The organism is Microbacterium sp. NPDC097977, from assembly GCF_040302605.1.
GTDB lineage: Bacteria > Actinomycetota > Actinomycetes > Actinomycetales > Microbacteriaceae > Microbacterium.
Genome location: NZ_JBEOUR010000006.1, coordinates 1 through 57,671, shown reverse-complemented (window position 1 = coordinate 57,671; position 57,671 = coordinate 1). Strand labels below are relative to the sequence as shown.

Sequence of the window (57,671 nt, the reverse complement as noted above, 5' to 3'; positions counted from 1 at the left end):
GCTCCGCTTCCTCGAGGTCCAGGGAATCGTCACCCCGTCGCGCACCGAGTCGGGCTACCGCAAGTTCTCGTCGTCCGACATCGAGCGACTGCGCCTCGGACTCACTCTGCAGCGTGATCACTATCTTCCGCTCAGCGTGATTCGCGAGCAGCTCGACGACGCCGAGGCGAACGGCGAGTCCACGGCCCTCGTTCCGCCGCCCTCCATCGCGCCCGCTGCACGCAGGTACCGCCGGGCGGAGCTGCTGTCGGCAGCCGGTGCCGGGCCTCAGCTGCTCAACGACGCGATCAGCACCGGCGTGATCGTGGCCCAGGAGTACTACTCGGAGGCGACGGTCACCCTTCTGCGAGGACTGGTCGCACTCGACCGTCACGGCATCGAGCCCCGTCACCTCCGGTCACTGCGCCAGGGAGCAGAGCGTGAGGTCGCGCTGATCGAATCGGCGATGTCGTCACTGCTGCGCCGAACGGATGCGACGTCGCGAGCCAAGGCGAGCGAGATGGCGCCGACGCTCGCCGCCAAGATCGACGAGGTGCGCTCGCTCTTCGTCAAGGACGCGATCGAGCGGCTGCTTTCGTAACGAACTGGTTGCGACACACCTCCGCGCTCGTGCGTATGTCATTGCCGGTACCGGGGGGCTGCTCTAGCGTGGATGTATCAGCTCCAAGGAGGATTTCAGATGAGTGCGGATGAGCGTGCAGACGACCCGCGGTTCGTGCCCGAACTCCTCTTCACCGACGGTCTGCCGGCCATGGATGACGAGGTCGGCTACCGCGGAGCGGTAGCGGCACGGGCAGCGGGAATCACCTATCGACAGCTCGACTACTGGGCTCGCACCGAGCTGGTCGAGCCCACGGTCCGCGGAGCGAGCGGCTCAGGGTCGCAGCGTCTCTACGGCTTCCGCGATATCCTTGTCCTCAAGCTCGTGAAGAGCCTGCTCGACACCGGCATCTCCCTGCAGCAGATCCGAACCGCCGTCGACGAACTGCGTCGCGCGGGCATCCGTGACCTCGCAGGCACCACTCTGATGAGCGACGGGGCCTCGGTCTACCTCTGCACCTCCAACGATGAGGTCATCGATCTCGTCAGCCGTGGCCAGGGCGTCTTCGGCATCGCCGTCGGCAAGGTGCTTCGCGAGGTGGAGTCCACTCTCGTCGCCTTCGACGCCACGGTGCCCGACCCCGTCGACGAGCTCTCCGCCCGTCGCACCAAGCGATCCGCCTGACACTCCTCCCCGTCCGGTCTCCGGAGCGGGCGCAACGAAGAAACGGCCACCCTCGCGAGAGGATGGCCGTTCTGCTGTCCGGGGCGGATCAGGCGGGAGCGCCGGAATCGCTCACCGGGATGCGTCCGGTGCGGATGATCCGATCGAGCAGCTGATCGAAGTCGGAGGCGAGCTCCTGGGCCGAGTCTCCCGGCCAGATGTGCAGCGGCTTCGCGGCGCCCTGTGCCTGCTGCAGCGACGTGCGCTCGGGCAGCTGCGGCGAGAGCACGAGGGGGCCGAACATGTCGCGCAGCTCCTTGATGCGGAACTGGTGCTCGATCGACTGCGGGCGCACGCGGTTCACGACGATGCCGAGCGGCTGCAGACGCGGCGAGAGGCCGCGGCGGATCTCTTCGATCGCGCGCAATGCGCGGTCGGCCGCGGCGACGGAGAAGAGTCCGGGCTCGGTGACGACCATGACCCGGTCGCTCGCAGCCCACGCCGTGCGGGTGAGGGCGTTCAGCGAGGGGGCGCAGTCGACGAGCACGAGGTCGTAGTCGGCCTCGACGGCGGCGAGTGCCTCTTCCAGCTTCCACACGTCGCGCACGCTCGGGTGCGGGCCGTCGAAGTTGATCGCCGAGGGGCTGCCGATCAGCACGTCGATCGTGCCGGGGTGCACCTTCGCCCAGCCGCTGGAGGTGATCGCCTGACGGACGACCTTCTCCTTGGGGTTGGCGAGGACGTCGGCGATGTTGAGCCGGCCGGCCACCTGGATGTCCATGCCGGTGGACACATCGGACTGCGGGTCGAGGTCGACGACGAGCGTTCGGACACCACGGGCGAAGGCCGCTGAGGCCAAGCCGAGGGTCACGGTCGTCTTGCCGACGCCTCCCTTGAGAGAGCTGACGCTGAGTACGTGCACGAACACCACGTTACCTTCCCCTAGGCTGGGTGCACACTCAGCCCCGCCCCATGCGCGAGGAATCCCGCGCGCATCGAGCTTTCAGAGGTGTGCATGTTCCAGAAGATCCTTGTGGCCAACCGCGGCGAGATCGCGATCCGCGCCTTCCGAGCGGCTTTCGAGGTCGGGGCACGGACCGTCGCCGTCTTCCCTCATGAGGACCGCGGGTCGGTCCATCGGCTGAAGGCGGATGAGGCCTACGAGATCGGTGAGCGCGGGCATCCGGTCCGCGCCTATCTCGACGTCGACGAGATCATCCGGGTCGCGAAGGACGCGGGCGCCGATGCGATCTACCCCGGCTACGGCTTCCTGTCGGAGAACCCGGAGCTCGCCGAGAAGGCCGCGGCGAACGGGATCGTCTTCATCGGGCCGCCCGCGTCCGTGCTCGAGATGGCGGGCAACAAGGTCGAGGCCAAGCGCCACGCGATCGGTGCAGGCGTGCCGGTGCTGCGGTCGACCGAGGCCTCCGACGACATCGATGTCCTCGTCGCCCAGGCCGAGGACATCGGCTTCCCCCTCTTCGCCAAGGCGGTCGCCGGTGGTGGCGGTCGTGGCATGCGTCGTGTCGAGTCGGCGGCGGAACTCGCCCCTGCCCTCGCCGAGGCCATGCGTGAGGCGGGCAGCGCGTTCGGGGACCCGCGGATGTTCCTCGAGCAGGCGGTGCTGCGCCCCCGGCACATCGAGGTGCAGATCCTCGCCGACAAGACCGGCGAAACCGTCCACCTCTTCGAGCGCGACTGCTCCGTGCAGCGCCGGCATCAGAAGGTCGTCGAGATCGCTCCGGCGCCGAACCTCGACGACGGCATCCGCACAGCTCTGCACGGCTACGCCGTGGCGTTCGCCCGGTCGATCGGCTACGAGAACGCGGGGACCGTGGAGTTCCTGCTCGAGACCGCGGGGGAGCGCACCGGCGAGGTCGTCTTCATCGAGATGAACCCCCGCATCCAGGTCGAGCACACCGTGACCGAAGAGGTCACAGACGTCGACCTCGTGCAGAGCCAGATGCGCATCGCCGCAGGCCAGACCCTCGCCGAGCTCGGGCTGGAGCAGCAGAACCTGCACGTCAGGGGTGCCGCGCTGCAGTGCCGGATCACCACCGAAGACCCCACGCAGGGATTCCGCCCGGACACCGGCAAGATCACGACGTACCGTTCACCCGGCGGCGCGGGCATCCGACTCGACGGCGGCACCGTGCATCAGGGCGCGCAGATCAGTCCGCACTTCGATTCGATGCTGGCCAAGCTGACCTGCCGAGGGCGCGACTACCCGGCGGCCGTCGCTCGTGCGCGGCGTGCGCTCGCGGAGTTCCGCATCCGCGGGGTGTCGACCAACATCCCCTTCCTACAGGCGCTGCTCGAGGACGAGGCGTTCATCGCGGGCGACGTGAGCACCTCGTTCATCGATGAGCGCCCCGATCTGCTGCGCGGTCGCGAGTCGAAGGACCGCGGGACCAAGATCCTGAACTGGCTGGTCGACGTCACGGTCAACAAGCCGCACGGCGCGCACCCCGGCGCTCTGGATCCGAGGGCCAAGCTCCCGCGGATCGACCCGGCGAGCGAGCCGGTGGCAGGGTCGCGGCAGCGGCTCCTCGAGCTCGGGCCCGAAGGGTTCGCGAAGGATCTGCGCGCGCGGACCGCGCTCGCGATCACCGACACGACGTTCCGCGACGCCCACCAGTCGCTGCTCGCGACCCGGGTGCGCACGCGGGACCTCGTCGCCGTCGCGCCGCACATCGCCCGACTGACGCCCGAGCTGCTGTCGGTCGAGGCCTGGGGAGGGGCGACCTACGACGTGGCGCTGCGGTTCCTCGGCGAGGACCCGTGGGAGCGCCTCGATCGGCTTCGCGCCGCACTGCCCAATGTCGCGATCCAGATGCTGCTCCGCGGACGCAACACGGTCGGCTACACCCCGTACCCCACCGCGGTCACCGACGCCTTCGTCAGGGAGGCGGCCGACAGCGGGGTGGACATCTTCCGCATCTTCGACGCGCTGAACGACATCGAACAGATGCGCCCCGCGATCGAGGCGGTGCGGCGCACCGGAACTGCCGTGGCCGAGGTGGCGCTCTGCTACACGGGCGACCTGCTGAATCCGTCTGAGGATCTCTACACCCTCGACTACTACCTGGCGCTCGCGGATCAGATCGTCGCCGCCGGCGCGCACATCATCGCGATCAAGGACATGGCGGGGCTCCTGCGGCCGGCGGCGGCGGCGACTCTCGTCACGGCGCTGCGCGAGCGCTTCGACCTGCCCGTGCACCTGCACACGCACGACACCGCAGGTGGCCAGCTCGCGACGCTCCTCGCGGCCAGCGCCGCCGGCGTCGACGCTGTGGATGCGGCATCCGCTCCGCTGTCGGGGACGACCAGCCAGCCGTCCCTGTCATCGCTCGTGGCCGCACTCGCGCACACCGAGCGCGACAGCGGCCTCGACCTCGACCGTGTCTCGGATCTCGAGCCCTACTGGGAGGCGGTGCGCCGCGTCTACGCGCCGTTCGAGTCGGGTCTGCCCGGACCCACCGGACGGGTCTATCACCACGAGATCCCGGGTGGACAGCTCTCGAACCTGCGTCAGCAGGCGAAGGCGCTGGGACTCGCCGATGACTTCGAGCTCATCGAGGACATGTACGCCGCCGCCGACCGCATCCTCGGCCGCGTTCCCAAGGTGACACCGTCGTCGAAGGTGGTCGGGGATCTCGCGCTGCATCTCGCGGCGGTGAAGGCGGACCCCGCTGACTTCGAGGCGAACCCCCAGAAGTACGACGTCCCGGATTCCGTCGTCGGGTTCATGGCGGGTGAACTCGGCGATCTGCCGGGCGGGTGGCCGGAGCCGTTCCGCACCAAGGTGCTCGCCGGACGCTCGGTCCGGGTCGGTCTGACGGACATCTCCGCGGATGACGAGGCCGCCCTCGCCGGTGACAGCACGTCACGACGGGCGCGACTCAACGCACTGCTCTTCCCCGCGCCCACCCGTGAGTTCGCTCAGGTGCGTGAGCAGTACGGAGACCTCTCGGTGCTCGACACCTCGGACTACCTCTACGGGCTCGTCCAAGGTCAGGAGCACCGGGTCGAGATCGACCGCGGTGTGCAGCTGTTCGTCGGCCTCGAGGCGATCGGCGATGCGGATGACAAGGGCATGCGCACCGTGATGACGACGCTGAACGGGCAGCTGCGTCCGGTGTTCGTGCGCGACCGATCCGTTCAGGTCGATGCCCACGAGGTGGAGAAGGCCGACACCTCGGCGCCCGGTCAGATCGCGGCCCCGTTCTCGGGAGTCGTCACGCTCAAGGTCGAGGTAGGAACAGCAGTGCGCGCCGGTGAGCCGGTCGCCTCCATCGAGGCGATGAAGATGGAGGCCGCCATCACCGCGACGGTCGACGGCGTGATCGGACGTCTCGCGATCGGCGCCACGCAGCAGGTGGAAGCGGGAGATCTTTTGGTCGTGATCACTCCCGCGCACTAATCTTGTGCGGGCGAGGCCGCGCTCACCAGCGCACCCGAGGCCCGCACAAGCTTGGAGCGACGACGTGACCCCGAAGAAAGTGGCAGATACGCCGGACGAGGAGTCCCGGGGGGTGCTCGACGACGCCGCATCCCTGGACACCTCGCACATCAGCATCCTCGGCAACACCGCTCAGGTGAGCGTGGTTCTGCCGGCGGACGACGAAGACGACCTCGAGGACGACGGTGTCGTCGACGGCGAGGTGATCGCCGACCTCATCGTCGACGAGCCGGTCGCCGCATCGAAGGCGGCTGCGGAGACTCTTGCGGCGGGCATCGCCTCGCCGCCGGCGCTGGGCAGCGCGCCGATGATCATCGAGCTTCCCGTCGAGCCGGAACTCCGCACTGAGCGTGAGCCCGAGCCCGAATCGACTGAGCCGGCTGAGGCTGAGGCTGAGGCTGAGGCTGAGGCTGAGGCTGAGGCTGAGGCTGAGGCTGAGGCTGAGGCTGAGGCTGAGGCTGAGGCTGAGGCTGAGGTCGAGGTCGAACTCGAGCCGGAGCCGGCTGCCGAGGGTGAGCTGGATGCCGAGCCCGAACTCGATGCCGAGCCCGACCCCGAGCCTGAGCCCACCGAGGCCGAGGCGGAGGCCGGACCGGTGGAGACCGAACTCGAGCCTGCGCGGGAAGCGGAGCCGGAGCTGGTGGCTGAGCCGGACCCGGAGATCGAACCGGGTGTCGCTGAGATCGCGCCTGAGCCGGATGCCGAGCCGGAGCGGGAGATCGAGCCCGAGATCGAGCCAGAGTCCGAGCCGGAGCTGCAGATCGAGCCTGAGGTCGAGCCGGAGATCGAGCCCGAGTCCGAGCCGGAGCTGCAGATCGAGCCTGAGGTTGAGCCCGAGCCCGAGCCCGAGCCCGAGCCGGAGCCCGAGCCCACGCCCGCCCCGGAGCCGGTGACGACCACTGTCGACACGGCTGCGGCCGACGCGGCGGATGCCGCAGCGGCTGCGGCCTTCGTCGCCCGCGCACGCGCCGACACCGCATCCGTGCCCACCTCCCGCAGATCCGCGGCGGCTGCATCGCTCGCCAAGAAGGAGAGTTCGACAGTGGACACATCGAAGAGCGCACCCCTCGCACCGCGCGGCGGTCGGGCCGCGCGCACGGACGTGCAGCTCACCTCGAAGAGGCTGGACGACCTCGAGGACTCCTCCCGGGAGAGCGCGGACCTGCTCACCGCGGATCGCCTGCTCGATCCGCACCGCGTCAGCAAGCCGGAGCCGGAGGGCGCCTGGAGCCACTTCCTCTACACGATCTCCGGACGCCGCATCAACATCGGCGACGGACGACGTGCGCGTGAGCGCAAGGCGCTCAGCGCGCGGATCGCGGCCCCGATCGTGGGGAACGCCCGTTTCGTCCCCGTGCTCTCCCGCAAGGGCGGCGTCGGAAAGACGACCATCACCGCTCTGCTGGGTATGGCCCTCGCAGATGCCAGGGACGATCGGGTGATCGCCGTCGACGCGAATCCTGACCGGGGCACTCTCGCCGATCGGGTCGTGCGACCGAACCACAAGCGCTCGGTGCGAGACCTCGTCCGCATCCATGACGAGGTCCGCGGCTACCATGACATCTCGGCGATCGTCGCGCGCGATGCGACGCGGCTGGACGTGCTCGCCTCGGACTCGGATCCGCGGATCGCGGAGGCTTTCAGCGACAGCGACTACCGCGATGTCGCGGGGGTGGCGGCGCATTACTATTCGCTGGTCCTCACCGACACCGGCACCGGCATCGTCCACTCGGTGATGTCGGCCACGCTCGACCTCGCCGACCAGATCGTGATCGTGTCGGGGCTGAGCGTCGACGAGGCGCGTCTCGCATCCGAGACCCTCACCTGGCTGGAGAGCAACGGATACGCCGACCAGGCGCGGGACGCGGTCGTGGTGCTCAACCAGTCGACCCCGGGCGCCCCGCTCGTGCGGCTGAACGAGCTCGAGGCGCACTTCCGCACCCGCGCCAAGAAGGTCGTGCGCATGCCGTACGACGCGCAGATCGCCGGGGGCGGGACGATCGTCTTCGCGAACCTGCAGCCCGAGACGCGGGTGGCGGCGCGGGAGCTCGCGGCGCTCCTCGTCGAGGGACTCCGGGCGAAGGACGCCTGATGACGGTTCGCGAGATCCGCGTCTTCGGAGACCCGGTGCTGCGCACGGTGTGTGCGCCGATCGGCGCGATCGACGACGGCGTGCGGGCACTGGTCGCCGACCTGATCGACACGGTCGAGCTCCCCGGCCGTGCCGGTGTGGCCGCTCCGCAGATCGGTGTGGCGCTCCGCGCCTTCAGCTACAACATCGACGGCGACATCGGTTACGTGCTGAACCCCGTGCTCACCGAGGTGCGTGGCGAGCCGGTCCCGACGGGAGAGGGATGCCTGTCCGTTCCCGGACTGTGGCACGATGCTCTGCGTCATCCGTGGGCCCGTGTCGAGGGCATCGACCTCGACGGCGAGCCTGTCGTCCTGGAGGGCGACGGCCTGTTGGCCCAGGCGCTGCAGCACGAGACGGATCACCTCGACGGCACGCTCTACCTCAACAGGCTCGACGCCGAGACGCGCAAGCGCGCCATGCGCGAAGTGCGCGAGAGCGCCTGGTTCTGACCGCTCCGGATCACGAGAGAGGCCCCGCCGTGACGGCGGGGCCTCTCTCGTGATCGGGGTGTGCCGCTCAGCCGCCGATGGCGACGTTCGTGGTGGTGACCGGCTCGTCGTAGATCGCCGAGATCTCATCGGCGAAGTCGCTCATGATCACGTTCCGCTTGATCGACAGCTTCGGCGTCAGGTGCCCGGAGGCCTCGGTCCATTCGCTGTCGAGGATCGTGAACTTGCGGATGGACTCGGCGCGCGAGACGCGGGAGTTGGCGGCATCCACGGCTTTCTGGATCTCGGCGCGCACGGTGTCGTCGGTCGATGCATCCGCCAGCGACATGTCCTTCGGCAGCCCGGCGTTGGCGAGCCAGGTCGGCAGCATCTCGGGGTCGAGGGTGATCAGGGCCGAGATGAAGGGGCGCTGGTCGCCGACGACCACGACCTGTCCGATGATCGGGTTCGCGCGGATCGGATCCTCGAGAGCCGCCGGTGCGACATTCTTGCCGCCCGCCGTCACGATGATCTCCTTCTTGCGGCCGGTGATGGTGAGGAATCCCTCGGAGTCGAAGCTGCCGATGTCACCGGTGTGGAACCAGCCGTCGTCGCTGAACGCCGCGGCGGTCGCCTCGGGGTTGTTCCAGTACTCCTTGAAGACGTTGACGCCCTTCACCTCGATCTCGCCGTCGTCTGCGAGCCGTACTCCCACGCCGGGGAGCGAGGGTCCGACTGTGCCGATCTTGGACTTGTCGGCGAGGTTGACGGTCGCGGGCGCGGTGGTCTCGGTGAGGCCGTAGCCCTCGAGGATCACGACGCCGAGACTGTGGAAGAAGTGCCCGAGGCGCGCTCCGAGCGGAGCGGAGCCCGAGACCGCGTACACGATGCGGCCGCCCATGGCATCCCGCAGCTTGCCGTAGACGAGCTTGTCGAACAGGGCGAACTTCAGCTTCGTCCCGAACGGGATGCTCTTCCCCTCCTCGAGCAGCTTGGAGTGCTGGATCGCGACATCCGCGGCGGCGCGGAAGATCTTGCCCTTGCCGCCGGCCTCCGCCTTCTGCTCTGCGGAGTTGTAGACCTTCTCGAAGACGCGGGGGACGGCGAGCAGGAATGTCGGCTTGAACGATCCGAGTGCCGGAAGCAGCTGTCGTGTGTCCGGCTGGTGCCCGGTGCGCACGCCGGCGTGGATGTTGAGGATCGAGATGAAGCGGGCGAACACGTGCGCCGTCGTGATGAACAGCAGCGTGGACGACCCGGGCGTCTGCACGACGGCATCCAGGGCCTTGGCGGAGTTGCGCGACAGCTCGACGAAGTTGCTGTGGGTCAGCACGCAGCCCTTCGGGCGGCCCGTGGAGCCGGACGTGTAGATCAGCGTGGCGATGTCGGAGCCGACCGCGATGCCGCGCAGGCGTTCGATCTCGGCATCCGAGACCGATGCGCCCTGCGCCGTGAGCGTGTCGATCGCGCCGAGATGCAGTTGCCAGACCTCGCGGAGCAGGGGCAGATCGCCGCGCACCTCGTCGAGTCGGGCGAAGTGCTCGGGGGACTCGACGATCAGCGCGATGGCGCCGGAGTCCTCGAGGATCCACTGGATCTGCGACGGCGAGCTGGTCTCGTAGATCGGGACCATCACGGCACCCGCGTAGAAGAGCGCGAAATCGACGAGCGTCCACTCGTAGGTGGTGCGGGCGAGGAACCCGACCTTCTCGCCGGGTTGGATGCCGGCAGCGACGAGGCCCTTGGCCAGGGCGATCACCGCGGTCTCGAAGGCGGAGGCGCTGATGTCGCGCCATCCGTCTCCGTCCGGCACGGAGAAGAGCGGGCGATCCGGGGTCGCCGCGACACGCTTGGCCAGCAGGTCGGCGATGTTCGCATCGGGATCGGCGGGGACGACGGCGGGGACTTCGAATTGGACCACGGTAGCTCCTTCGGTACCGGTCGGGCACTGGGTTGCACACGAGTCTAGGGCATGAGACTCGGTCGCATGTTTGGTGAAACCCAGTCGCTCATGGCGGAGCTGTCGTTCCGTGCGCGGCAGATCGCGGTCTCGGCGCTAGACTTCACCTCGATGTTCTACTGGCTGATGAAGTACGTCGCGATCGGTCCCGTGGTCAAAGCGGTGTTCCGCCCATGGGTCGTCGGGCGTGCGAACATCCCCGCGAGCGGCGCCGCGATCCTCGCCAGCAACCACCTGTCCTTCGCGGACTCGATCTTCCTGCCGCTGATGATCGATCGTCCGATGTCCTTCCTCGCCAAGAGCGACTACTTCACCGGGCGCGGGATCAAGGGCTGGGCGACCAAGTTCTTCATGAAGGCCACGGGGCAGATCCCCATCGATCGCTCCGGCGGCAAGGCCTCGGAGGCGTCCCTCAACACCGGCCTCCAGGTGCTCGGTCGAGGCGACCTCCTCGGGATCTACCCGGAGGGCACTCGCAGCCCCGACGGCAGGCTGTACCGGGGTCGCACCGGCATCGCTCGGATGGCCATGGAGGCCAAGGTCCCTGTCATCCCCGTGATCATGGTGGACACCGACACCGCCATGCCGATCGGGCAGCGGCTGCCGCGGGTCGTGCGCGTCGGCATCGTGATCGGCGAGCCCCTCGACTTCTCGCGCTACGCGGGCATGGAGAACGACAGGTACATCCTCCGCTCGGTCACCGACGAGATCATGGTGGCCCTGCACCGCCTGGGCGAGCAGCAGTACGACGACGTGTACGCGTCGACCGTGAAGGACCGTCTTCCGACCCGCGTCACACAGCGGTCCTGAGGCATCCGGCGCGCCACGCGCGCACTAGGCTGGTCTCATGCTCCAGCACCACATCGACGCGCTTGATGCGTGGCGTTCGCTCCCGATCAAGCAGCAGCCTCAGTGGGCGGACGCAGAGCGCGTCGCCGAGGTCTCCACGCAGATCGGAGCGCTCCCGCCGCTGGTGTTCGCCGGTGAGGTCGACAACCTCCGCGACCGTCTCGCCCGCGCGGCATCCGGACAGGCGTTCCTGCTCCAGGGCGGCGACTGCGCCGAGACGTTCGCGGGTGCGACCGCCGAGCAGATCCGCAACCGCATCAAGACCGTGCTGCAGATGGCCGTCGTGCTCACGTACGGCGCATCGATGCCGATCGTCAAGATGGGCCGCATGGCCGGGCAGTTCGCGAAGCCCCGCTCGAGCGACACGGAGACGCGCGGCGACGTGACGCTGCCCGCATACCGCGGCGACATCGTCAACGGATACGACTTCACCGAGCTCTCGCGTCAACCCGATCCGGGGCGCCTGCTGCAGGGGTACCACACGGCCGCGTCGACGCTGAACCTCATCCGGGCGTTCACGCAGGGTGGCTTCGCCGACCTGCGGGAGGTGCACTCCTGGAACAAGGGCTTCGCGCAGAACCCGGCCAACCAGCGGTACGAGCGCATGGCGGCGGAGATCGATCGCGCGATCAAGTTCATGGAGGCGGCGGGCGCCGACTTCGACGAGCTCAAGCGCGTCGAGTTCTTCACCGGGCACGAAGGACTGCTCATGGACTACGAGCGTCCGATGACCCGCATCGACTCCCGCACGGACACGCCGTACAACACCTCGGCGCACTTCCTGTGGATCGGTGAGCGCACGCGCGAGCTCGACGGTGCGCACGTCGACTACTTCTCGAAGATCCGCAACCCGATCGGCGTGAAGCTCGGACCGACCACGACACCCGAGACCGCCCTCGCGCTGATCGACAAGCTCGACCCGAACCGCGAGCCCGGCAGGCTGACGTTCATCACCCGGATGGGTGCGGGCAAGATCCGCGACGCGCTTCCCCCGCTGCTCGAGGCGGTCCGCGACTCCGGCGCCCAGCCGCTCTGGGTGACCGACCCGATGCACGGCAACGGCATCACCACGCCGACCGGATACAAGACCCGCCGCTTCGACGACGTCGTGGACGAGGTGCGCGGATTCTTCGAGGCGCATCGCGCCGTCGGCACGTTCCCCGGCGGCATCCACGTCGAGCTCACGGGTGACGACGTCACCGAGTGCCTCGGTGGATCGGAGCACATCGACGAGGCGGCTCTCGCGACCCGCTACGAGAGCCTGTGCGATCCGCGCCTGAACCACATGCAGTCGCTCGAGCTCGCGTTCCTCGTGGCCGAGGAGCTCGAGAAGCGCTGATCCCTGACCGACGACAGAACCGCCCTCCCGGAGTCTCCGGGAGGGCGGTTCTCGTTGATCGGTGCGCCGGAGGCGCGATGCGCCGGAGGAGCTGTGCAGCGACGGCCGCCGTCACGCGGCTAGAAGGCGCTGCTGCGGATCTGCAGGGTGATCTTCGTCCCCTTGCGTCGCTGCTCACCCTCACCCGGATCCGATCCGGTGACCTCGGTGAAGTCGTTCGGGAAGGCGTTCCAGATGCCGTTCCAGGTGGGCTCGAAGCCCGCATCGCGAATCGCCTGCGCGGCTTCGTCCCGGCTCATCCCGGTGACATCCGGGACGGGGAACAGGGGAGGGCCCGTCGACACGATGAGCTGGACCTGGTCTCCGGGGCGCCAGTTGCCCTCTTCGGCGCGATCGGCGACGCCGATGACGCGATCCTTCTCGACGTCCTCGCTCGTGACGTACTGGATGTCTCCGCTGACCTGGAGCTGCTTGTCGGTGAGGGTCTTCGTGGCCTGGTCGACGGACATGCCCGCGACATCGGGGAACGCGCCGGCCGAGACGTAGAGCTCGACCGAGTCGTCTTCGAGCAGTTCGCAGCCCTCGGCGCAGGCATACACCTCGCCGCCGTCGCGCGGGGTGACGAAGGCGTTGATCACGCGGTCGGCATCGGCATCGGAGAAGAGCACGAGTGACTGCTCGGCCACGTTGACCTTGATGCCCGCCAGATAGTCGCGGGCTTCCTGCTCGGTCTTGCCGTTGAGTGTCTCGGCCGTGTGCGATGCAGGGCCGATCGAGACGACGACCGTGACCTCCGCGCCCTTGTCGAGTCGAGCGCCCTCGTCGGGGTCGGAGCGGATCGTCTGGTCGCGGGCGACATCGATGGAGTTCTCCTCGCCGCGGACGGGGACGAACCCCTCGGCGGTCAGAGCGTTGGCTGCATCGTCGTACGACATCCCTGCGACCGCAGGAACGGCGACGAGGGATCCCGGTCCTGACCCGAACCACCAGCCGACTCCGCCGGCCACGGTCGCGAGCAGGAGGACCAGCGTCAGCAGGAAAGCGCCGCGCGCACGTCGACGCGACGAGCGTCGGCGCAGCAGCGTGGCGTTGTCGACGGGCGCGGCCACCGGTGCGGTCGGATCGGCGATCGCGATCGTGCTCGGCATCACCTTGGTGACGTCGCCCGAATCCGCCTGGGAACGCTGCGACATGGTCGCCGCCGCGACGGCGGGGGCGATGCCGAGCCCGCGTTCGATCTCGCGCAGACGATCGAGCATCTGCTGAGCATCGTCCGGTCGCTCGTCGGGGGACTTCTCGGTGGCCCACAGCACCAGCTCGTCGAGCTGCTCGGGCACCCCCGGGTTGCGGACGCTGGGGCGCGGCACGGATTCGGTCGCGTGCTGGAAGGCGATCTGCATCGGCTGCTCGCCCTTGTACGGCTGCTCACCCACGAGCATCTCGTAGAGCATGATGCCGAGCGCGTAGATGTCGCTGCGGGCGTCCGCCGTCCCGCGGGTGACCAGTTCGGGCGCGAGGTAGGCGATCGTCCCCAGCAGCTGCTGTCCGGTGGCGGTGTTGGCGGTCGTCGCCCTGGCGAGCCCGAAGTCGCCGATCTTGATCCGGCCGTCCTCGGCGAGCAGCACGTTCTCAGGCTTGACGTCGCGATGCACGATGCCTGCGCGGTGCGCGGCGGAGAGCCCGGCGAGCACCGCATCCATGATCGTGATCGTCTGCGGGATCGTCAGGCGCTTCTGTTCGCGCAGGAGCTCGCGCAGGGTGATCCCTGGCAGGTACTCCATCACCAGGTAGGCGAGCTCGCCGTCCTGGCCCTGATCGAACACGTTGACCACGTGCGGGTCGGCCAGGCGGGCCGCGGCCCTGGCCTCCTGGATGAACCGGCTCTGGAAGGCGGAGTCATCGCTCAGGTGGGCGTGCATGACCTTGAGGGCGATGCGCCGTTCGAGCCGGAGGTCGGTGGCGACGTAGACGGTCGCCATGCCTCCGCGCGCGATCCGTGCACGCACCCGGTACCGACCGTCGACGAGCCGCCCGATGAGGGGGTCGGCCTGCTGATTGGTCGTCACGTCAAGATTCTATGGAGAACTGCCTGAAAGCTCGGGGAGCGGCTCGCCCCTCGACCCTGCGGGTTTGCCGGAAACCGCCTCACCCGTGGCTGGCGAGCCACTGGTACGCCTGCGTCTCCCACTGGCCGTACCGCTCCGGATATGCGGAGATCTGCACGGCCTGGGCCGCGTCGGTGAACCGCATGCCCTCCCAGCCGGAGACGTCGAGCAGGCCGCGGGATGCCGGACCGTTGGGATCCGACGCGCCGCCGTAGAAGACGCGGGTGCTGCGGTCGGAGTCGATGGCCTGCTCGGGCGAGCCCCACCCCATGCTCGGGCGCTGCTGGTAGAGGCCGAGGGAATCCCGGTCACCCCAGGCGAGGTTGCGCATGCCCGACTCCACCATCGCCGTCGCGAGAGCGATCGCGATGCCGCGGTCCGGTACGCCGAGTTCCCTGCCGATGCCGATGATGAGAGCGGCGTTGCCGGCCTGCTCGGCATCGAGGGCCGTGGACAGCTGCACAGGAGGTTCTGGTGCGGCCGGCGGGGTGGGGGCCGGCGCCGCGGCGACGACGAGACTCTGCCCGGGATAGATGATCGATTCGGCGGTCAGGCCGTTGAGGGCATACAGCTGGGCGACCGTGGTGGAGTACGTCCTGGCGAGCTCGAAGAGGGTGTCGCCCGGCACGATCGTGTGAGTCCGGCCGCCGGGGGCCGATGCGGGCGCAGCCGCCGGGGCGGCCGGTGCCTGCGCTGCCGGGGCCGGGGCACCCGTCAGCGCGAGCTGCTGCCCGGGATAGATCACGGATGCGCGCGTCAGCCCGTTCGCGGCGAGCACCGCGTCGACGGTGGTGCCGTACTTCTGCGCGATGCCGAACACCGTGTCTCCGGCGACCACCGCGTGGGTGGTCGTCGTGACGACGGGGGAGGGCGACGTCGCGGGCGCGCTCGGTGCGGCGGATCCGGTGAGCGAGAGCACCTGACCCGGGTAGATGACCGACCGCCATCCCAGCCCGTTGGCGGTGAGCACGTCCACGGTGCGCAGGCCGAATCGGGTGGCGATGGCGGCGATCGTGTCGCCCGGCTGCACCGTGTACGTGGCCGGTGGGGCCTCGGTCGGCGCTGAGCGGGTGGGTGGCGACTGCAGTCGCTCCACCGGACGGGCGGCGCCTTCTGCGTGCGCGGGTGCGACGGCGATGGCCCCCGTGAGAGTTCCCAGCACGGCGGCGGGCACGCCCAGTCGGAGGTAGCGCGTTCGGTGCGCGACAGTCTGCGTTCTCAAGGCGATCTCCCTTGTTCGGCGTCCGCCCACGCTGACACGGATGTAAACGTAAGTCAACTGGAGGGGCTCATGTGAAAGATGAGACTGGAGAGGCAGAAGAGACTGGTGTGAACGAAAGTGCGAGCTGCGCGCAGAGGTGAGATAGTTGCATCGTGTCTGTGCCTGAAGTGAACCCGTCTGAGAATCGTCCCGAGAACCCGGAGCCCGCGACGGCATCCGCGCACCTCGCGGATGCGTCTGCACCCACCCCCACCGAGTGGCTGACGATGCCCGACCTCGTCGATGTCCTCGACGAGGCCCTCGGTCGTGTCCGCCGGCTGATCGACGAGCACTACCTCGTGGGCTCGCGCCGCACGGGCGTCTTCGCGGTCCCGTCCGTGTTCATCGTCGACGGCAGCCCGCTGCCGTCGCTGCGCGGCACGATCATCGTGCTGCAGGATGCAGGCTTCTCCGACGACGAGGTCATCGACTGGCTGCTCGCACCCGAGGAGGAGCTGGGCCGTTCGCCGATCGACGCTCTCCTCGCCGGGCACAAGAGCTCGGTCCGTCGGATCGCTCGCACCCTCGCCTGACCCTGACCCTGACCCTGACCCTCGTGAGCCGGTGCGGCTCCGAACCGCCGGGGTCCTGTCAGGCCGTCCGGACGGTCGCCGCGCGCGCCAGATCCCGCAGCTCTCCGAGAGCAGCGCCGTCGAGGCGTGCGTCGGAGAGCGCCCTGTCGGCCTCTTCGGCGTAGTCCCCGATCATCCGCTCCACCTGATCGAGCGCGCCGGAGACCGAGATGGTGTCCTGCAGGAACGCGATCTGCTCGGTCGTGAGGTCGGGGTCCCCGAGCATCTCATCGAACAGATCGCGTGTCGCGGTGTCGAGGGTCTGCCGCGTGAGCGCGACCAGCACGGTGCGCTTGCCCTCGCGCAGGTCATCGCCCGCGGGCTTTCCCGTGACGGCGGCGTCGCCGTATACGCCGAGCAGGTCGTCTCGGAGCTGGAAGGCCATTCCGACGGGGTGCCCGAAGCGCCGCAGCGCGTCGAGCTGATCCGCATCGCCGGCGGCGATCGCCGCGCCGAGCACGAGAGGCTGCTCGATGCTGTAGCGCGCGGACTTGAGAGAGACAACGCGCAGCGCCCGAGCGAGATGCGACTCGGTGGCGTGCACACTCCACGCGGACTCCTCCGCGATGTCGAGGAACTGCCCGACGGTGACATCGCGACGCATGCGCGCATACTCGTGACGGACCGCCGCCGCATGGGGCAGCGGGGCCACGGCATCCTCGAGAAGATCGTCGCTCCATGCCACCAGGAGGTCGCCGAGCAGGATCGCCGAGGATCGGCCGAACGCCGCCGCGTCGCCGCGCCACCCCGCATCGCGGTGCGTGCTCTCGAGCGCGCGGTGCGCCGCGGGGCGACCGCGGCGGGTGTCCGAGTTGTCGATCAGGTCGTCGTGCACGAGGGCGGCGGACTGGAAGATCTCCAGAGCGGCGCAGACGTCCCAGAGCGCAGCCGTCGGTGCGGCGTCCCGGTCTCCGACGCGGGCGACGGCCTGCCAACCGGCGTGGCAGAAGCGGGCCCGGAGTCGTTTGCCCCCCACGAGCGTGTCGGCGGCCGAGTCGATGAGACCGGCCGCGTCGGGGCCGTAGTCGCTCGACTCGCTCCGCATCCGCTCCAGGAAGAGATGCAGGCGTGCGGCGACGGCGTCGGGGACGAGTGTGGGGGACGGCACGACTCCCAGCATACGTAAAGCGAACAGGGCGCCAACTGCTAGCCCGGAGCCGCATACCGCGCGTAGAATGAACAGACGATACCCGAGGGGGACGAAATGCCACTCTCCGAACAGGAGCAGCGTCTGCTCGACGAGATGGAACGCCATCTCCTCCACAACGACGCAGACGTCGTCAGTGCGCCGTCAGGTGACCGAGCACTCAGCTACCGCAATCTGGTCTACGGAGCATTGCTGCTCCTCGCCGGCGTCGGCGGGTTGATCGTCGGAGTCGTCCTCGGAGACGTCTGGGGCGTCGTGGTCGGCGTCGTCGGATTCGCCGCGATGCTCGGCGGCGTGATGTTCGCCGTCACCCCGGTGCGCAAGCCCCTGTCGTCGGTGCCTCAGGAGCGTGCCGCCAAGCAGCACAGCTCCGCGTCCTTCATGGACCGGATGAACGATCGATGGGACCGCCGCCAAGACGGCCGCTGACTCTCCCCACACACTTCCTCTACGAAGGCCCGGATGCTCTGAGCATCCGGGCCTTCGTCGTGTCTGCGCGGGGCGCGCGCCCGCGTCGTCTCCGTCCTCCACCTCCCTCCACCCGCCGCGATCCCTGTGATACCGCGGAATGCCGCGGGTCGGGCTTCTGATCGGAGCGCCTGGGCGCCGATTCGTCGTAGGTTTGTGGAGGAAAGTGGAGTAAAGTGGGGCGCACCTCGAGTTGGGCCGAACGGAGAGGGGGTGATGGCCGATGTTGCTGGGCACGCACTCGCCGAAGCTGGACGACAAAGGAAGGGTCATCCTTCCCGCGAAGTTCCGTGAAGACCTCGGTGGCGGCATCGTCGTCACCAGGGGGCAGGAACGCTGCCTCTACGTCTTCAGCACGGCCGAGTTCGAGACCATGCACGAGCGGATCCGTCAGGCGCCGCTCGCGAACAAGCAGGCGCGCGACTTCATGCGTCTGTTCCTCTCCGGTGCGAGTGCGGAGATGCCCGACAGCCAGAACCGCATCACCATCCCCGCCCACCTCCGTCAGTACGCGGGGTTGCAGAAGGAGCTCGTCGTCACCGGAGTCGGCGCACATGCCGAGATCTGGGATGCCGAGAGCTGGAACGCCTACCTCGCCGCCGGTGAGGAGACCTACTCCGATCTCGAGCAGGAGGTGATCCCGGGACTCTTCTGACCACGGCCGTGATGCCCCGCCGCTCCCGCCCCGACACACTTCCCCGGTGCCGGGTCGAGAAGCGGAGGGGGATCAGGGCCTTGGACTCCACCACAGGGTCACCCGAGAAAGATCATGAACCTCCGCGACATCCACACCCCCGTACTGCTCGACCGCTGCGTCGAGCTGCTCGCTCCGGCCCTGCAGGCCGACGGAGCGGTGCTCGTCGATGCCACGCTGGGCATGGGCGGCCACTCCGAGGCGCTGCTCGAGCGCTTCCCGCACATCCGCCTCGTCGGTCTCGACCGCGACACCGACGCCCTCCGCATCGCGGGGGAGAGGCTCGCACGCTTCGCCGACCGGGTCACGCTTGTGCACACGGTCTACGACGAGATCGGACTGCATGCGCAGGGGGCCGCCGGCATCCTCTTCGATCTCGGCGTCTCATCGCTGCAGCTGGACGAAGCGGAACGCGGCTTCGCGTATTCCAAGGATGCTCCGCTGGACATGCGGATGGATCAGACCAAGGGCATCACCGCAGCCGAGGTCATCGCGACCTACAACGAGGGCAACCTCCGCCGCATCTTCGAGCGCTACGGCGAGGAGAAGCTCGCCGGACGGTACGCGCGGTTCATCATCGCCGCCCGCGAGAAGCAGCCGATCACCCGTTCCGGTGAACTCGTCGAGATCCTCATCGCCGCGACGCCCGCCGCTGCGCAGCGCGCGGGACACCCGGCGAAGCGCGTCTTCCAGGCGCTGCGCATCGAGGTGAACGCCGAGCTCAACGTGCTCGCCGACGCGATCCCGGCCGCGATGGACGCCCTGGCGCCGAGCGGACGCATCGTGGTCATGTCGTACCAGTCCCTCGAGGACAGGCTCGTCAAGCAGGCGTTCGCCGCCGGTGCGGCATCCACCGCCCCGCGCGGCCTCCCGGTCGAGCTTCCGGAGCACGCGCCACGATTCCGCATCATCACCCGGGGCGCGGAACTCGCCGACGACGACGAGCGCGCACGCAATCCTCGGGCGATCCCGGTGCGCCTGCGCGCCGCCGAGAAGGTGCGGGAGAACTCATGAGCCTGAACGCCGCCGTCCGTCCGAACCGGTCCGCACCCGAGGCTCCCGCCCGTACTCCCCGCCGCACCCTGCAGCCCGTCACCGGGACGCCGCAGCGTCGCCGCCCGAGGCTCGCCTACGCGCTGCTGGCCGTCGGGGGAGCGCTCGCGATCGGTGCGGCCCAGATAGGGCTCTCGCTCGCGATCACCCAGGATTCGTTCACGCTCGCCGGACTCACCTCGCAGCAGCACGAGCTCGACCTGCGCACCGATGCGCTGCAGGAGGACCTCACCGGGATGAGCTCCCCGCAGTCGCTCGCGACGAGCGCCGCGGCGCTGGGCATGGTGGTGGCGGGTTCGCCTGCGTACCTGAGACTGAGCGACGGCGCGGTGTTCGGGCAGGGGACCGGCGCGGCCGGCGCGTCGACGATCGATCCGACCGGCGCGGGCGCGGTGGGCAACGCACTCCTCAACGACGTCCCGGTCAACGCGTCGACAGCGGACGACGACACTCCGGACGCACCGTCGGGCCAATCGATGCAGGAGCTCCCGCCGGCCATCACCGACGGCCTCCCGAGTCCGAGCACACGATAGCCACGACCCCACCGACCACCCCGAGCTGACGGAGAGCATCCATGACGACACGAGCCACCCGGACGCCTCGGCGACGCACGGTCGTCGCTCTGGCGGTGATCCTCGCGGTCCTCGGGGCGTTCGTCGTCCGACTCGTGGACATACAGGTGGTCAAGGCCGACGAGCACGTCGCCCAGTCGATGGAGTACATCGCGCACGGCACGGCCATCCCCGGTCAACGCGGATCGATCGTCGACGCCGACGGCTCGGTGCTCGCCGAGAGCGTGCTGGTGTACGACGCGCAGCTCAGCCCGCAGGTCATCCGCCTGCTGGAGGAGGACGAAAAGAACCCGCCGGCGCTGCCCTGGGCGGAGGCGTCCACGCGCATCGCGGAGATCATGGGCCTGGACGCCGACAAGCTCCGCGCCGACGTCGCGGCGGTGCTCGCGGACAACCCCGACTCGCAGTACTTTCCGCTCGTGAAGGGGCTGAGCACCGAGAAGTACATCCAGCTGCGCGACCTCAAGATCTCTTCCTACCTGCAGATGAAGCCTCGCGAGGTCAGGGTCTACCCGAACGGCGCCGTGGCCGGGAACCTCCTGGGCTTCCTCGACGGCACGAGCACCGCTCAGGCCGGCGTCGAGAAGATGGACGAGAAGTGCCTGGCTCCGACCGACGGTGAGGAGTCGTACCGCACAGGCAAGAACGGCGTGGTCATCCCGGGCAGCGAGAGCAGGACAGACGCGGTCGACGGCGGCTCGGTGCAGCTGACCATCAACAGCGACCTGCAGTGGTACATGCAGCAGATGATCGCCGAAGAGGCGCAGACCCAGGGCGCCAAGGGCGGCACCGTCACGGTGGTCGAGGTCGGCACGGGCAAGATCCGCGCCGCGGCCGAATGGCCCACCATGGACCCCAACGACCTCAACGCCTCGTCGCCCGACACCTGGGGCAGCAAGCTCTTCACCTACCCGTTCGAGCCGGGCTCGACGTTCAAGCCGGTCACCGCCGCGGCGATCATGGAGAACGCCGGCGTCACGATGACGACCCCCACGGTGTCGGCGTCGTCGCACGAGAAGTTCGAGAACGGCGCCGTCATCAACGACGCCTTCGTGCACCCGACCTTCCAGTACACGCTCGCGGGCGCCCTCATCGACTCGTCGAACGTGGCGCTGTCGAAGTTCGGCACCATGGTCAGCCCCGACGTGCGCCACGACTACCTCGAGCGCTTCGGCGTCGGGACCAAGACGATCGGCTTCCCCGACGAGACGAGCGGACTGCTGCATCCCACGAGCGAGTGGGACAACCAGTCGCTGTACACGACCACCTTCGGGCAGTACTTCACGGTGACGGCCCCGCAGCTCGCCGGTGCCTACCAGGCGATCGCGAACGGCGGCGAGAAGATCGGTCTCTCGCTCATCGAGTCCTGCACCAGGCCGGACGGAACCGTCGTCACCCCCGACGCTCCGGAGCACGAGCAGATCATCAAGACCCAGACGGCCGCAGATCTCACCCGGATGCTCGAGAACGTCGCCGTCCAGGGCGGCAACGCCGAACGCATCCAGGTCCCCGGCTACCGCGTGACCAGCAAGACCGGTACCGCACAGATCCCCGACGGCAACGGCGGCTACAAGTCGGGCGTCTACTACACGAGCATGGTGGGCTTCGCCCCGGTCGACGACCCCCAGTACGTCGTCGTGGTCACACTCGACGAGCCGACTAGAATTACATCGTCTGCCGCCACCGCATCGGCCTTCCAGAAGGCGATGACCCAGACCATGAAGACCTACCGCGTGATGCCGTCCTCCACTCCGATGGACGCACCGCTCCCGAAGTTCGAATAGCCGGCGCCCCGCCGCGCCTGGAGACGTCATGATCGCCCTGTCGCTTGCTGAGATCGCCACCGTCCTCGGGGGTGATCTCCGTCTCGCGGGTCCCGCGACCGCCGAGACCATCGTCGACGGGATCGTCGACACCGATTCCCGAGAGATGGGTCCCGGCTCGATCTTCGTCGCGAAGCCCGGTGCCGAGACCGACGGGCACCGGTTCGTGGGCGCAGCGCGCGAGACGGGCGCGGCTCTCGCGATCGTCGAGCACGTGGTCGACGAGGACATCCCGCAGATCGTGGTCCCCGACGCCGTGACCGCCCTCGCGGATCTGGCCCGTGAGGTCGTCGCTCGCGTCCGCGCCGCCGGGGACCTCAGGATCGTGGGCATCACGGGCTCGAACGGCAAGACCACGACGAAGAACTTCCTCGCCCGCATCCTCTCCGACGAGGGCGAGACCGTCGCTCCCATCAAGTCGTACAACAACGAGGTGGGCGCGCCGGTGACGATGCTGCGCGTCACCCACGGCACCCGGTTCCTCGTCAGCGAGTTCGGGGCGGATGCTCCCGGCAGCATCGCACGACTGGCAGGCCTCGTGCATCCCGATGTCGCGGTGGTCCTCATGGTGGGCATGGCCCACGCCGGAGGGTTCGGCGGCATCGAGGCGACGGCGAGGGCCAAGTCCGAGCTCGTCTCGGCGGCCACCTCTTCTGGCACCGCCGTGCTGAACGTGGACGACTTCCGTGTCGCCGCAATGAGCGACCTGGCGACGTCCCGGGGGATGTCGGTCGTCGGTTTCGGGCAGAGCGATGCCGCAGACGTCCGCGCGCACGATGTCGAGGTGACCGCCTCCGGCACGACGTGCGTGGTGGAGGCGGGGGGAGAGCGGATCCCGCTGCGACTCCAGGTGCTCGGTGCACACCACGTGGGCAATGCGCTCGCGGCGATCGCCGCCGCTCGGGTACTCGGAGTCTCGACCGCCGACGCCGTCGCGCGCCTCGAGACCGTCGAGATCGCCGAGCGCTGGCGGATGCAGCCGCTCGGCAACGACCGGGTGCGCATCATCAACGACGCGTACAACGCGAGCCCCGACTCGATGGCGGCAGCGCTGCGCACCCTCGCGCAGATCACCGGCCAGGACGAGCGCACCGTCGCCGTCCTCGGCGCCATGAGCGAGCTCGGCGAGACCGCGGGCGAGGAGCACGACCGGATCGGGCTGCTCGCCGTGCGCCTCAACATCCAGCGCATCGTGGTCGTCGGGCCGGAGGCGCGCCGACTGTTCATCTCCGCGATCGGCGAGGGGTCGTGGGACAGCGAAGCCGTCTTCTTCCCCGACCAGGACGCGGCGTTCGAGTACCTGCGCACGGAGCTGCGTGACGGCGATCGCGTCCTCGTGAAGTCCTCCAACTCCGTGGGCCTGCGGCATCTCGGCGATCGTCTGGGAGAATTGTTCTCGTGAGGTCTCTCATCATGGCGGCCGCGATATCGCTCGCCTTCACCCTGTTCCTGACTCCCGTCTTCCTCCGGCTCTTCCGCAAGTGGGGTTGGGGGCAGGTCATCCGCACCCCCGAAGCGATCGAGAACCCGAGCCACGAGGCCAAACGCGGCACGCCCACGATGGGCGGTGTCATCTTCATCCTCGGCACGATGGTCGGCTACTTCACCGCGACGTACGTCGGCGGCGGCACCCCCGCGCTCTCCGCGCTGCTCGTGCTGTGGCTCATGGTCGGCTTCGGCGCCGTCGGCTTCATCGACGACTACATGAAGGTGCACAGCCAGCGCAGCCTCGGTCTGTCGGGGTGGCGCAAGATCATCGGTCAGCTCGTCGTGATCATCCCGTTCGGCATCGTCGCCCTGAACTTCCCCAACTCGTTCGATCAGACCCCCGCATCCGGATCGATCTCGCTGTTCCGCGACATCCCGTGGCTGAACCTGTTCGCCTTCGCGGCGATCCTCGGATGGGTGCTCTACCTGCTGTGGATCGCGATCATCGGTGTCGCGACGTCCAACAGCGTGAATCTGACGGACGGTCTCGACGGTCTCGCGGCCGGTGCCGGGGTCATCGTCGTCGGCGCCTACAGCCTGATCGCCTTCTGGCAGTTCAAGCAGTCGTGTGTGGGGGAGGGCGTCGAGAAGGCGGCGTTCAGCGGATGCTACGAGGTCCGTGACCCGTTCAGCCTCGCGATCATCGCCGCGTCGGTCGCCTCGAGCCTGATCGGGTTCCTGTGGTGGAACGCACCCAAGGCGAAGGTCTTCATGGGCGATGTCGGATCGATGGCGATCGGCGGCGTGATCACCGCGATGGCGATCCTCACCCGCACCGAGCTGCTGCTCTTCATCATCGCCGGCGTGTTCGTCATGGCCTCGGGGTCGGTCATCCTGCAGCGCGGCTACTTCAAGATCACTCGCGGAAAGCGACTGTTCCTGATGAGCCCCTTCCACCATCATCTCGAGATGCGCGGATGGTCCGAAGTGACCATCGTGGTGCGCATGTGGATCATCGCCGGTCTCCTGGCCGTGTCGGCTGTCGGTCTGTTCTATGTGGAATGGCTGACCCGTGTCGACTGACGCCAGGCTCGCGACGTTGACCAGCTGGCACGCCGACTGGTCCGGCCTGCGCGTCGCGGTGCTCGGCCTGTCGATGACGGGCTTCTCGGTCGCCGACACGCTCACCGAGCTCGGCGCCGACGTGCTCGTGCTCAGCGAGTCCGCCGAAGAGGAGTACGCCCGGCTGCTTCCGGTGATCGGGGCCCGCCTGGAGCTCGGTCCGCTCGCGACGGTGCCCGCCGCTCTGAGCGGATTCGATCCCGAGGTGATCATCGCCTCTCCCGGGTTCTCGCCCGCACATCCCGTGATCCGCTGGGCGCAGGAGTCCGGCATCGCTCTGTGGGGCGACGTCGAACTCGCCTGGCGTGTGCGCGACAAGGTGCGGCGAGCGGACGGCTCGTCCGCCGACTGGGTGCTGATCACCGGCACGAACGGCAAGACGACGACCACTCAGCTCACCGCGTCGCTGCTCGTCGAGGGCGGGCTGCGCGCCGCCCCCTGCGGCAACATCGGAGTGCCGATCCTCGATGCGGTGCGAGACCCCGAGGGCTTCGACGTGCTGGTGGTCGAGCTGTCCAGCCATCAGCTCTGGTATCTCGGCCGGTCGCGCGCCGAGGGTGAGCTGTACCCGCACGCGTCCGTGTGTCTCAACCTCGCGGACGATCATCTCGTGTGGCACGGCAGCGCCGATGCCTACCGCGATGCGAAGGCGATCGTGTACCGGAACACCCGCGTCGCGTGCGTCTACAACAAGGCCGATGCCGCGACGCGCATGATGGTCGAGGAGGCCGAGGTGGTCGAGGGGGCGCGTGCCGTCGGGTTCGACCTCGGGATCCCCGGTCCCAGCGACCTCGGCGTGGTGGAGGGGCTGCTCGTCGACAGGGCGTTCCTCGACGACAGAGCGCGCAGCGCGCTCGAGCTCACCACCGTCGCCGACCTGGAGCGGGTCGGTCTCGCGGCTCCGCACATCGTGCAGAACATCCTGGCCGCAAGCGCGCTCGCCCGGTCGCTGGGAGTCGAGCCGGAGGCGATCCACGCCGCGCTGCAGTCCTTCCGCCTCGACGAGCACCGCATCCAGGTCATCGCGCGCTATGGGGGCATCACCTGGGTGGACGACTCGAAGGCGACCAACCCGCATGCCGCGGCCTCGTCGCTGCGCGCATACCCGGGAGCGATCTGGGTCGTCGGCGGCGACCTCAAGGGCGTCGACATCGGCGAGCTCGTCGCGTCGGTCGGTGCGACGGCCAAGGCGGCGGTCGTGATCGGCGTCGAGCGCGGATCGGTGGTCGCGGCATTCGAGCGACACGCGCCGACGGTCCCGGTGTTCGAGGTGGATGCTGGCGAGACTGATCACGTCATGAATCGCGTCGTGGAGATCGCCGCGGGGATCGTCGAGGGTGAGGGCACAGTCCTGCTGGCCCCCGCAGCGGCATCCTTCGACCAGTTCTCCGGCTACGCGGATCGCGGACACCGCTTCGCCGAGGCGGTGCGGGACTGGATAGACCGGGGGAACGCCGATGACTCAGGTCGCACGCCCCCCACGGTCTGAGTCCGGAGGCGGGGGATGAGCGGTCTCGCCGCTCGCGTCTCGCTCGGTCGGAGGTTCACCCCGGTCTCCACCGAATTCCTCATGATCGCGTCGGCCGCGCTGATGCTGACGATCTTCGGACTCGTGATGGTGCTCTCGGCGACCAGTGCCACCGCGGTCGCCAGCGGCGAGAATCCGATGGACGGCGCCCTGCGCCAGGGCATCTTCGCCGTCCTCGGCGTCCCGCTCATGTTCCTGATCTCGCGACTGCCGATCGCCTTCCTGAAGAAGATGGCGTGGCCTGCGCTCTTCGGTGCGGTCGCCCTCCAGCTGCTCGTCTTCACCCCCCTCGGCATCGAGGACGGCGGCAACCGCAACTGGATCATGGTCGCGGGCTTCACCCTGCAGCCGTCGGAGTTCCTCAAGCTCGCCCTCGCCCTCTGGATCGGCTTCGTGCTGATGCGCAAGCACACCATGCTCGGCACCTGGCACCAGGTCTTCATCCCCGTCGTGCCCGTCGGGGCGCTCGCGATCGGCACGGTCATCGCGGGCAAGGACCTCGGGACGGCGATGGTGCTCGTGATCGTCCTGCTCGGGTGCCTGTTCTTCTCCGGCGTGAAGCTGCGGCTGTTCATCCTGCCCGTGCTCCTCGGGGTCGTGTCGGTGATCGCTCTCGCCATCACCAGCCCCGACCGGATGCGGCGCATCACCGCGACCTGTTCCGACATGTCGGCCTACACGGGGGACTGCTACCAGTCGATCCACGGCATCTGGGGCATGGCCTCGGGCGGGATCTTCGGCGTCGGTCTGGGCAACTCGCAGGAGAAGTACGGGTGGCTGCCCGCCGCGGGCAACGACTTCATCTTCGCGATCGTCGGCGAGGAGCTCGGTCTGATCGGATGCATCGTCGTGCTCGCGCTCTTCACGCTGTTCACGGTCGGCGCCTTCCACATCATCCGCAAGACGGCCGACCCGTTCATCCGCGTCGCCGCCGGCGGGATCACGGTCTGGATCACCGGCCAGGCCGTCTTCAACGTCGGCGTCGTGATCGGTCTCTTCCCTGTCATGGGAGTTCCGCTGCCGTTCATGTCACAGGGCGGCACCGCGCTGCTCGCCGTGCTCATCGCCTGCGGAGTGCTGCTCTCCTTCGCCCGCACCATCCCCGCCGTCGAGGCTCAGGCTCCTCTGCGGAACGCATCAGTGGGGCGGGGTAGGGTCGCACGGTGACCTCGTACCTTCTCGCCGGCGGTGGCACCGCCGGTCACGTCAACCCCCTGCTCGCCGTCGCCGACGGACTGCGGGCCAGGGATGCCGACGCCGATGTGCTCGTGCTCGGCACCGCCGAGGGACTCGAGTCCCGACTCGTCCCCGCCCGCGGCTATGAGCTTCTGATCGTCGACAAGGTGCCCTTCCCGCGCCGTCCGAACCGGCAGGCGACATCTTTCCCCGCCCGATTCCGCCGCGCGATCGCTCAGGTCCGCGACCACATCCGGGCCCATGACGTGGATGTCGTGGTGGGCTTCGGCGGCTACGCCGCCGCTCCGGCCTACGTCGCGGCCCGTCGCGAGGGCGTGCCCTTCGTCGTGCACGAGGCGAACGCCAAGCCGGGACTGGCCAACGTCCTCGGCGCGCGAGGGGCCGCGGCCACCGGAGTCGCCTTCGGCGGCACCCGTCTGCGCGGCAGCGAGGTGGTGGGCATGCCTCTGCGCCGTGAGGTCATCGAGCTCGATCGCGCGGCAGCCCGCGACGAGGCGGCGGTGCACTTCGGACTCGACGCCGCCCGGCCTGTGCTGCTCGTCTTCGGCGGTTCGCTCGGTGCTCAGCGCCTCAATGACGCGCTCGCGGATTCATGGGGAGACATCCTCGCCACCGGCTGGCAGCTGCTCCATGTCACGGGGGAGCGCAGCGACCTCGTCGACCCCGAGGTACCCGGATACGCGTTGCGGCGCTACGTGGATCGGATGGATCTCGCGTTCGCCCTCGCCGACCTGATCGTCTCGCGCTCCGGCGCCGCCACGGTCAGCGAGATCAGCGCGCTGGGCATCCCCGCCCTGTACGTGCCGTACTCGGTGGGCAACGGCGAGCAGCGGCTCAACGCCGCGTCGGCCGTCGCCGTCGGAGCGGCACGCCTGCTCGACGACGCGTCGTTCGACGGCGATGCCGTGCGCCGCATCGTGATCCCCGTCCTGAACGATCCGGCGCGGATCGCGGAGATGGCGGCGGCCGCCGAGAAGGTCGGGACGCGCAGCGGCACCGAGAACGTGATCGCCCTCGTGGATCGCGCACTCGGCGTCTCCTGACCGTGCCTCCGACGGCGTCGCGCCGCCGAAACGTCCCTACCGAAAAGTAGACTGAATCCGACATGATCAGACCTGACCTCTCCCTCCCGATCCCCGAGTCGATCTCCTCCGCCCACTTCATCGGCATCGGTGGTTCCGGCATGAGCGGCCTCGCCAGGATGTTCCTGGACGCGGGCATCCGGGTGTCCGGGAGCGACCGCGCCGACAGCGACAATCTGCGCGCCCTCGCGGCCGCCGGGGCGGTCGTCCATGTGGGGCACGACGCGGCTCACCTCGGCGATGCCGACACCGTGGTGCACACCGGCGCGATCTGGCCCGAGAACCCGGAGTTCGTCACGGCGAAGGAGCGCGGCCTGCACGTGATCCACCGTTCGCAGGCACTGCACTGGCTCATCGGTTCGCGCCGACTGGTCTCGGTCGCAGGCGCGCACGGCAAGACAACGTCGACCGGCATGATCGTGACGGCTCTGCAGGCACTCGGCGCGGATCCGAACTTCGTCAACGGCGGCGTCATCGAACAGCTCGGCATCTCCAGTGCGACGGGCACGGGGGAGCTGTTCGTGATCGAGGCCGACGAGTCCGACGGCACCTTCCTGCTCTACGACACGGCCGTGGCGCTCATCACCAACGTCGACCCCGATCACCTCGACCACTACGGTTCCGACGAGGCGTTCCACGATGCGTTCGTCCGCTTCGCCGATGCCGCGACCGAGGCCGTCGTCATCTCCAGCGACGACCCGGGGGCATTGCGGGTCGGGGCAGGGTTGTCGCATCCGCACGTCCTCACCTTCGGACAGGCGGAGGATGCCGACGTCCGCGTCGCCGACATCGTGGCAGCGGGGCCCGTCTCCGCGACGATCAGTCGCGGCGACGAGAGCGTCCGTCTGCAGCTGGCCGTGCCGGGAGTGCACAACGCGATCAACGCGGCGGGTGCCATCACGGTCCTCCTCGCCGTCGGCTTCGGGCTCGCCGAGTCCGCGCGTGCCGTCGAAGGCTTCGCCGGCACGGTGCGTCGTCTCGAGCAGCACGGAGTCGAACGCGGTGTGACGGTCTACGACGACTACTCGCATCACCCGACCGAGGTGCGCGCGGCGCTCGAGGCCATGCGCTCCCTCGCAGGCGCCGGTCGCATCATCGCGATCCAGCAGCCGCACACCTATTCGCGCACGCAGCACATGTTCCAGGAGTTCGCCGACGTGCTCGAGGCCCACGCCGATCACACGGTGATGCTCGACGTCTACGGTGCGCGGGAGGATCCGGTCCCCGGCGTCACGGGCGAGCTGGTGAGTGGCGCATTCCGCGACCCCGCGCACGTGCACTACGTGGCGGACTGGCAGCAGGCGGCCGACTACACGGCATCCGTCGCGCGTGAGGGCGACTTCGTCGTGACTCTCGGCTGCGGCAACGTCTACCAGATCATCCCGCAGGTGCTCGAGTCGCTGCGCACCACCGGGGCCTAGCCGATGCGGCGTCCACCTGCGCTCCCCACCCCGCCCGCGGGGGCCGCAGACGGCGGCAGCGCGTCGCGACGCCGTGGCGCGGGTCGGGCATCTCGTGCGCAGGGCGACGACCCCACCACACGCACCGGTGCGGATCAGCCCGTGGGCTCGCAGGCCGACGGTGCGGACGAGACCGTGCAGGAGGCGTCGGATCGGCCGACGTCCACGCGTGACGTGTGGCGCGCGGCCCGAGCGCGCCGCAAGGCGCTGAGAGCCGAGATCCGGCGATTCACGCAGCGGTCGCGTCGTCGCCGCATCATCTGGCTGAGCACCGTCGTCGCGATCGCCGTGGTGGTGGGCGGCACGGTGATCGCGGCGTACAGCCCGCTCTTCGCGGTCGAGAAGGTCACGGTCGTCGGCGCCTCGACCCTCGATCCTGCCGCGGTCGAGACCGCTCTGGCGGGGCAGGTGGGCACGCCTCTGGCGCTCGTCGACTCGAGCGAGGTGAAGGCGGCCCTGCTGGCCTTCCCGCTGATAGAGACCTACGCGCTCGAAGCGAAGCCTCCGCATGACCTGACGGTGAGGATCGTCGAGCGGACCCCCGTCGGCGTCATCCGCTCGGATGCGGGGTACACGCTGGTCGATGCGGCGGGCGTCGCGCTCTCCACGACATCGGATCAGCCGGAGGGGCAGCCCCTGCTCGACATCGAGGGCGGCACGGATTCGGCCGCGTTCGAGAGCGCCGGACTCGTCATACGGTCCGTCCCTGCGGATCTGCGCGCATCTCTCACCGGAGTCAGAGCGACGACGGCCGACGACGTGACGCTCACGCTGAACACCGGACTGACCGTCGTGTGGGGGAGCTCGGAGAACTCGCCGATGAAGAGCGAGGTCCTCTCGAAGACGTTGATCGGCAATCCCGGGGCGTCCTCCATCGACGTCACGTCGCCGCACGCCGTCGTCGTCGGCTGACTTTCGGCGTCAAACGGGCGACACGCCCGTGTCGCTGCGTGCGCGCGTGTGCATCGCGCTTACCTTCGAACAAGAGAAACCAATACCGGGAAATACTTTACACCTCTAGTTGAGGTTTAAGGTTCAAGCCCTGGATTCTCACCCATAGACAGGCTCGACTACTCGGAGGCCGGCCATGAGCCAGAACCAGAACTACCTCGCCGTCATCAAGGTCGTCGGCGTCGGCGGTGGCGGCGTCAACGCCGTCAACCGCATGATCGACCTCGGTCTTCGCGGAGTCGAGTTCATCGCCGTGAACACCGACGCCCAGGCGCTGCTCATGAGCGACGCCGACGTCAAGCTCGACGTCGGTCGCGAGCTCACCCGTGGTCTCGGCGCAGGAGCCGACCCCGAGGTGGGGCGCCGCGCCGCGGAAGACCACGCGGAAGAGATCGAGCAGGCGCTCACGGGAGCCGACATGGTCTTCGTGACCGCGGGCGAGGGAGGCGGAACCGGAACCGGTGGAGCTCCCGTCGTCGCACGCATCGCGAAGTCGATCGGCGCGCTGACCATCGGCGTCGTCACCAAGCCGTTCTCGTTCGAGGGCCGTCGCCGTCAGAGTCAGGCCGAGGCCGGCGTGGTGAAGCTCAAGGAAGAGGTCGACACCCTCATCGTGGTGCCGAACGACCGTCTCCTCGAGATCAGCGACCGCGGCATCTCGATGATCGAGGCCTTCGCCACGGCCGACCAGGTGCTCCTCGCGGGTGTCCAGGGCATCACCGACCTCATCACGACGCCGGGTCTGATCAACCTCGACTTCGCGGACGTCAAGTCCGTCATGCAGGGTGCGGGATCCGCACTCATGGGAATCGGATCCGCCCGCGGCGCCGACCGGGCGATCAAGGCCGCAGAGCTGGCCGTCGAATCGCCGCTCCTCGAGGCGAGCATCGAGGGAGCGCACGGCGTGCTGCTCTCGATCCAGGGTGGATCGAACCTCGGCATCTTCGAGATCCACGACGCCGCTGACCTCGTCAAGGAGGCAGCGCACCCCGAGGCGAACATCATCTTCGGTACCGTCATCGACGACACGCTCGGCGATGAGGTGCGCGTCACCGTGATCGCCGCCGGTTTCGACAGCGGCGAGCCGTCGCTCCGCCTCGACCCGATGGTCGTCACGCGTCCCGCCGCCGCGAGCACGCTGCCCGAGGTGACGCTGTCGAAGGACGAGGAGAGCACGCCCGCCGCAGAGCCTGCCGCACCGGAGCGCGTGCAGCAGCGCGTCGCGACGACCAGCATCGAGCCGGCCTTCGCCGACGACGACATCGACATCCCCGAATTCCTGAAGTGACGGACGGCCCCGGCCAGAGCCGTTCGGCTCTGGCCGCACGGCTGTCGGCGATCGACGAACGGATCGCAGACGCGGCGCGCCGAGCGGATCGCGACCCCTCGGAGATCACCCGGATCGTCGTGACGAAGTTCCACCCCGCGTCCCTCGTGCGCGACCTGCACGCGCTGGGGGTCCGCGAGGTGGGGGAGAATCGTCAGCAGGAGCTCACATCGAAGGTCTCCGAGGTGGGCGACCTGGATGTCCGCTGGCACTTCATCGGGCAGGCGCAGACCAACAAGGCGTCGGCGATCCGTCGGAGCGCGGATGCCGTGCACTCGCTCGATCGGGCGAAGCTGGCGGACGCCCTGCACCGGGTGGCCGAGGATGATGAGCCGCTCGACGTGCTGATCCAGGTGAACCTCACGAAGGACGAAGGGCGCGGCGGGATCGAGCCCGCCGACGCGTCGACCCTCGCCGAGCACATCCTGTCGTTGTCCTCGCTGCGGCTGCGCGGCGTGATGGCCGTCGCTCCGCTCGACGAGGAGCCGGCATCCGCCTTCTCCCGGCTGCGGGTGGTGGCCGATCAGGTGCGCCTGCTCGAGCCGTCCGCGACCTGGATCTCGGCCGGGATGACCGGCGATTTCGTCGAGGCCATCGACGCGGGCGCGACACACCTGCGGATCGGCTCCGCAATCACGGGCCCCCGCCCCGACCGGGGTTAACCTGTGAACAGACCAACCCGACTCGTTCGAACCGGAGGACACGATGGGTAACCCGCTGAAGAAGACCATGGTGTATCTCGGCCTCGCCGATGAGGAAGAGGTCTACGAAGAGCCGGCTCCCGCTCGCGCCCAGCGCGAGCGTGACCGCGACCGTGACCGTGATCGGGAAGAGCCCGCGCCGGCCCCCGTCACCCAGCTGCGGCGCCCCGTCGCCGTGCGTCAGCCCGCAGGAGGGGCAGTGAACGAGATCCTCACCGTGCACCCGAAGCAGTACCGCGATGCGCAGCTCATCGCCGAGAGCTTCCGCGAGGGTGTCCCGGTCATCATCAACCTCTCCCAGATGAGCGACGCCGACGCTCGCCGTCTGATCGACTTCGCGTCCGGGCTCTCGCTCGGCCTCTACGGCCGCATCGAGCGGGTCACCTCGAAGGTGTTCCTGCTCTCTCCGGAGAACATCTCGGTGTCCGGCCACGGGGGAATCGCCCACGCAGACGCCGAGTCTGCGGGCTTCGACCAGTCGTAGACCGTGGGGATCGTCGTCTCCATCATCGCCAGCATCGTCCATCTGGCGCTCCTGCTGTATCTGATCGTGCTGTTCGCGCGACTCATCCTCAGCTACATCCCGCTGTTCAATCGGGAATGGCGGCCCAAGGGCGCCGGCCTCATCGCGGCCGAGCTCGTGTACACCGTCACCGACCCGCCCGTGCGGTTCTTCCAGCGCATCATCCCGCCCCTCCGGATCGGCGGGATCTCTCTGGATTTCGGTTTCTCGATCACCATCCTGATCGTCCTGATCCTGATGAGCATCGTGCGAAACTTCATCTGACAGCCCGGAGATTTCGCCGAGCCCGAGTGTCGTGTCGTCGCGGCTGACAGGCACGGGGGCTATGCTTGGCTCCCAGGTGCGCGCCCCGGGTTCGCGCCACATCTCGACCATGCCATCATCAACACTGGCAACCGAACTCATCGAAGGAGCCACCATGGCACTTACCCCGGATGACGTCGTCACCAAGCAGTTCCAGCACGTCCGTTTCAAGGACGGCTTCGACCCCGACGAGGTCGACGACTTCCTCGACGAGATCGTCATCGAGTGGCGCAAGGCCCTCGAGGAGAACGCCGAGCTCAAGGCCAAGCTGGCAGCATTCGAGTCCGGTGACGCACCCGTCGCCGCCGCGGCTCCTGCTCCCGTCGCCGAGACCCCTGCTCCCGTCGTCGCCGAGGCTCCCGCCCCGGCCGAGCCGACGCCTTCCGGCTCGGCGACCGCCACGGCCGGGATCATCGAGCTCGCACAGCGTCTGCATGACGAGCACGTCGCCGAGGGTGAAGCCAAGCGCGACCAGCTCATCGCCGACGCCGAGGGCGAGGTGAACCGCATCCGCACCGAGGCCGAGGCCAAGCAGCGCGAGGAGTCGGCACGCCTGGAGCGCGAGCGCAACACGCTCGAGGCCCGCATCACCGAGCTCCGCAACTTCGAGCGCGACTACCGCTCGCAGCTGCGCGGATACATCGAGGGCCAGCTCCGCGACCTCGACGAGAAGTCGGGATCCACGGACTCGACTCCGGTCTCCGCGATCGGACTGTAGGTCGTCCCTTTGCCAGGACGCCCCGCCCTTCGTCGGTCGGCGGCCGGCGCGATCGTTGCGATTCTCGCAGCGCTCGTGCTGGCCGCCGATCAGTTTGTGAAGTACCTCACCACCGAGAACCTGCCGCTGCAGGAGCCGGTCCCCGTGCTGGGCGAGTTCCTTCAGCTGTACTACGTCCGCAACCCCGGTGCCGCCTTCTCGCTCGGGTCCGACGTCACGTGGATCTTCACGATCGCACTCGCGGTCGTCGCCTGCGTGATCGTGTGGAAGGCCACAGGCCTCCGCTCCCGGCTCTGGGCCGTCGTGCTCGGCTGCCTCCTCGGCGGTGTGCTGGGCAACCTGACCGATCGCCTGTTCCGCGATCCCGGTTTCCCGATGGGTCATGTGGTCGACATGATCTCCATGCCCTGGATGATGCCGGCGATCTTCAACGTGGCCGACATCTTCATCGTCACCGGCATGATCTCCGTGGCGCTGCTCGTGGTGTTCGGGCTGCGGTTCGACGGCACCCGCGACCGCGATCACGTCGCCGTCGAGACCGATGAAGAGGCCGAGGCCGCCGCTGTCGACGCCGATGCGGAGTCCTCCGCCGCCGAGGCCGGTTCCTCACGCCTCGACGGTACGACGCCGGGTGCGCCCGCGTCGGACGGACGCTGAGCGTGGAGTCCCGCTCTCTCCCCGTCCCCGACGGACTGGAGGGAACGCGCGTCGACGCCGCCTTGGCCAAGATGCTCGGGTTCTCCCGCACGTTCGCAGCGGACGTCGCCGCAGCCGGAGGCGTGCGCCTCGACGGTGTCACGCTCGACAAGTCGGATCGCCTTCGCGGCGGCGGCTGGCTCGAGGTCGAATGGCAGCCGAAGGAGGAGCCGCGCATCATCCCGATCGCGGTCCCCGAGCTGGGCATCGTGTACGACGACGACGACATCGTGGTGGTCGACAAGCCGACCGGCGTCGCCGCTCATCCGTCCCTCGGCTGGGAGGGCCCCACGGTGGTGGGTGCGCTGGCCGCGGCGGGGTTCCGTGTGGCGACGAGCGGCGCGCCTGAACGACAGGGTGTCGTGCACCGACTCGATGTCGGCACGAGCGGGCTCATGGTCGTCGCCAAGAGCGAATCCGCGTACACCGCGCTGAAGCATGCCTTCAAGGAGCGCACGGTCGAGAAGATCTACCACGCGGTCGTGCAGGGGCACCCCGATCCCTTGACGGGGACGATCGAGGCGCCGATCGGACGGCATCCGAACCACTCATGGAAGTTCGCGGTGACGCCGGACGGCAAGCCGTCGGTCACCCATTACGAGACGCTCGAGGCGTTCCCGGGCGCGTCTCTGCTGGAGATCCACCTGGAGACGGGGCGCACGCATCAGATCCGCGTGCACATGGCCGCGCTCCGGCGTCCGTGCGTCGGCGACCCTCTCTACGGCGCGGACCCGACGATGTCGGCACGGCTCGGCCTCACCCGGCAGTGGCTGCACGCGCACAAGCTCGGGTTCTCGCACCCCGCCACGGGGGAGTGGGTGCAGTTCGAGTCGGCTTACCCTGCGGATTTCGAGCATGCGTTGGAGATCCTGCGCGGCGAATAGCCCGTTCCGAGTCGTCCATCCCCGTCGGGAATCGATCGAGATGCTCGACGATGTCCGTGGGGTGCATCAGACTCTCGGCATGAGCATCGAGGTGCGACCGGCGACCGAGTTCGACGACGTGGCCCTTCTCGTGGGGCCGAAGAAGCCGACGTCGAACGTGTGCTTCTGCCTGAGCTATCGGATCGGCAGCAAAGAGAACAATGAGCTGCGAGGCTCCCAGCGCGCGGATCGCGCGCGGGAGCTCTGCCATCAGGACCCGCCTCCCGGCGTGATCGCTTACCTCGACGACGAACCTGTCGGGTGGGCGGCGGTTCATCCCCGCCGGGATACCACGTTCGCGAGGAACAGGCTCATCCCGCACATCGACGACCTCGACGTGTGGTCGCTCTGGTGCGTGCGGGTGCGTCCGGGGCACCGCAGGCAGGGCATATCGCACGCGCTGATCGAGGGGGCCGTCGCGCACGCGAAGAGGCTGGGCGCACCGGCGATCGAGGGATATCCCGTCGACAACCGTGGCGAGAAGGTGAACCTCACGATGGCGTATGTCGGGACGAGGGCGCTGTTCGAGGCGGCGGGATTCACCAAAGCGGCCGACACTCGATCCACGCTCGACGGCTTTCCCCCGGGTGCTCATGCGCCTCGATCTTCGAGGGGCCGGGGCGACCCCTGGGAGCGGCTCCGATGTCGGGGGTCAGCCGTAGACTCGAAGGCATGGCATCCGACTCCTTCGTCCATCTGCACGTGCACAGCGAGTACTCGATGCTCGACGGGGCGGCGAAGATCGCGGCGATGACTCAGGCCGCCGCGGACTACGAGATGCCGGCCATCGCGGTGACCGATCACGGCAACACCTTCGCCGCATTCGAGTTCTACAAGGCCGCCAACGCGGCCGGGGTCAAACCGATCATCGGTCTCGAGGCCTATGTCACCCCGGGCACCCATCGCAGCGACAAGACCCGAGTGCAGTGGGGCTCGCCGGATCAGAAGAGCGATGACGTCTCGGGCTCCGGCGCGTACACCCACATGACGATGTGGAGCGAGACCACCCAGGGGATGCACAACCTCTTCCGCCTCAGCTCGTTGTCGAGCATGGAGGGCTACTACTTCAAGCCCCGCATGGACCGGGAGCTCCTGCAGACGTACGGCAAAGGGCTGATCGCCACGACCGGCTGCCCCTCGGGCGAGATCCAGACCAGGCTGCGTCTCGGTCAGTACGACGCCGCGCGTGCGGCCGCGGCGGAGTTCCAGGACCTGTTCGGCAAGGAGAACTACTTCGCCGAGATCATGGACCACGGTCTGTCCATCGAGCGTCGGGTGATGACCGACCTCATCCGGCTCGCCAAGGACCTGCAGATCCCGCTGGTCGGCACCAACGACTCCCACTACACCCACCAGCACGAGGCCGGCGCGCACGAGGCGCTGCTCTGCGTCCAGTCCGGCTCGACACTCGACGACCCCAATCGGTTCAAGTTCGACGGCGACGGCTACTACATCAAGACCGCAGCCGAGATGCGTCAGCTGTTCCGCGACCACCCCGAGGCGTGCGACAACACGCTGCTGATCGCCGAACGCTGCGAGGTCGAGTTCAACACGGCGGCGAACTACATGCCGCGCTTCCCCGTGCCGGACGGCGAGACCGAAGACAGCTGGCTCATCAAAGAGGTCGAGGCCGGCCTCCACTACCGGTACCCGAACGGAATCCCCGACAAGGTCCGCACGCAGGCGGAGTACGAGACCGGCATCATCCTGCAGATGGGCTTCCCCGGCTACTTCCTCGTCGTCGCCGACTTCATCAACTGGGCAAAGGACAACGGCATCCGCGTCGGACCGGGTCGAGGCTCCGGCGCCGGCTCGATGGTCGCCTACGCGATGCGGATCACCGACCTCGACCCGCTCGAGCACGGTCTGATCTTCGAGCGGTTCCTCAACCCGGACCGCGTCTCGATGCCCGACTTCGACGTCGACTTCGATGATCGTCGCCGCGGCGAGGTCATCGACTACGTGACGCGCAAGTACGGCTCGGAGCGCGTGGCGCAGATCGTCACCTACGGCACCATCAAGTCGAAGCAGGCCCTCAAGGATGCCGGCCGCGTGCTCGGCTTCCCGTTCAGCATGGGTGAGCGTCTCACCAAGGCCATGCCGCCTCCCGTCATGGGCAAGGACATGGAGCTCGGCGGCATGTTCGATACGGCGCACAAGCGGTACAAAGAGGCGAGCGAGTTCCGCGCGCTCATCGAGACCGACCCCGAGGCGAAGACGGTCTTCGACCGCGCACTGGGTCTCGAGGGGCTGAAGCGTCAGTGGGGCGTCCATGCCGCGGGCGTGATCATGTCGTCCGAGCCGCTGATCGACATCATCCCGATCATGCGCCGCGAGCAGGACGGCCAGATCGTCACGCAGTTCGACTATCCGTCCTGCGAGTCGCTCGGCCTGATCAAGATGGACTTCCTCGGGCTGCGCAACCTCACGATCATCTCGGACGCCCTCGACAACATCCGCACCAACCGCGGCGAAGAGCTCGACCTCGAGAAGCTGGAGCTCGACGACCGGGGAGCCTACGACCTGCTCGGTCGGGGTGAGTCGCTCGGCGTGTTCCAGCTCGACGGCGGTCCGATGAGATCTCTCATGCGGCTCATGCGGCCCGACAACTTCGGCGACATCTCGGCGCTCATCGCGCTGTACCGGCCGGGGCCCATGGGGGCGAACTCGCACACGAACTACGCGCTGCGCAAGAACGGCCAGCAGCCGATCACTCCCATCCACCCGGAGTTCACCGAGTCGCTGGCCGACATCCTCGACGAGTCCTACGGCCTGATCATCTATCAGGAGCAGGTCATGGCCATCGCCCAGCGCGTGGCGGGGTTCTCGCTCGGACAGGCCGACATCCTGCGTCGCGCGATGGGAAAGAAGAAGAAGTCCGAGCTCGACAAGCAGTTCGAGGGCTTCCAGGCCGGCATGCACGCCAACGGCTACTCCGACGGCGCCGTCAACGCGATCTGGGAGATCCTGCTCCCGTTCTCCGACTACGCCTTCAACAAAGCGCACTCGGCCGCGTACGGGGTGGTCTCGTACTGGACCGCGTACCTCAAGGCGCACTACCCCGCCGAGTACATGGCGGCGCTGCTCACCAGCGTCGGCGACTCGAAGGACAAGATGGCGCTGTACCTCAACGAGTGCCGACGGATGGGTATCAAGGTGCTTCCCCCTGACGTCTCCGACTCCATCAACTACTTCGCGGCCGTGGGCGACGACATCCGCTTCGGCCTCGGAGCGGTGCGCAACGTCGGAAGCAACGTCGTCGAAGGCATCGTGAAGGCCCGCAAGGGCGAGCGGTTCACGTCGTTCCACCACTTCCTCGAGAAGGTGCCGCTTCACGTCTCGAACAAGCGCACCGTGGAGTCGCTGATCAAGGCCGGTGCGTTCGACTCGCTGGGAGACACGCGCCGCGCGCTGCTCGAAGTGCATGAGGACGCGGTCGAGGCCGCCGTCGACCGCAAACGCAACGAGGCGCAGGGAGCGATCGGATTCGATTTCGACAGTCTGTACGACGGGCTCGAGGAGGTCGCCCCCGCCAAGGTGCCGCCGCGTCCGGAGTGGATCAAGAAGGACAAGCTCGCCTTCGAGCGCGAGATGCTCGGACTCTACGTCTCGGACCATCCGCTCGCCGGTCTCGAGGTCCCGTTGGCGAAGCACGCGTCGATCTCGATCCATGTCCTCAACAACTCCGACGACGTGCAGGACGGCGACCAGGTCACCGTCGCCGGGCTCGTCACGAGCGTGCAGCATCGCGTCGCGAAGGCCAGCGGGAACCCGTACGGCATGATCACGATCGAGGACTTCAACGGCGAGGTGACGGTCATGTTCATGGGAAAGACCTACACCGAGTTCCAGCACGTCCTGCAGCAGGACTCGATCCTGGCCGTGCGCGGTCGGGTGTCGCGCCGTGATGACGGGCTCAACCTGCATGCCCAGTCGGCGTTCGCCCCCGATGTGGGGTCCTTCGACGCAGCGGGCCCGCTGTCGCTCGTGCTCGCCGAACAGCGTGCGACCGAGCGGGTCATGAACGAGCTCGCCGAGGTGCTGCGGCGCCACAACGGCGAGACCGAGGTGGTGCTGCGGGTGCACCGCGGGAACACCGCGAAGGTGTTCGAGGTCCCCATGCCGGTCAAGGTCACGGCTGATCTGTTCGGAGATCTGAAGTCCCTCCTCGGACCCACCTGCCTGGGGTGACCGCGGTCCCGTGAGGGGCGTCTTCCGGTGAGGACCTCACGGACGCACCGGGTAGTATCAGGACGCGTTCGGGTGCGGGCGTCAGAAGCTCTGCACCGTGGCGAAAGGACCCTCCCCATGAGCACGGAATCACCCTTCCTCAGCGGCGCCGGCACGGATGCCGATGACCGGACGGCGTCGACGGAGCACACGGCCGACGAGGTCTTCTCCGACGACGACGGCGTGCTGTACGACGAGGAGGTGACGCCGGAGTTCGGCATCATCGGATTCACTCTGCGCGAGCTGCTGATCGTGGGCGTCTGGGCCATCGCGTTCATCGCGTCGTTCTTCCCGCACCTCGGCGGTGTCTCGATCTGGGGCACCGGGATCCAGTGGGTGCTCCCGGTCGGAGTCCCGACCGCCGCGGTCTTCCTGCTCATCCTGCGACGTTTCTCGCCCGACGGGATCCGCCGGGTCGGCTCGCTGGGGATCGATCAGTTCGCCTCGGTCGCGTTCTCCGTCGCCGCCGTCTACTGGCTCGGAGCGCTGTGGAGCGCCGTGACCGTCGCGATCGAGATCGGAGCCTTCGGACTCTCCTGGAACGGTGTCGTCCAGCTCGTCGCTGCACTGGCGCTCGTGGTGCTGACGGTCTTCGCGCCCCTGGTGCCGGGGCTCAAGGAGGACTTCCAGGGTCGACTGGTCACACTCGCCCACCGCAATGCCAACCCCGTCCGTCCGGTGATCCCGCGTCCTCGACCCGAGCCGACGGCCGCCCCCGTCGCAGCTGACTCCGCTCCGGGCGCGGCGGACTCCGCCCCGGTCGCAGCGGACGCCACGGCAGGTGAGTCTCCGCAGGATTCGTCCTGGACGACGGATGCGTCCGCCCAGGAGCAGCAGGCTCCCGTTCAGGAGCCGCAGGCTCCCGTGCAGGAAGCGGAGGCTCCCGCCCAGGACTGGGAGGCTCCCGCCCAGGACTGGCAGGCTCCCGCCCAGGAGCCGCTGGCGTCCGAGTCCGCGCAGCCCGCCGGTGACCACGCTCTGTTCGTGGAGCCCACCCTCGCGGCTGATCCGGTCCAGACGGATGATCTCGGCGCCGGCTCCGGGCAGGCTCCCGTCGTCGGGGATGCTTCGGCGAGCTCGGCCACGCCGGCGTACACCACCACGCCGCTTCCCGCCGGCGGGCTCGACGTCGAACTCTCGGGGGAGCACGCCACGGACGAGGTCGCCCGGATCGATCTCGCCGAGCAGGTACCGCTCGCCGCGCACGCCTCCGGGGGCGGCACGGGCACCGAGGACGCCACCGCTGACGAGGAGTACGTGCCGACCTACTCCCGACGGTCCCGGGGCCAGACGCAGGAGATCCTCTCGGACACCGGCAGCATCGAGTCCCTGCTGGGGGCCACGGCGTACGACGTCTCGTCCCCGCGCACCGTCGCTCTTCCCACCATCGACGACGAGGACGATCGCGACGAGACGGCGGCTCACGCCGCGATGACGGCCGCGCAGCCGTTCTGGATCCTCGCGCAGACCGAACGCGACGTCCATGACGAGCGAGGCGACGCGATCTTCCGGATCGGCCCGAGCGCCTGGGCCCTGGTCATCGAAGACCGTGGCGGCGCCTACGTCATCCGACACGACGACGGTCGCATCGGTTACCTGCACGACATCGCTGACATCACGAAGGGCTGATCTTGCGCACGATCGATCTGCGGGGGCGCGAGCTCTCGCCGGCTGACATGCTCGCGGCGGTTCCGCGCGCCACCCAGGCCAGGGCCGAGGCCCTCGACACGGCGGCGCGCATCGTCGACGATGTCCGAGAGCGCGGCGAGGAGGCGCTGCGGGAGCAGGCGGAGCGGTTCGACGGGGTCGTCGGCCACGATCTCCGCGTTCCGGCGGCGCACATCGAGGAGGCGATGGCGAGCCTCGACCCCGAGGTCCGTGCCGCTCTCGACGAGGCGATCCGCCGCGTCCGCATCGCCTCTGCCGCCCAGGTGCCGGCGTCCCAGGTGACGCGCATCGGCGCCGGGGCGACCATCACGCAGCGCTGGCAGCCGGTGCATCGAGCGGGCGTCTACATCCCCGGCGGGAAGGCGGTCTACCCGTCGAGCGTGATCATGAACGTCGTCCCCGCGCAGGTCGCGGGGGTGGAGCAGATCGCCCTCGCATCCCCGCCGCAGCGCGACCAGGACGGGCGCGTGCACCCGACGATCCTCGCCGCAGCGGGCCTGCTCGGCATCACCGAGGTGTACGCGGTGGGCGGCGCGGGAGCGATCGGCGCCTTCGCGTACGGGGTCGCCGGCATCGGGCTGGATCCGGTGGACGTGCTGTCCGGCCCCGGTAACAACTACGTCGCCTCCGCGAAGCGCGCGGTGGCCGGTGTCGTCGGCACGGACTCCGAGGCGGGTGCCACCGAGATCCTCGTCGTCGCGGACGCCGAGGCGGACCCGCGACTCATCGCCGCAGATCTCGTGAGCCAGGCCGAGCACGACGAGCAGGCCTCCGCGGTCCTGGTCACGGACTCCGCGGATCTGGCTGATCGGGTGGTGGAGGAAGTCCGCACGCGGGCGGCCGCGACCCGGCATGCGGTCCGTGTCGCGGCGGCGCTCGACGGACCGCAGTCCGCGATCGTGCTGGTGGACGACCGTGCGATGGCGGCGGCGTTCAGCAACGCCTACGCTCCGGAACACCTCGAGCTGCACCTGGCGGATGCCGAGGCCGCGGCCGCGTCGTTCACGAGCGCCGGAGCGGTGTTCGTCGGCGATCACACCCCCGTCAGCCTGGGCGACTACATGGCCGGAAGCAACCACGTGCTGCCGACGGGCGGGCAGGCTCGGTACGCACCGGGGCTCGGCGCGTACACGTTCCTGCGTCCGCAGCAGGTCATCGCCTACGACCGTGCCGCGCTGGCCGAGGTTCGCGCCGGCGTCGTCGCTCTCGCCGACACCGAGGTGCTGCCCGCTCACGGTGAGGCGATCGAGGCTCGTTTCACGGCGTAGGATCGGTCAGATGCACTGCCCCTTCTGTCGTCATCCGGATTCCCGGGTCATCGATTCCCGCACCAGCGATGACGGTCTGTCGATCCGTCGACGCCGCCAGTGTCCGGAGTGCGGCGGCCGGTTCACGACCACGGAGACCGCGAGCCTCAACGTCATCAAACGCTCGGGCGTGATGGAGCCGTTCAGCCGCGAGAAGGTGATCTCCGGTGTGCGCAAGGCCTGCCAGGGTCGTCCTGTGACCGAGGCCGATCTCGCCGTGCTCGCTCAGCGCGTCGAGGAGGCGGTGCGCCAGACCGGCGTCTCGCAGCTCGACACCAACGAGATCGGGCTGGCGATCCTCGGGCCGCTGCGCGACCTCGACGAGGTCGCGTACCTCCGGTTCGCGAGCGTCTACCAGGCGTTCGACTCGCTCGACGACTTCGAGAGCGCCATCACCGATCTCCGTGCGGACCACGCGGATCCGGAGCTCGCCGACCGGTAATCTGGCAGTGATGTATCCGCTGCTCTTCCGCGCTGTACTGTCGCGCTTCGACCCCGAGTTCGCCCACCACGCCGGCATGGCGGTGATCCGCGTGCTCGGCGCAGGCCCGTTCGCCCGCGTCACACGTGCATACACCAGGCCCGACCCGACCCTGCGGGTCGACGCACTGGGTCTGAGCTTCGCCTCGCCGTTCGGCATCGCAGCAGGTTTCGACAAGAATGCCGTCGGCGTGCGCGGTCTCGCGGCCCTCGGATTCGGTCACGTGGAGGTCGGCACCGTGACGGCGATCCCGCAGGAGGGAAACCCGCGTCCGCGGCTCTTCCGCCTCATCGCCGACCGCGCGGTCATCAACCGCATGGGCTTCAACAACGAGGGTGCGGATGCCGTCGCGCGGCGCCTCGCGCGGCTGCGCCGGGGAGCGCCCGACACGGTCATCGGCGTCAACATCGGCAAGAGTCGGGTCGTCGACGTCGAGGATGCCACGGCCGACTACGTCTCGTCCGCCACGAAGCTCGCTCCGCTGGCGGACTACCTGGCCGTGAACGTCTCGTCGCCGAACACGCCGGGACTTCGTGGTCTGCAGGCCGTCGAGACGCTCGCCCCGCTGCTGCGGGCCGTGCAGAAGGCCGCGGGAGAGACGCCGCTGCTGGTCAAGATCGCCCCGGACCTGCCCGACGACGAGATCACCGCGATCGCGAAGCTGGCCGTCGACGAGGGACTCGACGGCATCATCGCTCACAACACCACCATCAGTCGCGAAGGGCTCGTGACCGATGCCTCGACGGTCGAGGCGCTGGGAGCGGGCGGCCTGTCCGGCGCACCGCTCAAGGAGCGGTCGCTGCAGGTGCTCCGCCTGGTGCGCTCCGCCGTGCCCGAGGATTTCTGCGTCATCGCCGTCGGGGGAGTGGAGACGGCCTCCGACGTGCAGGAGCGCCTCGAGGCCGGAGCCACGCTGGTTCAGGGCTACACGGCGTTCCTCTACCGCGGGCCGTTCTGGGGCCGCGAGATCAACCGCGGGCTCGCCGCCCGCTGAACGGATCCGCGCGCCGTACGGAAAAGGCGCCTCCTGCTGTTGAGCGGGAGGCGCCTCTTCCGTGTGCGGGGTCAGGCGGGACGGTCGCCGCGCTTGACCTGAGGCTTGGGCAGGCGCATGAAACGCATCTGCAGGGATCGCATGGCCGCATACCAGCCGAGTCCGCGTTCCATCCGATCAGCGCCGAACTTCGCGGCAACCTTGCGCTTGACGCGGATGCCGAGCAGCACCATCCCGCCGATCGCGAGGATCAGGTACGCCATCATGACCAGGTAGGCCCACCCGGCGACGGCGAATCCGCCGATGGCGAGATTCGCGGGCAGCAACGAGATGAGGATGACGAGCACCATCACGCCCATCACGAACTCCGCCGGGTGCCACCCGGAATCGACGTAGTCCCGCACCCATCGACGCTGCGGGCCCTTGTCGCGGGGCGGCAGGAACTTCTCCTCGCCGGCCGCGAGACCGGCCTGGGCGCGGTTGCGACGCTCGTTGAGCTCGGCGCGGGCCGCGGCCTTCGCCTCCTTCGTGTTCGCCACCAGCGGGCGGCGGCGTGCCGCCTCCTGCTCCGCCCTGGACGGAGTCGCGCGCCCCTTGCCCGGCGCCGGCGTCTCCGGGGCGTCGTCGTTCGTCGGAGGGGAGACAGGGGTAGTGGCCACGAGGTTCCTCGGTTCGGTGAAGGCGGATCACCTTAAGATTACTCGCATGACATCTCCTGCCCACCCCGGTGACCAGAATCCGTCCGACTCTCGTGAGCGCGCGCTCCTCGAGGCGGCGTCGACGGGGCTGCCCGCGGCGCTGAGCGATCTCGGCCGCCTCGTCCGCATCCCCGGCATGGCCTGGCCCGCGTTCGATCAGACGCAGCTCGAGCGCAGCGCAGAGGCCGTCGCGGCCCTCGCCACCGACACCGGCGTGTTCGACGACGTCAGGATCCTCCGTGCGGACATCCCCGGAACGGACGAGAAGGGCCAGCCCGCCGTGCTCGCGACCCGCGCGGCCCGCAACGGCAAGCCCACGATCCTGCTGTACGCGCACCACGACGTGCAGCCTCCCGGCGACGACGAGCTGTGGGAGACCCCGCCGTTCGAGCCCACGGTCAGAGACGGTCGCATGTACGGCCGAGGCGCCGCGGACGACAAGGCCGGGATCATGGCGCACATCGCGGCCATCCGCGCGCTCGCGGAGGTGCGGGGCGACGATCTCGATCTGGGCATCGCCATGTTCATCGAGGGGGAGGAGGAGTACGGCTCGCGCTCGTTCGCGCAGTTCCTCTCCGACAACAAGGAGGCGCTGCGCGCCGACGCGATCGTGGTCGCGGACTCCGGCAACTGGGACTCGGTCACCCCCGGACTGACCGTGTCGCTGCGGGGCAACGCGCGGTTCACGGTGCGCGTGCGCACGCTCGATCATGCCTCCCACTCCGGGATGTTCGGGGGAGCGGTCCCCGACGCCATGATGACGACGGTCAGGATGCTGTCCACTCTCTGGAACGACGACGGGTCTGTCGCGGTCGAGGGGATGACGGAGCGCGACGCGCCCACGCCCGAGTACGGCGAGGAGACGCTGCGCGACGAGGCCGGACTGCTACCGGGCACGACGCCGATCGGCGACGGGACGATCCTCAGCCGTATCTGGAACAAGCCGTCGGTCACGGTCATCGGGATCGACGCCACGAGTGTCTCCGCAGCGTCGAACACGCTGCTCCCCGAGGTGACCGTCGTCATCAGCGCCAGGGTGGCGCCGGGGCAGTCCGCAGACGACGCGTACGCGGCACTCGAGGCACACCTTCGCGCGCATGCGCCGTTCGGCGCCGAGCTGACGTTCTCCGACGTCGACCTGGGCGACGGCTTCCTCGTCGACACCAGCGGGTGGGCGGTCTCGCTGACCCGCGACGCCATGCGCGACGGATACGGCGTTGCTCCGATCGATCTGGGCGTGGGGGGATCCATCCCCTTCATCTCCGATCTCGTGCGCGAGTTCCCCGCCGCCCAGATCCTGGTCACGGGGGTCGAGGATCCGCATTCGAGGGCACACAGCCCGAACGAATCGCTGCACCTCGACACCTTCCGCCACGCGGTGGCGACCGAGGCCCTGCTGCTCTCGCGCATGAACGACACCATCATCTGAGCCCGACCGTCCGGCCGGAGGGTAAAATCGAGTCACCAGCCGTGTGATCACGGCCCGTCACAAGGAGCGACATGAGCGACACCACACTGACTGCAGCAGAGTCCACCCAGGCGCACGGCGTGAAGCTGACCGACGCCGCCGCGATCAAGGTGAAGAATCTCCTCGAGCAGGAAGGCCGCGACGACCTGCGTCTGCGCGTCGCCGTCCAGCCCGGCGGATGCTCCGGCCTGATCTACCAGCTGTACTTCGACGAGCGCTACCTCGAGGGCGACGAGACCGTCGACTTCGACGGTGTCGAGGTCATCATCGACAACATGAGCGTCCCGTACCTCGACGGTGCGTCGATCGACTTCAAGGACACGATCTCGGAGCAGGGCTTCACGATCGACAACCCCAACGCCGCCGGCAGCTGCGCCTGCGGAGACAGCTTCCACTGACCCCGTCCCCCCTCGTGGCAACCTGCGTGGTTGGCATGAATCAGGTGTGAGGTTGCCCTAGACTTGGGTGTGCCCTGTCCGCAATCTGAAAGGTGCATCGTGCCCTCGAAACGCCGCCTTCGTTGGGCCGCTCTCCCCCTGGGAGTAGCGGCAGCCGTGGCCCTGGCGGGATGTACTGCCACCGAGCTGAACGGCTACCTGCCGGGCTTCGTGGAGGGTGAGCCTGCGGCCACCAACCAGACCGAGCGCGTCTCGTCGCTCTGGGTGAACTCCTGGATCGTCCTGCTCGCCGTCGGTGTGATCACCTGGGGCCTCATGGCCTGGGCCGCGATCGCCTACCGTCGCCGCAAGGGACAGACCGGTCTGCCGGTCCAGATGCGCTACAACATGCCGATCGAGATCTTCTACACGATCGTTCCGCTCATCCTGGTCCTCGGCATGTTCTTCTTCACCGCTCGCGACCAGACCGCGATCGAGGCGAAGTGGGATGAGCCCGACGTCGAGATCACCGCGATCGCGAAGCAGTGGGCATGGGACTTCCAGTACGACGGCGAGGAGGAGGACAACTCCGACGCCGTCTGGACCATGGGCATCCAGGCGCAGCCCGACGCCGCCGGCAACATCGACCAGGAGCAGCTGCCCACCCTCGTCCTGCCGGTCGACAAGAAGGTCACGATCAACCTGCAGTCGCGCGATGTCATCCACTCGTTCTGGATCATCGACTTCCTGTACAAGAAGGACATGTACATCGGGAAGGACAACTCCTGGTCGTTCATCCCGACCCGAGTCGGCGAGTACGCCGGCAAGTGCGCCGAGCTCTGCGGCGAGTACCACTCGATGATGCTCTTCAACGTCAAGGTCGTCGAGCAGGACGAGTACGACGCGTACCTGCAGACGCTCGAAGAAGAAGGCAACACCGGAGACATCACCGATGCCTACGACCGTCTGGGCAACTACCCGGGCACCACTGCACCGACCGACTCCGAGGAAGGAGAGGAGTAAGCCATGTCGACCACTGAAGCACCCCGCACCGACGAGGCTCCCCGCTCCCGTCCCACCGATCTGCCCGCCCGCCAGGCCGCTCTGATGAGCTCCTCGCGTGTGGAGCAGAAGGGCAACATCGTCGTCAAGTGGATCACCTCCACCGACCACAAGACGATCGGGTACATGTACCTCATCGCCTCGGTGCTGTTCTTCCTCCTCGGTGGCGTGATGGCGCTCGTCATCCGCGCAGAGCTGTTCGCCCCCGGGATGCAGATCATCCCGACCAAGGAGCAGTACAACCAGCTGTTCACGATGCACGGCACGATCATGCTGCTGATGTTCGCGACGCCGCTCTTCGCGGGATTCGCGAACGCGATCCTGCCGTTGCAGATCGGAGCGCCGGATGTGGCGTTCCCGCGTCTGAACGCCTTCGCCTTCTGGCTCTTCCTGTTCGGATCGACCATCGCGGTCGCCGGCTTCCTCACCCCGCAGGGTGCGGCCTCGTTCGGCTGGTTCGCCTACCAGCCGCTCGCGAGCGCCTCGTTCTCGCCGGGCGCGGGTGGAAACCTCTGGATGCTGGGCCTGGGAATCTCTGGCTTCGGCACCATCCTCGGCGCCGTGAACTTCATCACGACCATCATCACGATGCGCGCCCCCGGCATGACCATGTGGCGCATGCCGATCTTCTCCTGGAACACGCTGATCACCAGCCTTCTCATCCTGATGGCGTTCCCGGTGCTGGCCGCGGCGATCTTCGCCGCCGGTGCGGACCGAGTTCTCGGCGCGCACATCTACGACCCCGCCAACGGCGGCGTCCTGCTGTGGCAGCACCTGTTCTGGTTCTTCGGACACCCTGAGGTGTACATCATCGCGCTGCCGTTCTTCGGCATCGTCTCCGAGATCTTCCCGGTGTTCAGCCGCAAGCCGATCTTCGGATACAAGACCCTGGTCTACGCGACGATCGCGATCGCGGCGCTGTCCGTGGCGGTGTGGGCTCACCACATGTACGTGACTGGATCCGTGCTGCTGCCCTTCTTCGCGCTGATGACGATGCTCATCGCAGTTCCGACGGGCGTGAAGATCTTCAACTGGATCGGCACGCTGTGGCGAGGCTCCGTGACGTTCGAGACGCCGATGGTGTTCGCCCTCGGATTCCTGGTCTCCTTCGTGTTCGGTGGCCTCACCGGCGTCATCCTCGCGGCGCCGCCCCTCGACTTCGCACTGTCCGACTCGTACTTCGTCGTGGCGCACTTCCACTACGTGGTCTTCGGAACCGTGGTGTTCGCGATGTTCGCGGGCTTCTACTTCTGGTGGCCGAAGTGGACGGGACGCATGCTCAACGAGCGCCTCGGCTATGTGCACTTCTGGCTGCTGTTCATCGGCTTCCACATGACGTTCCTCATCCAGCACTGGCTCGGTGTCGACGGCATGGTGCGCCGGTACGCGGACTACTCGGCAGCCGACGGGTGGACCTGGCAGAACCAGGTCTCCACGATCGGCGCGATGATCCTCGGTGCGTCGATGCTCCCGTTCTTCCTGAACGTCTGGATCACGGCTCGCAAGGCTCCCAAGGTCACCGTCAACGACCCGTGGGGTTACGGCGCATCTCTCGAGTGGGCGACGTCCTGCCCGCCGCCGCGACACAACTTCACGTCGATCCCGCGCATCCGCAGCGAGCGCCCGGCATTCGACCTGAACCACCCGGAGGCGGCCGAGTTCTCGCCTGCCGCACCCGGCGAGCGAGAGGGCCACTGAGCCATGCGCGACAACGTCATCCTCTGGTGGGTCCTCACCGCCTTCTTCGCCCTGGTCGGCGTCGTCTACACGGGCTGGCACATCCTCGCCACGCCCGCGGACAACTTCGCTGAGCGGATCGAATGGGTCGGAACGGTCGCACTGTTCTTCGCGACCTTCATGGGGGCGATGATCGCCTTCTACCTCGACCGCACGCACAAGGCCCAGAACGGCGAGCTGCCCGAGGACATCCTGACCAGCGACATCGACGACGGAGATCCCGAACTCGGCGAGTTCAGCCCGTGGTCCTGGTGGCCCCTGGTCCTCGCAGGATCCGCGGCCGTGTTCGTCGTCGGACTCGCCGTCGGACACTTCCTCCTGCCGATCGGCCTCGCGATCTTCGTGGTCGCGATCGTCGGCTGGGTGTACGAGTACTACCGCGGCAACTTCGCACGCTGACAAGACGACGGACAAAGCCCCTGGGTTCCATCCCAGGGGCTTTTCCCGTCTGTCGGTGCGGCTGCAGCTCCCGGGGGCCGGAAGGCGCTCACGAGGCCCGGAGACGGCCCCGAACGCCCTGAGAGTGAGAGGGTCGAAGGGGCGTCAGAGCTCGAAGGGGCGTCAGAGCTCCACGGTCATCTGGATGCGACGGCCGTAGCGGTCGAGGTCGAGGCGGGCCTCCGTATCGACCAGAGCGCGCTGGAAGGACGTCTCGGGGATGCTCTCGAGGAATCCGCAGCTCGCATAGAACGGCGCGTTCCACGGGATCTCTGCGTAGGTCCGCAGCGAGACCCTCGTGTAGCCGCGTTCACGCGCTTCCTCCAGCGCCGCCTCCACGAGACGCCGGCCATGGCCCTGCCGCCCGACGGAGGGCAGGACGGAGAGCTGCTCGAGGTGCGCGTGGCCGTCCGCATCCAGGACGTGGACGAAGCCCACGGGGGAGGAGTCCTCGGACTCCTCGAGCACGAGGACGAAACCGGGGGCTGCGAGTCTCGAGGCGCCATCGGCGGCGGCAGGCCAGTGCGGTGCGCCGAGCCTGTCGATCAGAAGAGCGTCGGCCTGTGCCTCGACGGCCTGCAGAGCCTCGGCGTCGTCCGCTGCTCCCGGGCGGATGACGGCGCTCACCGGGTCTGCTCCGCGACCGCGGCGATCGCTTCGATCTCGACCAGCTGATCGTCGTAACCGAGCACAGTGACACCCATCAGAGTGCTCGGCACGTCGTGATCTCCGAAGGCCTCGTGGACGACGTCCCACGCGGTCACCAGATCGCTCCGGGAAGACGAAGCGACCAGGACACGGGTGCTGATCACATCGGTCAGCTCGGCGCCGCTCGCACGGAGCGCGGCACGCAGGGTCTGCACACAGCGGGCGGCCTGCGCGGCGTAGTCACCGGGGGCGGTGGTGCTGCCGTCGTCTTCGAGAGGGCAGGCCCCGGCGAGGAAGATCAGGCGGGAGCCGGCGGGAGCGGTGGCCGCGTAGGCGTACGGTGCCGCGGCCAGGTCGGTGGAACGGATGAGTTGGACTGCTGAGCTCATGGAACGATCCTTCCACGCCGACGTGAGAGGAACCCGGACGTGAAGAAGGCCCTGTCCGCGAACGGACAGGGCCTTCTGGGGGAGCGGCGATCCTACTCGCCGTCCTCCGACTTCTTCTTCGAGCGGGGCTTCTTCACGGGCCCGGTCGAGATGACCGTGCTGGGCGTGTTCGCCGTCTCGTCGACGTGCGTCTCGCTGGAGGTGAGAGGGGCGTCAGGAGCGCCGGCGCGCTCGTGAGCGCCCTGGATCTCCGCGGCCTCGGTCTCCTCGTTGTGAGCCTCGACGTGGTGCTGGTGAGAATCCGCAGCCTCGACCTCCGCCTGCGTGAGCGGGGCGAGGCGGTCCTCGAAGAACCAGCGCGAGATCGACGAACGCATGTTCTCGGTCCACGAGATGCGGCCCTTCGCGTTCGGACGGACCACCAGGGGCTCGTAGCCGTCGACGTCGATGAGCTTCCAACGGTCGTACTTGTCGACCGGCTGATGCACCTCGATGAACTCGCCGCCGGGAAGGCGCACGATGCGCCCGGACTCGAAGCCGTGCAGGACGATCTCGCGGTCCTTCTTCTGCAGCGCGATCGCGATGCGCTTGGCGATGAAGTATCCGAGCACGGGACCGACGAACAGCAGCGCCTGCAGCGTGTGGATGACGCCTTCCATCGTGAGCATGAAGTGCGTGGCGATGAGGTCGGACGATGCCGCAGCCCAGAGCACCGCGTAGAAGATGACCCCGGCGACGCCGATGGCGGTGCGGGTCGCCGCGTTGCGGGGACGCTGGGCGATGTGGTGCTCGCGCTTGTCTCCCGTGATCCACGCCTCGATGAAGGGGTAGACGGCCACGAGCACGATGAACAGACCGAGCACGATCACCGGGAGCAGGATTCCGAACGACCAGGTGTGGTTCAGGAACACGACGTCGAGGTTCGACGGAGCGAGGCGGAGAGCACCGTCCGCGAAGCCGATGTACCAGTCAGGCTGGGTACCGGCGGACACGGGGGACGGGTCGTAGGGGCCGTAGTTCCAGATCGGGTTGATCTGGAAGAACGTCGCGATCAGCACGATCGTGCCGAAGACGATGAACAGGTAGCCGCCCATCTTCGACATGTAGACCGGCATCATCGGGTAGCCCACGACGTTGTCGTTCGTGCGGCCGGGGCCGGCGAACTGCGTGTGCTTGTTCACGATCATGAGCATCAGGTGCACCGCGATCAGGCCGATGACCAGGAGCGGGAGCAGCAGGATGTGCAGCGTGTAGAGACGGCCCACGATGTCGGTGCCGGGGAACTCGCCGCCGAACAGCAGGAACGAGATCCAGGTGCCGACGAGCGGGAAGCCCTTGATCATGCCGTCGATGATGCGCAGACCGTTACCCGAGAGCAGGTCGTCGGGGAGCGAGTAGCCGGTGAAGCCCTCGGCCATCGCGAGGATGAACAGGACGAATCCGATCACCCAGTTGAGCTCGCGCGGCTTGCGGAACGCTCCGGTGAAGAAGACGCGCAGCATGTGCACGCCGATGCCGGCGACGAAGACGAGAGCGGCCCAGTGGTGGATCTGACGGACCAGGAGGCCACCACGCAGATCGAACGAGATGTGGAGCGACGACTCGAGAGCCGCCGACATCTCGATGCCCCGCATCGGCGCGTACGCGCCGGTGTAGTGCGTCTCGACCATCGAGGCCTGGAAGAAGAACGTCAGGAAGGTTCCGGAGAGGAACACGACCACGAAGCTCCACAGAGCGATCTCGCCGAGCATGAACGACCAGTGGTCGGGGAAGATCTTGCGTCCGAACTCCTTGACGAAGCCCGAGATGCTGGTGCGCTCATCGATGTAGTTCGACGCGGCGCCGACGAATCGGCCGCCGAGGGGCGCCTTGTTGTCCTTGTCCTCTTTGGACAGCGTTGCGGTGCTCAATGGCGCTCCCAGAAGCTCGGGCCGACGGGCTCGGTGAAGTCACTGCGTGCGACGAGGTAGCCCTCGTCGTCGACGGTGATGGGCAGCTGCGGCAGCGGGCGTGCGGCCGGGCCGAAGATGACCTTGGCGTGATCGGTCACGTCGAACTGCGACTGGTGGCAGGGGCACAGCAGGTGGTGCGTCTGCTGCTCGTACAGAGCGACAGGGCAGCCGACGTGGGTGCAGACCTTGGAGTACGCGACGATGCCGTCGTACGACCAGTCCTTGCGGTCCTCGGCCTCGGTGAGCTGCTCGGGACGGAGGCGCATCATCAGCACGATGGCCTTCGCCTTCTCCTCGAGGTAGCCGTCGTGGTGGCTGAGGTCGGCGAGGTCCTCCGGGATCACGTGGAACGCGGAGCCGATGGTGACGTCGGCAGCGCGGATCGGCGTGCCGTCGGGGTCGCGCACGAGTCGCTGACCCTTCTCCCACATCGTCTGCTTCAGCAGCACGACCGGATCGCCGGCAGTGGGGTCGTCGGGAGTGCTGTGCGGAGCGAGACCGCGGAAGAGCGTCACGCCGGGGATGATCGAGGCGACGATCGAGGCGAACAGCGAGTTTCGGATCATCGTGCGGCGTCCGAAGCCGGACTCCTCGTTCGCCGTGGCGAACGCCTCGACGACAGCCTCGCGGGTCGAGTCCTTGCCACGGGTGGGGTGGCGGTGCTCGATGTGCTCCTTGTCGCTCATCAGCGCCTTGGACCAGTGGATCGCGCCGATTCCGATCGACAGCAGTGCGAGCGCGATGCCCAGACCGATGAAGAGGTTGTTCTGTCGGATGTCGATGAGCGCGCCGCTCTCGATGGGGAACAGCATGTAGGCGGCGACCGCCCAGATGCTTCCGGCCAGCGAGAGGTAGAACAGCGTGTAGACCGTGCGCTCCGCAGTCTTCTCAGCGCGCGGGTCCTTGTCGGTCATCCGCTCGCGGTGCGGCGGAAGCCCCGGGTTCTGCACGGGATCGCTGACTGCGACACCCAGCCCCGGAGAGGGCTGGTAGGCCCTATCGAGAGCCTGCGAGTCGTCGTCGTGTGCCATGGTGCTCCTCGTACGTTCCTCTTCGATGATTAAGCGTCAGTTGGACTTCGCCGTGATCCACACGGTGATCGCGACGAGTGCGCCGATCCCGAAGATCCAGACGAACAGGCCCTCGGAGACGGGGCCGAGCGAACCGAGCGAGAACCCGCCGATCTGCACCGACTGCTGCTGGTAGAGCAGTGCCGAGATGATGTCGCGCTTGTCTTCGTCCGACAGGTTCATGTCGCCGAAGACGGGCATGTTCTGGGGGCCGGTGACCATGGCCGCGTACATGTGCAGCGCGCTGGTCTCGGTCAGGGCGGGGGCGTACTTGCCCTCGGTGAGCGCTCCACCGGCTGCTGCGACGTTGTGGCACATGGCGCAGTTGACGCGGAACAGCTCCGCGCCGTTCGCGACGTCGCCGCCGCCGTCCAGGAGGTGATCCTCGGGGAACGTGGGGCCGGGAGCCGACTCCTGCACGAACGAGGAGATCGCGAGGATCTGGTCCTCGGTGAACTGCGGCTCCTTCTGCGGAGCCTGCGGGCCCTGCATCTGCAACGGCATGCGTCCGGTGGACATCTGGAACTCGACCGCCAGCTCGCCGACTCCGTACAGGCTGGGCCCGTTGGGCGTTCCCTGCAGGTCGAGGCCGTGGCAGGTCGCGCAGTTCGCCGTGAACAGCTTCTCGCCGTCGTCGACGGTGAGCGTGCTGGACGCGGCGGTCTGGGTGTCGGTCGCGGCGAAGGCCGCGGACGTCCCGGCGTATACGGCGCCGGTGATCATCAGGCCTGCGCCGATGAGTGCTGCGGCAGCCAGGGGACTGCGACGGCCGTTCGAACGGCGCTTCTTCTCTCGTGCCATCTCGGGGATCAGCTCCGCTCTTATTTCAGGAAGTAGATAACGACGAACAGCACGATCCAGACGACGTCGACGAAGTGCCAGTAGTAGGAGACGACGATCGAGGAGGTCGCCTCCTTGTGCCGGAAGTTCTTGACGGCGTACGCGCGTCCGATGACGAGCAGGAAGGCGATGAGTCCGCCGGTGACGTGGAGGGCGTGGAAGCCGGTCGTCAGGTAGAACGCGGAGGCGTAGGAGTCCGCGCTGATGGGCATGCCCTCGGCGACGAGGGTGGCGTACTCCCACACCTGGCCGGAGACGAAGATCGCGCCGAGCGCGAAGGTGAGGAAGAACCACTCGACCATGCCCCAGCCGAACAGGCGGCGTCGGCCGGCACCGTTCTTCTGGCCCTTGCCGAGCTTGTACGGCTGCAGATCCTCAGCAGCGAACACACCCATCTGGCAGGTGAAGGACGAGAGCACCAGGATGGCCGTGTTCACGAAGGCGAACGGCACGTTCAGCAGCTCGGTGCGGTCGGCCCAGAGGTCGGGGGAGGTGCTGCGGAGCGTGAAGTAGATCGCGAAGAGTCCCGCGAAGAACATCACCTCGCTGCCGAGCCACACAATGGTGCCGACAGCTACCGGGTTGGGGCGCTTGATCGTTCTTGCCGCCGGGGCATACGTCGCTGAGGTCGTCACCCTTCCATTATGGCCGATCCCGGGGCATGATTCTCGCACCGGGACCCTTCGATTCGCTGCCATCGCACTTAGGCGACCCTAAGAAATCGCTGCGAATAGTCGGTGAATCCGCGGAAAAGGGCGTTCTGGGGCGGTCTCCGGTCATCCGTCTGACGGTCTGCACGTTTTCCCGCGCCGATAGGATCGCACACATGGCTGATTCCCTGACCTGGTCCGACGTGCTCACCACCCTCCTGGAGCGCCGAGACCTCAGCGTCTGGGAGTCCACCTGGGCCATGCGCCAGATCATGCGCGGAGACGTGACCGAGGCGCAGCTCGCGGGGTTCCTCGTCGCGCTGCGCGCCAAGGGCGAGACGATCGACGAGATCGTCGGGTTCCGCGACGCCATCCTCGAAGCCGCCGTGCCCCTGCCCGTGTCGCCGGACGTCCTCGACATCGTCGGAACCGGCGGCGACCGCGTCGGCACCGTCAACGTCTCGACGACCGCCGCCGTGATCATCGGAGCGACGGGGGTGCCGGTCGTCAAGCACGGCAACCGGGCCGCCAGCTCGTCCTCCGGCTCGTCCGACGTGCTGAGCGCCCTCGGACTCGAACTCACTCTCGATCCGGCCGCCGTGTCGTCGATCCTTGATCGCACGGGGATCACCTTCGCCTGGGCCGGCGCCTTCCACCCGGGGTTCAAGCACGCGGCGAAGGTCCGCGCCGAACTCGGCGTGCCCACGGTGTTCAACATGCTCGGGCCGCTCTGCAACCCCGCCCGAGCAGAGGCCAACGCCGTCGGCGTCGCACAGCTCGAGCGCGTCCCGCTGATCACCGGCGTCTTCCGCACCCGAGGAGCCACGGCCCTGGTCTTCCGCGGCGACGACGGTCTCGACGAGCTCACGACGACCGGCCACAGCCGCATCTGGGAGGTCACGCGCGGTGACATCCACGAGCACGACCTCGACCCCCGAGACCTCGGCATCCCGGTCGCCGACCTCTCCGATCTGATCGGAGGCACCCCTGACCACAACGCCGCGATCCTCCGGCGCACCCTCGAGGGGGAGGCCGGGCCCGTGCGCGACATCGTGCTGCTCAACGCGGCGGCCGGCATCGTCGCCTTCGAGCTGTCGCAGGACGCCGCCCAGGTGCAGCGACCCATCCTGGAGCGTCTGCGCGAGGGGTACGAGCGCGCCGCACAGGCGATCGACGACGGCCGCGCTCTCGCGAAGCTCGACCAGTGGATCGGCGTGAGTCGCGAGCTGGCCTCGGCATAGGTCCCGGATGGATCCCGTCGCAGCGCTGCTCCAGATCGCGTCACTGCTCGAGCGCGAGCGCGCGTCGAGGTATCGGGCGAAGGCGTTCAGGGTGGCGGCCGCGGCTCTGCAGCAGCTTCCGGACGACGTCCGCGCCGATCCCACGCGGCTCCGTGCCGCGAAGGGGATCGGCGAGTCGACCTTCGGCGTGATCCGGCAGGCCCAGGGCGGCGAGGTCCCGGACTATCTCATCGAGCTGCGGGGCGAGGTCGAGCCCGAGCGCAGATCGGCGCTGCGAGCACGTCTCCGAGGGGATCTGCACGCCCACACGGACTGGTCGGACGGCACGACGCCGATCCCGGTGATGGCCGCTGCCGCGCGAGCGCTGGGGCACGAGTATCAGGCGATCACC

General features: G+C 68.2%; 50 protein-coding genes and 2 pseudogenes (1 of these 52 running past the window's edge). 40 read left to right on the top strand and 12 right to left on the bottom strand.

Features of this window, described 5'->3' with window-relative positions:
* Both ftsR and ABTZ43_RS02890 read left to right on the top strand, forming a co-directional pair.
* Nucleotides 1–580 carry the 3' portion of a transcriptional regulator FtsR gene (ftsR, locus tag ABTZ43_RS02895; RefSeq protein WP_350537752.1) on the top strand. Its footprint begins 107 nt before the window's first position, so 580 of the gene's 687 nt are visible here — the last part of the coding sequence; its start codon lies beyond the left edge, outside the window; the stop codon is at nucleotides 578–580.
* Nucleotides 581–679: 99 nt separating this feature from the next.
* Nucleotides 680–1,225: a MerR family transcriptional regulator gene (locus ABTZ43_RS02890; RefSeq protein ID WP_350537751.1), complete on the top strand. Its 546-nt coding sequence runs from the start codon at nucleotides 680–682 to the stop codon at nucleotides 1,223–1,225.
* Between the two features lie 88 nt (nucleotides 1,226–1,313).
* Here ABTZ43_RS02890 and ABTZ43_RS02885 read toward each other — a convergent pair whose 3' ends face one another.
* Nucleotides 1,314–2,126 (bottom strand): ParA family protein, encoded by an 813-nt coding sequence (locus tag ABTZ43_RS02885; protein ID WP_056419691.1) that lies wholly within the window; start codon nucleotides 2,124–2,126, stop codon nucleotides 1,314–1,316.
* A 93-nt stretch (nucleotides 2,127–2,219) separates the two neighbouring features.
* Here ABTZ43_RS02885 and ABTZ43_RS02880 point away from each other — a divergent pair, with 93 nt between their 5' ends.
* The 3 genes from ABTZ43_RS02880 to def all read left to right on the top strand — a co-directional run bounded on the left by ABTZ43_RS02880 (nucleotide 2,220) and on the right by def (nucleotide 8,249).
* Nucleotides 2,220–5,627 (top strand): pyruvate carboxylase, encoded by a 3,408-nt coding sequence (locus ABTZ43_RS02880; protein ID WP_350537750.1) that lies wholly within the window; start codon nucleotides 2,220–2,222, stop codon nucleotides 5,625–5,627.
* Between the two features lie 64 nt (nucleotides 5,628–5,691).
* Nucleotides 5,692–7,758 (top strand): nucleotide-binding protein, encoded by a 2,067-nt coding sequence (locus tag ABTZ43_RS02875; protein ID WP_350537749.1) that lies wholly within the window; start codon nucleotides 5,692–5,694, stop codon nucleotides 7,756–7,758.
* Nucleotides 7,758–8,249, top strand: a complete 492-nt coding sequence (def, locus tag ABTZ43_RS02870) for a peptide deformylase (protein WP_056418612.1) — start codon at nucleotides 7,758–7,760, stop codon at nucleotides 8,247–8,249. Before ABTZ43_RS02875 ends, def begins: the two co-directional genes overlap by 1 nt.
* Nucleotides 8,250–8,316: 67 nt before the next feature.
* On the opposite strand, the gene ABTZ43_RS02865 is transcribed toward def, so the two are convergent.
* Entirely contained in the window at nucleotides 8,317–10,149 is a 1,833-nt protein-coding gene (locus ABTZ43_RS02865) for an AMP-dependent synthetase/ligase (RefSeq protein ID WP_350537748.1), read from the bottom strand.
* 150 nt (nucleotides 10,150–10,299) lie between these two features.
* Between ABTZ43_RS02865 and ABTZ43_RS02860 the strand changes: the two genes are divergently transcribed.
* Both ABTZ43_RS02860 and ABTZ43_RS02855 read left to right on the top strand, forming a co-directional pair.
* Nucleotides 10,300–10,998, top strand: a complete 699-nt coding sequence (locus ABTZ43_RS02860; RefSeq protein WP_314097141.1) for a lysophospholipid acyltransferase family protein — start codon at nucleotides 10,300–10,302, stop codon at nucleotides 10,996–10,998.
* A gap of 37 nt (nucleotides 10,999–11,035) precedes the next feature.
* The gene (locus ABTZ43_RS02855; RefSeq protein WP_045253717.1) at nucleotides 11,036–12,376 is read left to right on the top strand and encodes a class II 3-deoxy-7-phosphoheptulonate synthase; all 1,341 of its coding nucleotides are present in this window, start codon (nucleotides 11,036–11,038) and stop codon (nucleotides 12,374–12,376) included.
* A 119-nt stretch (nucleotides 12,377–12,495) separates the two neighbouring features.
* Here ABTZ43_RS02855 and pknB read toward each other — a convergent pair whose 3' ends face one another.
* Both pknB and ABTZ43_RS02845 read right to left on the bottom strand, forming a co-directional pair.
* Nucleotides 12,496–14,442: a Stk1 family PASTA domain-containing Ser/Thr kinase gene (gene pknB, locus ABTZ43_RS02850; RefSeq protein ID WP_045253718.1), complete on the bottom strand. Its 1,947-nt coding sequence runs from the start codon at nucleotides 14,440–14,442 to the stop codon at nucleotides 12,496–12,498.
* Between the two features lie 79 nt (nucleotides 14,443–14,521).
* Nucleotides 14,522–15,703 carry a LysM peptidoglycan-binding domain-containing protein gene (locus ABTZ43_RS02845; protein ID WP_350537747.1) on the bottom strand — a complete coding sequence of 394 codons (1,182 nt, stop codon included), beginning with the start codon at nucleotides 15,701–15,703 and terminating at the stop codon, nucleotides 14,522–14,524.
* Between the two features lie 152 nt (nucleotides 15,704–15,855).
* On the opposite strand from ABTZ43_RS02845, the gene ABTZ43_RS02840 reads away from it, so the two are divergent.
* A complete protein-coding gene (locus ABTZ43_RS02840) occupies nucleotides 15,856–16,275 on the top strand; it encodes an Rv2175c family DNA-binding protein (protein ID WP_502885307.1) in 420 nt (139 codons plus the stop codon).
* A 58-nt stretch (nucleotides 16,276–16,333) separates the two neighbouring features.
* Here ABTZ43_RS02840 and ABTZ43_RS02835 read toward each other — a convergent pair whose 3' ends face one another.
* Nucleotides 16,334–17,434 carry a polyprenyl synthetase family protein gene (locus tag ABTZ43_RS02835; RefSeq protein ID WP_502885306.1) on the bottom strand — a complete coding sequence of 367 codons (1,101 nt, stop codon included), beginning with the start codon at nucleotides 17,432–17,434 and terminating at the stop codon, nucleotides 16,334–16,336.
* Between the two features lie 84 nt (nucleotides 17,435–17,518).
* Here ABTZ43_RS02835 and ABTZ43_RS02830 point away from each other — a divergent pair, with 84 nt between their 5' ends.
* From ABTZ43_RS02830 to ABTZ43_RS02710, 25 genes and pseudogenes are all read left to right on the top strand, one after another.
* Nucleotides 17,519–17,890, top strand: coding sequence for an SCO2097 family morphological protein (locus ABTZ43_RS02830; RefSeq protein ID WP_056418595.1), 372 nt, complete (start codon nucleotides 17,519–17,521; stop codon nucleotides 17,888–17,890).
* 262 nt (nucleotides 17,891–18,152) lie between these two features.
* A complete protein-coding gene (gene mraZ, locus ABTZ43_RS02825; protein ID WP_045253722.1) occupies nucleotides 18,153–18,584 on the top strand; it encodes a division/cell wall cluster transcriptional repressor MraZ in 432 nt (143 codons plus the stop codon).
* A gap of 114 nt (nucleotides 18,585–18,698) precedes the next feature.
* Nucleotides 18,699–19,637: a 16S rRNA (cytosine(1402)-N(4))-methyltransferase RsmH gene (gene rsmH / locus ABTZ43_RS02820; protein WP_056418588.1), complete on the top strand. Its 939-nt coding sequence runs from the start codon at nucleotides 18,699–18,701 to the stop codon at nucleotides 19,635–19,637.
* The gene (gene ftsL / locus ABTZ43_RS02815) at nucleotides 19,634–20,209 is read left to right on the top strand and encodes a cell division protein FtsL (RefSeq protein ID WP_350537745.1); all 576 of its coding nucleotides are present in this window, start codon (nucleotides 19,634–19,636) and stop codon (nucleotides 20,207–20,209) included. Before rsmH ends, ftsL begins: the two co-directional genes overlap by 4 nt.
* A 41-nt stretch (nucleotides 20,210–20,250) precedes the next feature.
* The gene (locus ABTZ43_RS02810) at nucleotides 20,251–22,032 is read left to right on the top strand and encodes a peptidoglycan D,D-transpeptidase FtsI family protein (protein ID WP_350537744.1); all 1,782 of its coding nucleotides are present in this window, start codon (nucleotides 20,251–20,253) and stop codon (nucleotides 22,030–22,032) included.
* A gap of 28 nt (nucleotides 22,033–22,060) precedes the next feature.
* Nucleotides 22,061–23,473, top strand: coding sequence for a UDP-N-acetylmuramoyl-tripeptide--D-alanyl-D-alanine ligase (locus ABTZ43_RS02805; protein ID WP_350537743.1), 1,413 nt, complete (start codon nucleotides 22,061–22,063; stop codon nucleotides 23,471–23,473).
* Complete coding sequence (gene mraY / locus ABTZ43_RS02800) at nucleotides 23,470–24,582, top strand: phospho-N-acetylmuramoyl-pentapeptide-transferase (RefSeq protein ID WP_045253727.1); 1,113 nt, start codon at nucleotides 23,470–23,472, stop codon at nucleotides 24,580–24,582. The genes ABTZ43_RS02805 and mraY overlap by 4 nt, the downstream gene beginning before the upstream one ends.
* Nucleotides 24,572–26,110, top strand: coding sequence for a UDP-N-acetylmuramoyl-L-alanine--D-glutamate ligase (gene murD, locus ABTZ43_RS02795; protein ID WP_350537742.1), 1,539 nt, complete (start codon nucleotides 24,572–24,574; stop codon nucleotides 26,108–26,110). The genes mraY and murD overlap by 11 nt, the downstream gene beginning before the upstream one ends.
* Nucleotides 26,111–26,125: 15 nt before the next feature.
* A complete protein-coding gene (gene ftsW, locus ABTZ43_RS02790) occupies nucleotides 26,126–27,316 on the top strand; it encodes a putative lipid II flippase FtsW (protein WP_056418569.1) in 1,191 nt (396 codons plus the stop codon).
* On the top strand, nucleotides 27,313–28,389 hold the full coding sequence (locus tag ABTZ43_RS02785) for a UDP-N-acetylglucosamine--N-acetylmuramyl-(pentapeptide) pyrophosphoryl-undecaprenol N-acetylglucosamine transferase (protein WP_350537741.1): 1,077 nt from the start codon (nucleotides 27,313–27,315) through the stop codon (nucleotides 28,387–28,389). The genes ftsW and ABTZ43_RS02785 overlap by 4 nt, the downstream gene beginning before the upstream one ends.
* 62 nt (nucleotides 28,390–28,451) lie before the next feature.
* Entirely contained in the window at nucleotides 28,452–29,849 is a 1,398-nt protein-coding gene (gene murC / locus ABTZ43_RS02780) for a UDP-N-acetylmuramate--L-alanine ligase (protein ID WP_502885305.1), read from the top strand.
* A gap of 3 nt (nucleotides 29,850–29,852) precedes the next feature.
* The gene (locus ABTZ43_RS02775) at nucleotides 29,853–30,800 is read left to right on the top strand and encodes a cell division protein FtsQ/DivIB (protein ID WP_502885304.1); all 948 of its coding nucleotides are present in this window, start codon (nucleotides 29,853–29,855) and stop codon (nucleotides 30,798–30,800) included.
* A gap of 175 nt (nucleotides 30,801–30,975) precedes the next feature.
* Entirely contained in the window at nucleotides 30,976–32,127 is a 1,152-nt protein-coding gene (ftsZ, locus tag ABTZ43_RS02770) for a cell division protein FtsZ (RefSeq protein ID WP_056418556.1), read from the top strand.
* Entirely contained in the window at nucleotides 32,124–32,828 is a 705-nt protein-coding gene (locus tag ABTZ43_RS02765) for a YggS family pyridoxal phosphate-dependent enzyme (protein ID WP_314097826.1), read from the top strand. The genes ftsZ and ABTZ43_RS02765 overlap by 4 nt, the downstream gene beginning before the upstream one ends.
* 43 nt (nucleotides 32,829–32,871) lie before the next feature.
* Nucleotides 32,872–33,351, top strand: a complete 480-nt coding sequence (locus tag ABTZ43_RS02760) for a cell division protein SepF (protein WP_350537740.1) — start codon at nucleotides 32,872–32,874, stop codon at nucleotides 33,349–33,351.
* Nucleotides 33,352–33,354: 3 nt separating this feature from the next.
* A complete protein-coding gene (locus ABTZ43_RS02755) occupies nucleotides 33,355–33,654 on the top strand; it encodes a YggT family protein (protein WP_230109549.1) in 300 nt (99 codons plus the stop codon).
* Nucleotides 33,655–33,808: 154 nt separating this feature from the next.
* On the top strand, nucleotides 33,809–34,411 hold the full coding sequence (locus tag ABTZ43_RS02750; RefSeq protein WP_045253736.1) for a DivIVA domain-containing protein: 603 nt from the start codon (nucleotides 33,809–33,811) through the stop codon (nucleotides 34,409–34,411).
* 9 nt (nucleotides 34,412–34,420) lie between these two features.
* Nucleotides 34,421–35,068, top strand: a complete 648-nt coding sequence (lspA, locus tag ABTZ43_RS02745) for a signal peptidase II (protein WP_350537739.1) — start codon at nucleotides 34,421–34,423, stop codon at nucleotides 35,066–35,068.
* A gap of 2 nt (nucleotides 35,069–35,070) precedes the next feature.
* Nucleotides 35,071–35,991: an RluA family pseudouridine synthase gene (locus ABTZ43_RS02740; RefSeq protein WP_350537738.1), complete on the top strand. Its 921-nt coding sequence runs from the start codon at nucleotides 35,071–35,073 to the stop codon at nucleotides 35,989–35,991.
* A gap of 79 nt (nucleotides 35,992–36,070) precedes the next feature.
* Nucleotides 36,071–36,692, top strand: a pseudogene (locus ABTZ43_RS02735) (GNAT family N-acetyltransferase).
* A 10-nt stretch (nucleotides 36,693–36,702) separates the two neighbouring features.
* Nucleotides 36,703–40,221: a DNA polymerase III subunit alpha gene (dnaE, locus tag ABTZ43_RS02730; RefSeq protein WP_314097812.1), complete on the top strand. Its 3,519-nt coding sequence runs from the start codon at nucleotides 36,703–36,705 to the stop codon at nucleotides 40,219–40,221.
* A 117-nt stretch (nucleotides 40,222–40,338) separates the two neighbouring features.
* On the top strand, nucleotides 40,339–41,889 hold the full coding sequence (locus ABTZ43_RS02725; RefSeq protein ID WP_350537737.1) for a hypothetical protein: 1,551 nt from the start codon (nucleotides 40,339–40,341) through the stop codon (nucleotides 41,887–41,889).
* Complete coding sequence (gene hisD / locus ABTZ43_RS02720; RefSeq protein ID WP_056418538.1) at nucleotides 41,889–43,196, top strand: histidinol dehydrogenase; 1,308 nt, start codon at nucleotides 41,889–41,891, stop codon at nucleotides 43,194–43,196. Before ABTZ43_RS02725 ends, hisD begins: the two co-directional genes overlap by 1 nt.
* Nucleotides 43,197–43,206: 10 nt before the next feature.
* Nucleotides 43,207–43,677, top strand: coding sequence for a transcriptional regulator NrdR (nrdR, locus tag ABTZ43_RS02715; protein ID WP_045253742.1), 471 nt, complete (start codon nucleotides 43,207–43,209; stop codon nucleotides 43,675–43,677).
* A 10-nt stretch (nucleotides 43,678–43,687) separates the two neighbouring features.
* A complete protein-coding gene (locus ABTZ43_RS02710) occupies nucleotides 43,688–44,710 on the top strand; it encodes a quinone-dependent dihydroorotate dehydrogenase (RefSeq protein WP_149422749.1) in 1,023 nt (340 codons plus the stop codon).
* 71 nt (nucleotides 44,711–44,781) lie between these two features.
* Here the strand turns inward: ABTZ43_RS02710 and ABTZ43_RS02705 are convergent, their stop codons facing one another.
* Complete coding sequence (locus ABTZ43_RS02705; protein ID WP_045253744.1) at nucleotides 44,782–45,369, bottom strand: DUF3043 domain-containing protein; 588 nt, start codon at nucleotides 45,367–45,369, stop codon at nucleotides 44,782–44,784.
* A 46-nt stretch (nucleotides 45,370–45,415) separates the two neighbouring features.
* Here ABTZ43_RS02705 and ABTZ43_RS02700 point away from each other — a divergent pair, with 46 nt between their 5' ends.
* The 5 genes from ABTZ43_RS02700 to ABTZ43_RS02680 all read left to right on the top strand — a co-directional run bounded on the left by ABTZ43_RS02700 (nucleotide 45,416) and on the right by ABTZ43_RS02680 (nucleotide 50,451).
* A complete protein-coding gene (locus ABTZ43_RS02700) occupies nucleotides 45,416–46,837 on the top strand; it encodes a dipeptidase (protein ID WP_350537736.1) in 1,422 nt (473 codons plus the stop codon).
* 71 nt (nucleotides 46,838–46,908) lie between these two features.
* Entirely contained in the window at nucleotides 46,909–47,274 is a 366-nt protein-coding gene (erpA, locus tag ABTZ43_RS02695; protein ID WP_045253746.1) for an iron-sulfur cluster insertion protein ErpA, read from the top strand.
* A 99-nt stretch (nucleotides 47,275–47,373) separates the two neighbouring features.
* Nucleotides 47,374–48,276 (top strand): aa3-type cytochrome oxidase subunit II, encoded by a 903-nt coding sequence (gene ctaC, locus ABTZ43_RS02690; protein WP_056418529.1) that lies wholly within the window; start codon nucleotides 47,374–47,376, stop codon nucleotides 48,274–48,276.
* Nucleotides 48,277–48,279: 3 nt separating this feature from the next.
* Nucleotides 48,280–50,013 carry an aa3-type cytochrome oxidase subunit I gene (gene ctaD, locus ABTZ43_RS02685; protein ID WP_056418526.1) on the top strand — a complete coding sequence of 578 codons (1,734 nt, stop codon included), beginning with the start codon at nucleotides 48,280–48,282 and terminating at the stop codon, nucleotides 50,011–50,013.
* A 3-nt stretch (nucleotides 50,014–50,016) separates the two neighbouring features.
* Nucleotides 50,017–50,451 carry a cytochrome c oxidase subunit 4 gene (locus tag ABTZ43_RS02680; protein WP_056418523.1) on the top strand — a complete coding sequence of 145 codons (435 nt, stop codon included), beginning with the start codon at nucleotides 50,017–50,019 and terminating at the stop codon, nucleotides 50,449–50,451.
* A gap of 162 nt (nucleotides 50,452–50,613) precedes the next feature.
* On the opposite strand, the gene ABTZ43_RS02675 is transcribed toward ABTZ43_RS02680, so the two are convergent.
* The 6 genes from ABTZ43_RS02675 to ctaE form a co-directional block, all read right to left on the bottom strand.
* Nucleotides 50,614–51,117: a GNAT family N-acetyltransferase gene (locus ABTZ43_RS02675; protein ID WP_350537735.1), complete on the bottom strand. Its 504-nt coding sequence runs from the start codon at nucleotides 51,115–51,117 to the stop codon at nucleotides 50,614–50,616.
* The gene (locus ABTZ43_RS02670) at nucleotides 51,114–51,527 is read right to left on the bottom strand and encodes a RidA family protein (protein ID WP_350537734.1); all 414 of its coding nucleotides are present in this window, start codon (nucleotides 51,525–51,527) and stop codon (nucleotides 51,114–51,116) included. Before ABTZ43_RS02670 ends, ABTZ43_RS02675 begins: the two co-directional genes overlap by 4 nt.
* 92 nt (nucleotides 51,528–51,619) lie before the next feature.
* Nucleotides 51,620–53,437, bottom strand: coding sequence for a cytochrome bc1 complex cytochrome b subunit (gene qcrB / locus ABTZ43_RS02665; protein ID WP_350537733.1), 1,818 nt, complete (start codon nucleotides 53,435–53,437; stop codon nucleotides 51,620–51,622).
* Nucleotides 53,434–54,510, bottom strand: coding sequence for a cytochrome bc1 complex Rieske iron-sulfur subunit (qcrA, locus tag ABTZ43_RS02660; RefSeq protein ID WP_350537732.1), 1,077 nt, complete (start codon nucleotides 54,508–54,510; stop codon nucleotides 53,434–53,436). Before qcrA ends, qcrB begins: the two co-directional genes overlap by 4 nt.
* A 36-nt stretch (nucleotides 54,511–54,546) precedes the next feature.
* Nucleotides 54,547–55,350 (bottom strand): cytochrome bc1 complex diheme cytochrome c subunit, encoded by an 804-nt coding sequence (gene qcrC, locus ABTZ43_RS02655; protein ID WP_045253754.1) that lies wholly within the window; start codon nucleotides 55,348–55,350, stop codon nucleotides 54,547–54,549.
* 20 nt (nucleotides 55,351–55,370) lie between these two features.
* A complete protein-coding gene (gene ctaE, locus ABTZ43_RS02650; protein ID WP_502885302.1) occupies nucleotides 55,371–56,024 on the bottom strand; it encodes an aa3-type cytochrome oxidase subunit III in 654 nt (217 codons plus the stop codon).
* A 191-nt stretch (nucleotides 56,025–56,215) separates the two neighbouring features.
* Here ctaE and trpD point away from each other — a divergent pair, with 191 nt between their 5' ends.
* Nucleotides 56,216–57,280: an anthranilate phosphoribosyltransferase gene (gene trpD / locus ABTZ43_RS02645; RefSeq protein ID WP_056418508.1), complete on the top strand. Its 1,065-nt coding sequence runs from the start codon at nucleotides 56,216–56,218 to the stop codon at nucleotides 57,278–57,280.
* A 7-nt stretch (nucleotides 57,281–57,287) separates the two neighbouring features.
* A pseudogene (locus tag ABTZ43_RS02640) lies at nucleotides 57,288–57,671 on the top strand (PHP domain-containing protein); the annotation flags it as partial.

Coding starts and splice junctions, on each gene's coding strand:
- ABTZ43_RS02670 (WP_350537734.1), bottom strand. CDS start 51,527: ATGAGCTCAGCAGTCCAACTCATCCGTTCCACCGACCTGGCCGCGGCA.
- ctaD (WP_056418526.1), top strand. CDS start 48,280: ATGTCGACCACTGAAGCACCCCGCACCGACGAGGCTCCCCGCTCCCGT.
- mraZ (WP_045253722.1), top strand. CDS start 18,153: ATGTTGCTGGGCACGCACTCGCCGAAGCTGGACGACAAAGGAAGGGTC.
- ABTZ43_RS02750 (WP_045253736.1), top strand. CDS start 33,809: ATGGCACTTACCCCGGATGACGTCGTCACCAAGCAGTTCCAGCACGTC.
- ABTZ43_RS02775 (WP_502885304.1), top strand. CDS start 29,853: ATGCGGCGTCCACCTGCGCTCCCCACCCCGCCCGCGGGGGCCGCAGAC.
- qcrC (WP_045253754.1), bottom strand. CDS start 55,350: ATGGCACGAGAGAAGAAGCGCCGTTCGAACGGCCGTCGCAGTCCCCTG.
- ABTZ43_RS02710 (WP_149422749.1), top strand. CDS start 43,688: ATGTATCCGCTGCTCTTCCGCGCTGTACTGTCGCGCTTCGACCCCGAG.
- ABTZ43_RS02880 (WP_350537750.1), top strand. CDS start 2,220: ATGTTCCAGAAGATCCTTGTGGCCAACCGCGGCGAGATCGCGATCCGC.
- ABTZ43_RS02830 (WP_056418595.1), top strand. CDS start 17,519: ATGCCACTCTCCGAACAGGAGCAGCGTCTGCTCGACGAGATGGAACGC.
- ABTZ43_RS02860 (WP_314097141.1), top strand. CDS start 10,300: ATGTTCTACTGGCTGATGAAGTACGTCGCGATCGGTCCCGTGGTCAAA.
- ABTZ43_RS02725 (WP_350537737.1), top strand. CDS start 40,339: ATGAGCACGGAATCACCCTTCCTCAGCGGCGCCGGCACGGATGCCGAT.
- ftsL (WP_350537745.1), top strand. CDS start 19,634: ATGAGCCTGAACGCCGCCGTCCGTCCGAACCGGTCCGCACCCGAGGCT.
- ABTZ43_RS02680 (WP_056418523.1), top strand. CDS start 50,017: ATGCGCGACAACGTCATCCTCTGGTGGGTCCTCACCGCCTTCTTCGCC.
- trpD (WP_056418508.1), top strand. CDS start 56,216: ATGGCTGATTCCCTGACCTGGTCCGACGTGCTCACCACCCTCCTGGAG.
- dnaE (WP_314097812.1), top strand. CDS start 36,703: ATGGCATCCGACTCCTTCGTCCATCTGCACGTGCACAGCGAGTACTCG.
- def (WP_056418612.1), top strand. CDS start 7,758: ATGACGGTTCGCGAGATCCGCGTCTTCGGAGACCCGGTGCTGCGCACG.
- nrdR (WP_045253742.1), top strand. CDS start 43,207: ATGCACTGCCCCTTCTGTCGTCATCCGGATTCCCGGGTCATCGATTCC.
- rsmH (WP_056418588.1), top strand. CDS start 18,699: ATGAACCTCCGCGACATCCACACCCCCGTACTGCTCGACCGCTGCGTC.
- ABTZ43_RS02760 (WP_350537740.1), top strand. CDS start 32,872: ATGGGTAACCCGCTGAAGAAGACCATGGTGTATCTCGGCCTCGCCGAT.
- murC (WP_502885305.1), top strand. CDS start 28,452: ATGATCAGACCTGACCTCTCCCTCCCGATCCCCGAGTCGATCTCCTCC.
- ftsW (WP_056418569.1), top strand. CDS start 26,126: ATGAGCGGTCTCGCCGCTCGCGTCTCGCTCGGTCGGAGGTTCACCCCG.
- ABTZ43_RS02700 (WP_350537736.1), top strand. CDS start 45,416: ATGACATCTCCTGCCCACCCCGGTGACCAGAATCCGTCCGACTCTCGT.
- ABTZ43_RS02835 (WP_502885306.1), bottom strand. CDS start 17,434: ATGCTGGGAGTCGTGCCGTCCCCCACACTCGTCCCCGACGCCGTCGCC.
- ftsZ (WP_056418556.1), top strand. CDS start 30,976: ATGAGCCAGAACCAGAACTACCTCGCCGTCATCAAGGTCGTCGGCGTC.
- erpA (WP_045253746.1), top strand. CDS start 46,909: ATGAGCGACACCACACTGACTGCAGCAGAGTCCACCCAGGCGCACGGC.
- ABTZ43_RS02890 (WP_350537751.1), top strand. CDS start 680: ATGAGTGCGGATGAGCGTGCAGACGACCCGCGGTTCGTGCCCGAACTC.
- qcrA (WP_350537732.1), bottom strand. CDS start 54,510: ATGGCACACGACGACGACTCGCAGGCTCTCGATAGGGCCTACCAGCCC.
- ABTZ43_RS02810 (WP_350537744.1), top strand. CDS start 20,251: ATGACGACACGAGCCACCCGGACGCCTCGGCGACGCACGGTCGTCGCT.
- ABTZ43_RS02855 (WP_045253717.1), top strand. CDS start 11,036: ATGCTCCAGCACCACATCGACGCGCTTGATGCGTGGCGTTCGCTCCCG.
- ABTZ43_RS02805 (WP_350537743.1), top strand. CDS start 22,061: ATGATCGCCCTGTCGCTTGCTGAGATCGCCACCGTCCTCGGGGGTGAT.